This window comes from Rhodococcus quanlei, assembly GCF_055231015.1.
Genome location: NZ_JBUYWD010000005.1, coordinates 109,436 through 164,710, shown reverse-complemented (window position 1 = coordinate 164,710; position 55,275 = coordinate 109,436). Strand labels below are relative to the sequence as shown.

Genomic DNA, 55,275 nt, shown 5'->3' with positions numbered 1-55,275 from the left:
GCGGCCGTGGCCCTTGCCGTGGCCGGTGAACGTGAAGGGCGTATCTGCGGCGACGACGGCCTCGACCCGTTCGTGCGATGACGATTTCGCCAGGTGGGCGCCACCGAGTGCGGCTCCGAGAGCCAATACCGGGGTAATGCCCAGTGCCACCGTGCGAAACGCGGTCGGGCGCCTACCTGCGCGGCGCGGACGACCTGCCATGTAGCGCTTCCCCAGCAAACTCATTCTCCGAACTCCCTCGTCGCCGATCCGGCGACAGCCGGGTGAGCGTGAACAGAAGATTTCCGATAAAGTCTCAATCTAAGGTTGAGCCTTACATACTTGTGGGGCTAGTGTGACAAGAGTGATGAGAGTTGGCAATCACCGCCGACTGTCACAGCACGATCGCAAGTTGCAGACATACGCGTCCGATCCGCGGACATCGACCCTGGTCGAACGCTGGAACCTACAACTGAGGAGAACCCTTGCCGCACCGTCGACCCAAGCCCTCGCTCGTCATCGGGGCCGTAGCCGCACTGGCTGTCGCAAGTCCTCTCGCGGTCTTCGGCTTGACCAGCGCACCGTCCGGCTTCCAGTCCACCAACGAATCCTCGCCAACGGTCGTCGATACCGAGATCGCCCAGGTCGCCCTCGAGCAGGTCCCCGACATCGTCATTCCATTGAAGGAACTGACCGGACTGAACCTCCCCGACATCAACATCGGGCAACTCCGCAGCATCCCGATCCCCTCGAGCATCGAAATCCCCGAGGGCATCGAATTGCCCGGCGGATTGAAGCTCCCCAGCAACCTGCAGATCCCGCTCGAGTTGCCCGAACCGAGTGACGTCTCCGATCCCGCAGCGCCGGCCGAAGAGCAGGCTGGCGCTGTCGTCAAGGAGCTCACCCGCGACACCCCGTTCAGCATGGTCGCACTCACCTCGGACACGCTGGCCTCCGCCGAATCGAAGGTGCGCGCACTGCAGGAAGACGGCACCTGGGGCGAATGGTTCAGCCCCGACATGATCGACACCCGGGCCACCGATCAGGCCGAGTTCAACGGCACCATCGCCACCGAACCCATCTACGTCGGGGCCACCAAGGCGGTGCAGATCCTGACCCCCAAGAGCCTTCCCGAGCAGGAAGCACCCGCTCCGGCACCGGCCCCGGCCCCGGCTCCCGCACCGGCACCCGCGCCTGCTCCCGAGGCAGCACCGGCACCCGAAACGCTTGCACCTGTCCCTCCGGCTCCGGAGGAACCGCTCGGCTACACGCCTGCGTCGGTCGACAAGCCGCTCCACCAGCAGCCCGCGGCCCTCACGGGAGCCCAGGACGTGACAGCCGTTCTCATCGACCCGGGTTCGAGCCCTGCCGACGGCCACCTCACCGACATCGCGACCCCCGTGGCGGGCAATGGCCCCAAGGTCATCACCCGCGCACAGTGGGGTGCCGACGAGTCGATTCGCTGCCAGGAACCGACCTACGACGACTTCCTCGGCGGCGCCACCGTCCACCACACGGCCGGTAGCAACATCTACTCGCGAGCCGAATCCGCAAACATCGTCCGCGGCATCTACGCGTACCACGCACAAACGCTGGGCTGGTGCGACATCGGCTACAACGTCCTCGTCGACAAGTACGGCCAGATCTTCGAAGGACGCTTCGGCGGCCTCGACCGACCCGTGCAGGGTGCCCACGCCGGTGGCTTCAACGAGAACACCATGGGCATCGCCATGATGGGCGACTACTCGTTGATCCCACCCACTCAGGAGACCATCGACTCGGTCGGCAAGTTCCTCGGATGGCGTCTCGGCAAGGCCGGCCTCGATCCCAAGGGGCACACGACGATGTACTCCGAGGGCACCTCGTTCACCCCGTATGCACGGGGACAGGCCGTGGACCTGCCGATCATCTTCGCCCACCGCGACGTCGGCAATACCAGCTGCCCAGGTAACGCCGCCTACGCCCGCATGGACGAGATCCGCAACATCGCCGCCGCGAACGTCGGAACGAATCTCGGGGTCGAGGCAGCCGCGCCACCGGCGCCGCAGGCGTCGCCCAACACGTCACCGGGCAGCAACGCCAGCTCGCAAGTTGTCGAACAGATTCCGGCACTCGTCAGTGAACTCGCGCGCATGGCGGACGAGTCGCCCATCGTGCAGGAATGGCTGGCGCAGGGCGGCGAAGCCGGGCGTCTCGGCAAGTCGCTGACCGGACTGCTGAATGCCCACGGTGGCGCAATGGCCGCACAGTTCCTCAACGGCGCCCTCTACAAGTCGGTGAGCAGCGGCGAAGTGTTCACCGTCCTGGGCGAGATCTACAAAACGTACAAGAGCCTCGGACTCGACAGCAGCAAGCTCGGACTGCCCATCTCCGACGAATACGCTGTGCCGGGCGGTTTCCGCAGCGACTTCGAGCACGGGTCGCTGATCTTCAACGCGGCCAGCGGCGCCATGACGAAGATCATCGACACGGCGGGCCCGGCAGCCGCGCCTGCACCGGAACCCGCACCGGCTCCGGAGCCCGCACCGGCACCGCCGGCTCCTGTGAGCTGACGGTTCGTACGTACTCGAGCGCTGGTGGTCTCAGGACCACCAGCGCTCGAGTACTCTTGCCACCCCGTCATCCGCGTTGGTTGCGGTGACCTCGTCCGCCGCGGACTTCACGTCCGAATGCGCGTTCTCCATCGCGACACCGATACCGGAGAGCGACAGCATGGGGATGTCGTTGGGCATGTCACCGAATGCCACGGCCCGCGTCGGGTCCACCTGCAAGTGCTCCGCGATGTAGGCCAGACCCGATGCTTTCGTGATTCCCGACGCAGACAGTTCCACGAGACCGTTGTCGGTGGAATAAGTGAGATCGGCGCGGCCCACCACATGCGGCGCCAACGCCTCGGCCATCGACTGACTCGTCGCACCGGGCAGCCTGATGAGAAGTTTCACGGCAGGCGCAGCGAGCAATTCCTCACCGGACAGTTCCGTGTTGTCCGGGTTCAGCCACGCGTGCTCGTAACCGGGTTCACTGACGAACTGCGGCGTCGCGGCGTCGTGCGCACGCTCCCCGACCCGCTCGGCCGCCAAACCCGAACCCGGCAGCACCGTCGCCGCCAGATCGGCAAGCCAGCCGAGCAGGTCCACGCCGAGGGTTGCCGCGCTGAGCACCCGGTCCTGGGCGCTGTCGTAGATGACGGCGCCGTTCGCGCACACGGCGAGCGGCGCGTATCCGAGGCCGTCCACCACCGGTGGAATCCATCGCGGCGGCCGTCCCGTGGCCAGTACGAACGGGGTACCCGAACGAACGACTTCCTGCACTGCCCTGCGCGTCCGGGAGCTCACCCGTTCGTCGTGGCCGATCAGTGTGCCGTCGACGTCGGAGGCGACGATGCTGGGCAGGGTGGCTGTCTGGGGTTCGTACTCGCGCGGGTAGGAGCTCACTCGCTCATTGTGCACGCGCCTCGGCCTGCCCTCTCCCGCCCCGACGAATGTCACACCCGTTCGCGTGAGCTGAACGCGTGTGACATTCGTCGGCGCAGAGGGGGCACGTTCAGGGATTCTGCCGGCGGGCTTGGCGCGCGGCGGCCTTCGCTTCTGCGTCGGAGGCGTCCATACGGTCCGCTTCCTCCAAGGTTGGCGCAGACCCGCCGAGCCGGGCGGGCACCCAGTACTCGCCAGCCGGATGCTCGTAGTCTTTCTGCAGCTCGAGAAGCTGATCTTGCATTGTCGATCGCAGCTGTGCCGTCAGCTCCGATACCGGCTCGAACGGCGCAATCGGCTTGCCCACGCTGATCGAGAGGGGAGTGTTGGTACGGCCCAGCCGCTTCGGGAATCCCTTGGTCCATACGCGCTGTGCACCCCAGATGACGATCGGAACGATCGGTACCTCGGCCTCGATCGCCATTCGGGCGGCACCCGATTTGAAGTCCTTGATCTCGAAGCTGCGACTGATAGTCGCTTCCGGGTACACGCCCACGAGTTCGCCACGCTGCAGGTACTCGACGGCCGCCTTGTACGAGTCGGCGCCCGCGCCGCGGTCCACAGGGATGTGCTTCAACGACCGCATGATCGGGCCGGAAATCTTGTTGTCGAACACTTCCTTCTTCGCCATGAAACGGATGTACCGCTTCACGCTACGAACCGGCAGCCCGGCGTAGGTGAAGTCCATGTAACCGGTGTGGTTGACGGCAATGACCGCACCCCCCTTCGCGGGGACGTTCTCGGCACCATGGACGGTGAATTTCAGCCCCTGGGCCGCGAATACCGCGCGAGCCAGGCCGATGATGGTTCGGTAGACAGGTTCCACAGTCGATCAGCGTAGTCCGTCCCACGTGTTTCGGCGCACCGCGCAGCGCACCCGTCCGGCCGAGATGAGCCCTCTGGCTCGATTCGCATACCCTGGTGACGTCGCTCAGCACTTCAGGAGGCATACCAGTGCAGGTCACCAGTGTCGGACACGCCGGCTTCCACATTCAGACCGAGGCAGGCTCGATTCTGTGCGATCCGTGGGTCAACCCTGCCTACTTCGGATCGTGGTTCCCGTTCCCCGACAACACAGGCCTCGATTGGGATGCCCTGGGCAATTGCGACTACCTGTACGTGTCGCACCTGCACAAGGATCACTTCGATCCGCAGACGCTGACCAAGCACGTGAACAAGGACGCGACGGTCCTGCTGCCCGACTACCCGGTGCCGGATCTGCGCCGTGAGCTCGAGGCGCTCGGCTTCCACAAGTTCTTCGAGACCGAAGACTCCGTCAAACATCGAGTCCGGGGCGGCGAGATCGAAGTCGCTCCGCAGTCTCCGCTCCAGCCGGGTGATCTCGACATCATGATCATCGCCCTCCGCGCTCCCGCGGACGGACCGATCGGCGACTCGGGTCTCGTGGTCTCGGACGGCGAGAGCACCTGCTTCAACATGAACGATGCCCGCCCCGTCGACATGGACGTACTGCACGATCAGTTCGGCAAGGTCGACATTCACCTATTGCAGTATTCGGGCGCCATTTGGTATCCGATGGTCTACGACATCCCGAAGAAGACGAAGGCCAACTTCGGGAAGCAGAAACGTCAGCGCGGGATGGACCGCTGCCGCAGCTACATCGAACAGGTCGGCGCGACCTGGGTGGTGCCGTCGGCCGGACCGCCCGTCTTCCTCGACGACGAACTGCGCTACCTCAACGACGACCACGGCGACGAGGGCAATATCTTCCCCGATCAGATCGTGTTCCTCGAGCAGATGCGCATCCACGGGAACGGCGGCGGAATCCTCATGATCCCCGGGTCCACCGCCGACGTACACGGCAGCGAGCTGAACCTCACCCACCCGATCCCGGACGAAGACGTCGACAAGATCTTCACCGACAAGGCCGCGTACATCGAGGACATGGCGCAGCGCCTTGCCCCCGTTCTCGAGGCCGAGAAGGCCACTTGGGCCCCGGCCGAGGGCGAGCCGCTCCTCGAAGGCCTCAAGGCGAAGTTCGAGCCGATCATGGCCCAGTCGGACCTGATCTGCGACGGAATCGGCTACCCCGTCGGCCTCGTGATGGGTGACGAGACCGTGGTGCTGGACTTCCCGCAACGCATCGTCCGCGGGCCCGGCGAGAAGGACGGCAAGTACCGGTACGGATTCCGGATCGCACCCGAACTGGTCCGCACCGTCCTGCGCGACGACGAACCCGACTGGGTGAACAGCATCTTCCTGTCCACCCGGTTCGAGGCGTGGCGTGTCGGCGGCTACAACGAGTTCCTCTACACGTTCTTCAAGTGCCTCACGGACGAGCGCATCGCGTACGCGGACGGCTGGTTCGCCGAAGCCCACGACGACAATTCGTCCATCGAGTTGGGCGGTTACGAGATCCAACGCCGGTGCCCGCATCTGAAAGCAGACCTGACGAAATTCGGTGTCGTCGAGGGCACTAACCTCACCTGCAACCTGCACGGGTGGCAGTGGGATCTCGAGTCGGGACGGTGCAAGACGTCGAAGGGTCACGAGCTCCGGTCGAGGAAGCTGTAGTCCGTATCGACGAGCGGCCTCAGTCTTCGAAAACGTACCAGCAGATGCTGTTTCGGCGATTCTGGTCCTCGATCACCAGTGCCCGAAGGCGCTCCGGAAGCTGGACTCGTTGCCAGTCGCGTTCGGCTCGCCCGGCCTGGAGTTCATCGCCGGGCTCGGCAGCGCGGACTGCCTTGATGGCGTAGGCGGCGGCGCCCAGGTCGTGCTCGGGGACGTGGGCCACGCAGGCGGCCTGACCGGCGGAGTATGCGGCCAAACGGGACGCCCCTGCCAGTGGCCGGGCCGCGCCCATGGCATGACCGCCGAGGGCGCGGGTTTCCATCATCGCCGCCTCCCCTCGCACCCACGCTCGGGTAGCCTCGATCGCCTCCCGAGGCCGCGAATCGGTGGGCCGAACCGCCTCGAACAGCGGAAGAACATGTTCGGCGCAGGCGGCCGACCACTGCGCAAGCGCGCGATGATCGGTATCGGTGAGCAGGCCGCCGCGCCGGATGGTGACAAGGCGTGGGTCACGGTCTCGGGGAAGAATCACGCGTTCCCTCGCAGTGCCAGGTCGAGTTGGTGCACCAACTGGGAGACCCGGTTCGAACGACTCGAGATGGTGGTGACCGGATATCGGTCCAGGACGCAGATGAGCTCCGGCGTGGCCCGCCGCTTCGCTTCGTCGAGGGAACTTTCTGCGGCGTGTGGAAGGTCCGGATATGCCAGTTCGGCGGCCCGTGCGGCGTGAGCGGATGCGCGCAGAATGTGATGGACCTGTGCGGCGTCCGCGAGAGGGTGCAGATACGCGGATGCGGCAGCATCCCCGGCAGACATGGCGGCGTGACGCGCCGCTGCCGATGGGGCTTCCTTCGCGGCGCGGTGGGCGGCCGGTGCCGTGATGCGTTGCCGCTTCGTCCGCGGCGCACCCCCGGCGAACTCCCGAGCTGCGTCGATGGCCTGCCGGGGTCGTTCGTCGCCTGGGCAGACCTGCTCGTAGAGCGGAAGTACCTCGGCAGCGGAGGTCAGTGCGAATGCGGTCACTTCCCACAATTCGGATGCCGTCAACGAAAAGTCGTTCATGTGGTCTCATCGTAAACGTGAACTTTCGGTTGAAGGTTATGAAAGGTATCGGCTGGTGATCTGTCAGTGACCTTCCAAAGCCGCTTGCTCCGACCCGTGGATCTCGCCCGGGACGTGGGCCTCTCGCCTCAAGCGGTCCGCAACTACGAGGACGACGGCGTGCTTCCGCCGGCCCTGCGCGCCGAGAACGGGTACCGGCAATACACCGCTGTTCACCTCGCTGCTCTCCGAGCGTTCACAGCGCTGGTCCGGGCCGCAGGTCATGAGCGTGCTCGGGAGGTCCTGCTGGCCGTGAACGCCGACCGGATCGACCGAGCACTCGAAGCGTTGGACCGCGAACACGGTCAGCTTCTCGACGATCGCGAGACCCTGCGAACCGTCGGTGCCGCCTTGGCTACCCTCGATGCCCCGGTAAAGGCCGCCGGTCACACCGAATTGCCCTACACCATCGGTGAGCTCGCCCGCCGCATCGGCATCACTCCCACGGCCCTACGCAACTGGGAGCGTGCGGGGATCCTCAGCCCAAATCGACACCAAGACACCGGACACCGCATATACGGCGAGGAGGACCGGCGAGACGCAAACCTCGCCCACCTATTACGCCGGGGCGGGCACCCGATCGCGGACATTGCAACCTTCATCCACGAACTCAGATCCGCGGGCAGCACCGCAGCGCTCCGTGAAGCAGTGACGCTGTGGGAGTCGAACGTCGACCGCAGGGCGCGAAGTCTCTTGGACGCGGCCGCTGCGTTGTCGATTTACCTGACGACCATCGACGACCGGGACCACAGACCAGGGGAATGCAGCTAGCCCGCGGTTGGGGGCTGGTCGACAAGCTGCGCCATATAGAGCTGGTCGCCCATCTTGTCCATGAGTTCGATCTGGGTTTCGAGGTAGTCGACGTGATCTTCCTCCTCGCGGAGAATCTGCTCGAGCAGACCCGCCGACGTGGCATCACCCTTGGCTCGAACCATTTGCACGCCCGGACGTAGCCGCTCGACGACCTCCACCTCGATAGCGAGGTCGGAGTGGAATTGCTCGCGCAGATCCTGGCCGATGCGCAGCGGTAAGAGACGCTGGTAGTTCGGCAAACCTTCGAGAAGCAGAATCCGATCGGTGAGCTTCTCCGCGTGAACCATTTCCTCGATGGACTCTTCGCGGGTCTTCGCGGCCAGCTTGGTGAAGCCCCAGTTGGCCTGCATCTTCGAATGCAGGAAGTACTGGTTGATCGCGGTCAATTCACTGGTCAGTTGTTCGTTGAGAAGTGCAATTACTTCATCGTCGCCACGCATTACAACCTCCGGTCGCCGGATAAGGCGACCGTACCAAGAGCGATCCCGAACCGCAGGGGATCGAGAAACAGGTTGTCAGGCGGCGCTTCGGCCGCCAAGCGAACGAGTGCACAAGATCTCGTTCAAGCGTTCGACGCAGGTACCACATCCCAATCCGGCGCCGCACCGTTCGCCGATCGCATCTGCGTCATCGGCACCGTCGTCGAAGTGCTGGTGCACCTCTTCCTCGGTGACGGCCTTGCAGATGCAGACGAACACGTGGAGCTCCCTCACGAAACAATTGATTAGGTAAGGGTTACATCATTTCACCCGGTTTGCAAGGGTAGCCTGGCTAATCTGTTGACAGGTGACTAAATGGTCACATATCCTCTGGTTCGTGCAGGATGACGATCTCGTGTTCAAGGCATTGGCGGACCCGGTCCGGCGGCTGCTCCTGGACGCGTTGTTCGAGCGGGACGGCCGCTCACTCGGAGAGCTCGACAAGGTCGTGAACACCACCATCGAGATGACCCGATTCGGAGTCGCCAAGCATCTCAAGCTGCTCGAGGACGCCGGGCTGATCACCTCACACAAGCAGGGACGGGCCAAGCTGCACCACCTCAACCCAGTCCCGATCCAATCGATCCACGAACGGTGGATCGGCAAGTACACAGTGCACACCGAACACATCGCGACGTCCTTGCTGGACCTGAAACGCGGCCTGGAAAGCGACGCCGACAACCCCACGACACCGATCAACCCCGAGGAGTAGCGAGCCATGAGCAACAACCGCATTTACAGCATCTACATCGACGCCCCGGCCCAGAAGATCTGGGACGCGATCACCTCACCGGAATACACCTCGAAGTACGGGTACGCCGACCCCGTCGAGTTCGACCTGAGGCCCGGCGGTAAATACACCGCCTATGCCAGTGAGGAAATGAAGGCAATGAACATGCCCGACATTGTCGTCAATGGTGAGGTGATCGAGTCCGACCCACCGAAACGACTGGTCCAGACCTGGGACCCGGTATGGCTCGAAGAACCTGCCACCACCTTGACCTGGGAAATCGCCGAGTTCGAGAACGGGCCGAGCCGGCTCACCCTCACCCACGATGTGACCGATGCCCCCGAAACCGACCGTCAGACCGCCGGCGGCGGGGATGTGGGCAAGGGCGGCGGCGGATGGCCGTGGGTGCTCGGCAGCATGAAGACCCTGCTCGAAACCGGAAAGCCGATGACCGGAATTGTCTGAGGTGTGGGCACCCCGATCAAGATGGTCGGGGTGCCCACACCTCAGACCGTCCGACCTTTCAGGGCACTCAGTCCGGTCGATATGAATTCGGGGACCGACTCGCCTGCCTTGTCGAACCCGTCACCGACGGTGGCACCGGCCAGGTAGCGATGATGAATACCCTGCGCGATGACGGCGAGCTTGAAATTCGCGAGTGCCATGTAGAAATTCCAATGGACCAACTCTCGGCCCGATGCCACGGCGTAGCGTTGCGCGAGGTCGCCGGCAGGCGGCAGGCGTGAACTCGTCCAGGCAGCCGGTTCGCCGAGCACCAGGTCGAGTGCCGGGTGCCGGTACACGCACATGAGGGCGACGTCGGTGAGTGGGTCACCAAGGGTTGAGAGTTCCCAATCCACGACTGCCGCAACGGTGCTCACGTCGCCGGGCGCGAGGATGGTGTTGTCGATGCGGAAATCGCCGTGCACGATCGTCGACTCCGACTGCGCGGGGATCGACTCGACCAGGGCGACATGTAGGCGGTCGACATCCGCGGAGTCCTCCGTCTTCACCCGCTCCCACTGACCCGACCACAGCTTTACCTGTCTGGCCACATACCCGCTTGGGCGCCCGAACTCGCCGAGTCCGACGGCCGCATAGTCGACGTTGTGCAACGCCCCTAGCACCCGCACCAGTTCATCGGTGCAGGACTCGATGTCCTCGCCGGACAGCGCCGCGAGGTCCGACTTGGTGCGTACCACCTGGCCGGTCACATGCTCCACCACAGTGAAGGGCGCGCCCATCACGCTGTTGTCCTCACACAGCGCGACGGTGGCGGCCACCGGGACGTCTGCGCTCTGCAGCGCCGACGTGATCCGGAACTCACGCGCCACATCGTGCGCCGACGGGGTCAATCCCGTGGTAGGCGGCCGACGCAGCACCCACCGCGACGAATCATCGAATATCGAGTAGGTGAGGTTGGATTTGCCGCCCGAGATCAGTTCTGCCCCCAACTCCCCGTCGAGCCGGACCCCCGACTCGACCAGGAATTTCTGCAGAGCAACGAGATCGAGCCCCAGATGTCGAGTCATTTGCCCGCCTCCCGCGTCGCCTTCTTCGCAGCACCGACGACCCGCTTGGCGATCGCCCAGCGGTGCACCTCGGATGGTCCGTCGTAGACCCGGAACGGCCGTACCTCGCGGGAGAGGCGGGCGAGGGGAAGGTCGCCGGATACACCGAGACCGCCACACATCTGGATCGAACGATCGACAATGCGGAAGATCGCCTCGGACGCGTAGGTCTTCGCGATGGACGTGGAGTTGCTTGCGTGGCCGCCCTGGTCGAGTTCCCAGCAGGCCCGCGTCAATAATGCGCGGCTGGCGGCAATGTCGATCTCGTTGTCCGCAACCATCTTCTGGACCATGCCGAGATCCCCGAGCTTGCTCCCGAAGCCCTCACGCTGCGCGACCTGTGCCACGGCGACGTCGTGGCCGCGACGGGCCGCGCCGAGCCAGCGCATGACGTGCGTCATCCGGGCGGGCCCAAGCCGCACCTGGGCGTATGCGAATCCCTGGTCCACCTCACCGAGAACCCAGCGGTCCGGAACGAACAGGTCCTCGAGGAACACCTCGCAGTGCCCGCCGATCATCGCCCGGTCGAGAGTATCGATATGACGGCCAACCCTCAGTCCGTCGGAATCGGCCGGCGTGAGAAACATCGTGGCACCGCCACGGTCGCCGGGTGCGCCCGACGTGCGCGCGAAGATGATGAAGAACCCAGCACCATCAGCGCCGGTGATGAAGTGTTTGTGACCGTTGATTTGCCACCCGCCATCGACCTTCTGCGCCCGCGTGGTCAGCGCGGACGGGTCGGAACCCGCCCCGGGAGACGGTTCGGTCATGGCGAAGGCCGACCGTACGTCGCCGCGCGCCAACGGGGCGAGGAACTGTTCCTTCTGCTCAGGGTTGGCGATGTGCGCAAGCATGTGGACGTTACCTTCGTCCGGTGCCCCGATGTTGAGGGCCGCCGGGCCGAACAGCGAATAGCCTGCGGCCTCGAAGATCGGCGCGCGATCGGTCATGTTCAGGCCATGGCCGCCATACTCGACGGGTGCGTGGGGCGCGAAGATTCCGGCGTCCTTGGCATACTTCTGCAGCTCCACCCGCAGCACGTCACCGCCCGCCGCGGTGATGTCGCCACCGTGCTCGTCCTCGACGGGCAGCACGACATCACGTATGAACGCCTCGATGTTGTCGACAAGCGCGGTCACCTCGGGCCTGTAGGCCAGATCGATCGCCACATCAACCTCCACTCGATTCGGATGCCCGACTCCGAGAGAATCGACGCCAACCGACGGATCGCTCAGCCATTCCGGCGACGTCCGGAGACGACAGTCCCACAAACTGTTCGCAAAAAACAATCCCCGACGAATGGATTCTTCGGATCACGCAGTGCGGTGACGACGCCCGCGACAGCGACAGCCACTAGCGTCAGCGAAATACTTCCCGAGACGTTCTCACCACAGGCTCACAACCAGCGCATGAGCCGGCGGAGGTTTTCAACGTCTCCCAAGAGTTCACTCGGGACGCAGCACGTCCGTTCCCACGAACGGGACGAGAGCCTCGGGTACACGCACGGACCCGTCCGCCTGCTGGTGGTTTTCGAGGATCGCGACGAGCCAACGGGTGGTTGCGAGGGTTCCGTTGAGAGTGGCGGCGGTCTGCGGTTTGCCGTTCTCGTCCCGGTACCGCACTCCCAGACGACGCGCCTGGAACGTGGTGCAGTTCGACGTCGACGTGAGCTCCCGGTACGCCTGCTGGGTCGGCACCCAGGCCTCGCAGTCGAACTTGCGGGCCGCAGACGAACCCAGGTCGCCGCCGGCCACGTCGATGACGCGGTAGGGCACCTCGATGGCCGCAAGCATGTCCCGCTCCCAGCTCAACAGTCGCTGATGCTCGGCGTCCGCGTCCTCGGGCTTGCAGTAGGTGAACATCTCGACCTTGTCGAACTGGTGCACCCGGATGATTCCTCGGGTGTCCTTGCCGTAGCTGCCCGCCTCACGACGGAAGCACGACGACCACCCGGCGTACCGCTTGGGACCGGCGGACAGGTCCAGAATCTCGCCCGAGTGGTAGCCGGCGAGCGGAACCTCGGACGTCCCGACCAGGTACAGGTCGTCGTCTTCGAAGTGGTAGATCTCATCCGAGTGGGCGCCGAGGAAGCCGGTTCCGGCCATGATCTCCGGGCGCACGAGCACCGGCGGAATCATCATGGTGAACCCGTTGGCCATCGCCTTCTGCGCTGCCAGTTGCAGCATGCCGAGTTGGAGCATCGCCCCGAAGCCGGTGAGGAAGTAGAACCGCGAACCCGACACCTTGGCGCCACGTTCCATGTCGATCAGATTCAGCGATTCACCCAGCTCGAGATGGTCCTTCGGTTCGAAGTCGAACTCGGGCAGGTCACCGACCGTTTCGAGGGTGATGAAGTCGTCCTCTCCCCCGGCGGGAGCGCCCTCCTGGACGATGTTCGAGATCGCCCGGTGCGCGCTGTCCAGAGCAGCCTGAGCCTCGTTCTGCGCGGCCTCGGCTTCCTTCACCTTCGCCGCGAGTTCCTTCGACCCCTCGAGGAGCGCCGGACGTTCCTCCGGAGACGCCTGGCCGACCTTCTTACCGAAGGCCTTCTGCTCGGCGCGCAGGGTATCCCCGTTCAGCACCGCTGCACGGCGGGAGGCGTCCGCGTCGAGCAGGGAGTCGACGAGAGCCGGGTCCTCGCCTCGGGTGCGCTGCGACTGCCGAACGACGTCGGGGTTCTCACGGAGGAATTTCAGGTCAATCACGACTGTGAACCCTACCGGGCGCGTGAGCGGCGATTACTCCGGTTTCGGTTCGAGCAGCGCGAGCAGATCTTCGCGCCCGAACATTCGGGCCGCGTCCATCGGGGTGGGCTGACCGATCGTGGCGGAGGCGCCTGCCGCGACAAGCGCCCGCACCACCTCGTCCTCACCTTTGAAAAGTGCACCTGCCAGCGGCGACTGTCCCTTGTCGTTGAGCCGATCGACATCTGCCCCACGATCGATCAACACCTGCACGGCCTCCGGGTGGCCGTGATATGCGGCCAGCATCACCAGAGTGTCCCCATTCTCGTTGGTCAGATTGACGGGCACGCCTGCGTCGACATAGGTGGCCAGGGTGGCCGCGTCGCCGGATCGTGCGGCATCGAAGACCCGGCCGGCGAGTGCCTGCACCTCGGGATCGACGGGCACGTCGTTTCTGCTTGCACCTTCGCTCATGACGGACAAAGTACGCGCGCGGCACCAAGAGATGTACGCGGTTGGCACGGGGATTCGTGGGAGTTGTTCACCCGACCGTGGCGGGAGCAGGCATGATGGACGGCGATGTCCGAAGAGAAGACCCCCACGCAGCCGGAGCCGCGCAAACGGCGCAAGCAGAAACGGCGCCCGGTGCCGACACCAACGATGTCGGCGTCGAAGACGCGCCGAGCCCTCGCCGCAGTGGGCGTGGGCGCGGTCGTTGCCGCGATAGCGACGTTTGCGATCTCGGGTGGATTCAATCGCAGCGAGAATCTACCCACACACACCACCGCCCTGGGGCAATCGCACTCGGCCGATACCGGAGAGTTCGCTGCCACCTCCGCCGGCGACTGCCTGAACTGGACCCCGTCCACCGACCCGGAAGAAGACCGCCAGGACGTGGCGCGGGTCGACTGCGAGCAGGAGCACCGGTTCGAGGTTGCGGCACCACTCGACCTGAGCCTGTATCCGGGCGCGGAATTCGGTCCGGGCGCGCGGTACCCGGGCGCGCTGCGTTTCGCAGAACTTCGTGACGAGCACTGCATTTCGGCGGTCAATTCGTACTTGGGCGCGAAATTCGATCCGAAAGGTAGGTTCAGCGTCGGTCTGATGTTCCCCAGCGAGTCCGCCTGGCTCGACGGTGACCGCGGACTCCGGTGCGGCATCCAGCTGTCCAGCACCACAGGTGCGCTGCTCCCGTTCACGGGGCATGTCGCGGGGCAGGATCAGTCGAACGTGTGGGCCACGGGAACGTGCATCGGGATCAACGAGAACGTGCCATCCGATCCGGTCGACTGCGCACAGCCACACGCATTCGAAGTGATCGCCACAGTCGACTTGAGCGGCCAGTTCCCCGGCCCCTTGCCGTCGGTGGCAGATCAGGACGAATATCTCGAAGGCGTCTGCACTCAGTCGTCCAACGAATACCTGGGTTCGGCAGACGCGCTGCGCAACAAGACCCTGACCTTGTTCTGGGACAACATCGATCTCGCGAGCTGGCTGGCCGGAAGCCGCAAGATCAACTGCTCGGTGGGTAAGGAGGTCGACGGCGGCGGCTTCGCGGCGATCACCGGAACCGCCAAGGGCGACATCCTCATCAACGGTGTCCCACCCGACCCGCCACCGCCGGTACCCGAGGGTCGTTCGCTGCCGACGCCACTCCCGGGGGCCGCTCCTCCTGTTCTCGGGAACTGAAGTGCCGGTACAGATGCCGCCCGACCGATTCGACGAACTGGTCGCAGATGCGCTCGATCAGATTCCGCCGCAGCTCACGGCGGCTTTGGACAACGTGGTGATCCTCGTCGACGACCGAAACGACGAAGACCCGGACCTGCTGGGGCTCTACCACGGCATCGCTCTGACGGAGCGGGACAGTCATTACGGTGGATCGCTACCCGATACCATTACGGTGTACCGTGACGCCTTGCTCGATATGTGCAGTTCAGAAGGCGAAGTGGTGCACGAGGTGGCCGTGACTGTCATACACGAGGTTGCGCACTACTTCGGCATAGAAGAAGATCGACTGCACGAGCTCGGCTGGGGATGAACGAACGCTCGAAGATCATTCGAGCACGGGGGAACCAAAGAGCACGTCGCAGCGTCCAACAACCAGGACGTGTCGAAGACGGAAGTTTTTGTTCGGGGGGCCTGCCTTCATGACCGGGTGGCCTTCCATGACCAGGTAGAAGGAGTTCGACGCAGTGCCAGCCCTCAACGTCAATCCTGAAGCTCTCATTGCCGCGGCCACCGAGCTCGATCTGCTCGCCGGCCGTATGCAGGCCGCCGTCACGGCCAATTCGGCCGCAATTCAGGTGATCCCTTCCGGTACCGAAGAAGTGTCGCTGCTCGCTGCCCGTTACTTCAATACCGTCACCAATACCTTCACGCCCGCCATCGCCCAGGGGATCGCCGAGCTGCAGGCCACGGCTGCCACCCTGCGTCAGCAGGCCGCGAACTACGTCGCCCAGGATCTCGCCGGCGGCGCTGCGCTCGACGTGATCATGTAATTCGGCTGCACCAGGACCTTCCACACCAGGACCATCAGGGGAGACACGCAACATGACTTTGGGACTGACAGGCGTCATCTGGTTGCCGCGCGGCGCCACCGTGAACTCGACAACGCTCAATGCCGGCGCCGGACCGGTGCCGCTCAGCGTCGCCACCGGCGCCTGGACTGCAGTATCCGCAGCCTTCGTCGACATGGACGCGACACTCGTGCGTGTGATGGCGGAACTCGGCGCCGGTTGGCAGGGCGTGACCTCCGCCGCGGCGATCGCAAAGATCGCTCCGTTCGCACTGTGGGCGGCCGAGTGCACCGAACTCGCGGCCGACACCGCCCTGAAGGCGGGGGCCGAAGCCGGCGCGTACACCACGGCACGATTGGTCATGCCGAGCCTGCCCGAGATCGTGGCGGTCAAGACCGCCAAGGCGACCGCGTACAGCACCGGCGGCGCACTCAACGGCACCGCTGCCGCAGCCGAAGCCGCCGACCGCGCGATGGACATTCGGGCCGGATTGGTGATGGAAGGCTACGAGGCTGCCACCAACATCCTCGCCATCCAGCGCACCTTCCGTCAGCCCCCGCGCATCGTCACGACGCCCGACGGCAACTCGGCCGAAAGCTTCGACGAGGTCAGCGATTTCACCGACAACCCGGTCAAGGCGGTGACCGCCGCGGCCATGGCACTCGGACAGAACCCCGCCGTGACCACCGCAGCGTCTCAGGCCGGCAGCATCGCTACCACCACCGTCTCGACCGCGACCTCGGCCGCGAGCAACATCGGTAGCGCCGCGCTCAGCGCAACCACCAGCAGCGCGCCCACCTTCGGTCCTCCGGTGAGCGGAGCGCCGATCTTCAGCAGCGGCGCATCTGGCGGTGCCAACGCATCCACGTCTGCCGCGTCGGCACGTGTCCCGTCCGCCGGTGTCGGCGGAGTGATCGGCGCCGGTGGTGGCGCCGGCATGCCCGAGGGCTGGGGCAAAGCCGAAGGTGCTGGGCGTGCGGGTGGCGCTCCTGCGGGTACCGCCCCGGCAGCGGCCGGCGGCGCATCGGACGCCGCATCAGGTGCTCGCGGCTCGGCTGGGCACGCCCCCGTGATGGGTGGACGTGGAGCGGCTGCCGGCAACTCGAACGACGACGAGCACGACACCCCCGGGTACCTCAAGAACTTCGAGCACTTCTCGGACGGCCGCACCGTGATTCCGTCGGTCATCGGCGCAGACCCGCAGCAGGAGCAGCGTTGATCGACCTCGGCGCCACGCTCGGCACGAGCACCACCACCCTCGAACCCGTCACCCTGAGCGTCGACGAGATGGACTTTCTCGTCGACAAGCTCTCCCTCGACGTGCTCCCGGTGGTGCTCGATGCCAACCCCCGCCACGAAACGGCGGACGCCCGGGATGCAGCGTTTCGGGATGCCGCCGAGACGCTGACCGAGCGGGATCTGCTCCACCACGACACAGTCGATCAGAATCTGTCCGACTGGCTCCGGGTTGTTGCGCGTCCCACGTGGGAGATCGCGCTGCGTTGGCACGTGGCGGGAGACGTCTCCCGGATGTGCGTGTCCCACACCCGGGACCTCTCCGTATCGGTTATGCGCTCCGGTGAGACTTTCGTCGTACAGGATTGTGGGGCGGATTTGTTCGCCCCGCTCGTCCGCGCACTCGGCACGGCACAGGCCGCGAAGTTCCAGAACGTCAACGCCCCGACAGCGGACCTCAGCGCCGCTTTCGACGACGCCATCGACGGAGCCAACCTGGCAGAAAAACTGACGAGGCTGGGTGTGCCGACTGCTGATGCCGGCCCGCTCGGACGGGCCGTCCACGGATGTGACACCTTCGCGGAGATCGTCGGAATCGCCTACGGTGACGGCCAATACGATCCTGTGGGCGGACCCGTGACGGTGTTCGATACCGACCAAGGACGGATCGTCGGCACCTCGAGTGTGTCGGCGCACGGGGTGGCCTGGTCTTCCCTCAGCCCCGGATCGCCGCAGCGTCTGCGCCAGGCACTCGAGGCGCTCGCGGATCGCCTGGAGCAGTAAGCTCAGCCCATCGGGTCGTCGGGCCCCGGGATCACGGTGTGCTCGAAGGGCGGATCGACGGCGCCCCACCGCACGCATTCCCAGCCGTCCGGCGTCGGCACGAGTTCCACGGTCTGCGTGTTCGACAGGTGATTGTTGGCAGCGAACAGGCCTGAGATGCCGGCCAACTGCGCGCCGACGAGCCGAATCGCGGCGCCGTGGCTGACCACCACGACGTCGCCGGTCTGTGCCGGGTCTTCCAGGTACTCCTCGCGCAACGCGTTCACGACGGGAACGTAGCGATCGAGCACGTCGTATGCCGATTCCCCGCCGGGTACACGGGCGCCGAAATCACCTGTATGCCACTGGTGGAACGTCTTCATGAACAGCTCGTGTGATTCTCGGTCGCTACGGTCTTCGAGATCACCGGCCTGCACCTCGTGCAGGCCTGCCCGCACATCTGCCGTCATCCCCGACGCTGCCTCCACGAAGCTTGCAGTCTGCCTGGCACGCAATGCTTGCGACGACACCAGTGCGGCCGGCAGGCCTCGTGCGACGAGTCCCCGACCGAACGTCTGCGCCTGCGTCAAGCCTTCAGCTGTCAGTTTCGCCCCGGGCAATCTGGTATCCAACCGCTTCGCGACATTGGCCTCGGTCTGGCCGTGTCGGACCAGGATCAACCTGCCACTCACGATGCCCACTCTCCCCTGCGTATCCGCTCGATCCAGTCTGCCGCTTCGTCGTCGGACGGCGGAGGTGGACCACTCGGCTTGGCTGCGGGCCACGACCCGAGGAACAGCACATCGGAGGTGCGGTGCACGGCCCGGAATGCTTCGGCGACAAGGGAGTCGTCGATGTGTCCGATGCAGTCCACGAAGAATCGGTACGTGCCCATCTCGGTCCGCAGTGGCCGGGATTCGATGCGGGTCAGGTCGATTCCACGACTGGCGAACTCGGACAGCACGCGCACCAGCGAGCCCGGCGCGTTGTTCGGGAGCAGAATGGCGGCGGTGCGATCGTTCCCGGTGCGCGCAGGCGGCCCGGTAGGGCGAGTGACGAGCACGAATCGCGTGCGGGCGCTGTCGAAATCGGCAACCTGGGAGGCCAGTTCGTCGAGCCCGAGCCTCGTGCCGGCAAGAGCGGTGGACACGGCGGCGTCGGCGATACCGGCTGCGACGTCCTCCGCGGCACCTGCGTTGGACGATGCCGGTTGCACCTCGACATCGGGCAGATTGGCCGCCAACCATTCGCGCACCTGCCCCGAGGCGTGCGGATAGGCGCGGATGGTGCGCACGTCCGCGAGCGTGGTGCCGGGTCGGCCCAGGATCGAGAAGGCGATGTCGAGTTCCGTCTCGGCGACGATCTGCAGCCTCTCTCCGGCACCCAACGAATCGAGGGTCGGCGTCACTCCCCCTTCGACCGAACTCTCGATCGGAACGACGGCGCCGTCCACGGAACCGTCCCGAACCCTGGCGAGGGTGGCCGGTGGATTCGCGGCCGGAATTCGCTCGACCGGCCCGTCGAATGCGCCCTCCGATTCGAACTTGGCAAGGGCCATTTCGGTGAAGGTTCCAGAGGGTCCGAAGTACGCGATACGAGGCACGGTTACGAGGTTACGCATCGCCCGGGAAAGGTCCGGAAGATTGGGGGTGAAGTTTCAGGTTGTCTACCGCAGGCCCCATGCGGCGAGTGTTGCCGCGATACCGCCGAGATCCCGGACCTCGATGCCGAGCAGGACCTCACGCACGGCAGCGGCAGCTTCGGGAATCAATGTGGTCAGTGGGCCGGGATCGGGCTCTGCGAGCACGCGCCGGACGTCGTCGCCCCGTAGGGCGGCGACCGTGCCGGCCAGCAAGGCCAGGACCTCTTCCGCAGTGTCGGCCTGCGCGACGAAACCGACGTCGGCGTGGGCGAGTACAGCGAGAAAGTCGGCAACGGCGGCCTTCGGGTGACCGGCGCTCAAGCCGGGGATCTTCCCGGCCTCCGCGAGGGCACCGGCTGCGTCGGCGAGAGTCGGTTCGGCATCTTCGACCACCGGGCGGCCGATCTCGGGGTACACGGCAAGCGGCGACGGGAGCCGCAGGGCGATGGCTTCGTCGAGGTCGCTCACGGGGCATTCGAGTTGGTAACGGACCGCTTCGTACCCGATCCGAGAAGGGCGACGGAGCTGCGCCGGGTCCACGTCGAGGCGGACGACGATCCGGCCGAGGCCCGCACGCCCTTTGCCGAACCCCGAACCGGTGTCTGCGATCAGGTCCGACGCAGGAACGACCGGGGGGCCTGCCACCTCGGAACCCTGTGCCGAGGCCACCGCGTGCGCCTGCGTGAGCGCGGGGCTCAGAAGTCCGGACAGCAACGATTCCGGTCCACGTGGGCGCGGGATTCCGAGGGTGAGATCGATCGACACTCGTCCACCGTAGTTCGTCCGGGGGCTTGCGACGTCCGCCACACAGGATTAAGTTAGCCTTACCTCATCTTGAGGCTCCTTCATCGACGACACCCAGGAGGCACGATGGCCATCAGGACATGGGCCGCACCGTCCACCGCGGAGCGGGTTCGTAGCTCCTGCGCTCGCACACAAGAGTCCGTCCTCGCCATCGAGGGGAGCGAACCCACCGCCACGACGGTGCATCACCTCCTGGACGACGGCGACGTAGTCGTCGCCGTTCCCGCCGACTCGGCTGCGGCAACACTCGTCTGGCTCGCCGGCAGCGGCGGTCTTCCTGCCGTTCTGGAGCTGACAGACCAGTCGCCGCTGTCCCTACGCGAGCCGGTCCGTTCACTCGTGTGGCTACGCGGAACTCTGCACGGCCTGTGCGACGAACATTCCCGTCAGCTCGCCGACGAAGTGGCCGCGCAGTTTCCGCACCCGGAACTGCTCGACGTCGGCCACACCACGGTGCTGCTGCGGTTGCATCTCGCGTCCGCGGTGGTCGCCGATTCCAGTGGCGCCGAACCCGTCCGACTCGAGCAATTGAGAGCAGCAAGAGCCGACCCGTTCTGGGAGATGGAAGGCGCCTGGCTCCAGCACCTCGACGAGGATCATCGCGAGATCGTCGATCTACTCGCCCGGAAGCTGCCACCGCACATGCGAAGCGGCAGGGTCCGTCCACTGGCACTCGACCGCTACGGGCTGAACCTGCGCGCCGAAACGGCGGACGGTGACCGCGACATCCGGTTGTCGTTCGCCGAGCCGGTCGACGACGCCACCGCATTGAGCCGCGCCATCCGCCTCCTGGTCGGCTGCCCGTTCGTCAACGGACTGCACGCACGCGGCTGACGGGCCCGCACAGCCGCGGCAGCCGGGTCGAGCGGAGGCTACCGTCGCCCTGTGACCTTCCCGCGCCCTGCGAACTTCCGAGCAACACTCGAATCCTGGCTCCGACCGCCTCGACCGCAATCCGGGGAACCGGCCCTGAGCCCACACGAGCGTCGGGGCGTCTACCTCGAGATCACGATCGTGCTGCTGGTCACCTTCGGGCTCAGTGCGTTGTCCAGTGTGCTGTCGCTGGCAGAATCGTTGGCCACGCCCGGCTCTCTCGCAGATCAGGCCGTCGCGCTCAACACCTCGCGCGCGGAAAATCAGTTCATCGACGTCGCCCGCCAACTACTGGGCGTACTCCGGCTGGCGGCGTGGGGCGCGCTGGGGCTCTACCTGCTGTGGCGCAGCGGGGTGGGACCGAAGGCGATCGGGTTCGGTCGTCCGAACGGCCGCCCGGACACCACCCACGGCATCGGCCTCGCCGCACTCATCGGCATCCCGGGACTGGGCCTGTACCTGATCGCTCACGCCGTAGGCGCCAACCTCACGGTCGCACCGAGCACCATCGAAGAGCACTGGTGGCGCCTTCCCGTCCTGCTGCTGTGGGCGGCGGCGAACTCGGGTGCAGAGGAAATCCTCGTCGTCGCCTATCTGATCACCCGGCTGCGCAAGTTGGGGTGGGGCGAGAACTCGTCACTGCTGGCTTCGGCGCTCCTGCGCGGCAGCTACCACTTGTATCAAGGTTTCGGCGGCGGCATCGGCAACGTCGTGATGGGTCTCGTGTTCGGACGGTACTGGCAGAAGACCGGCCGATTGTGGCCGCTGGTGATCGCACACTGGCTCATCGATGCGGTCTCGTTCGTCGGGTACGCCTTGCTGAAGGGGCGTGTCGGCTGGATACCGTGACGAACACCGGCCAGTAAAGTCGTGGGGTGACCGGCAACCCTCCACCTCCGCGGCCACGGCGCCCGCAGGGCCAGCCACCTCGGCGACCTGCGCCCCCGCCGCAACGCCCCGTCCCGCCTCCCGAGGATCCGCAGGTCATTCGCAAGACCCCCCAGAACGCACCACCCCCGCCGAATCGGGCTTGGTCGCAGACACCCGGAAACCCTCCGCCGGCAGGCCCTCGCCGCCCGTACCCGGCGCCCGCACCCCGCAACCCCGCACCCGCAAACCCACCGCCTCGAAACCCTGCACCGCAGGGGCACGCTCCCACCCAGATCCCGCAGCCGTATCGCGAGGACCAGCCGTACCGGCAGGATCCGCGGCGCGGACGATCTGCTCCCCCACCAGCGCCTCCCCGGCACCCTCCGAAACGGGCCGCGGAACCGCCGCGGCCGCCCAAGACTCGGCGTCAGCGCCACTGGGGTCGACGCGTCGGCTTACTGCTTCTGGTGCTCGTGCTGGCCCTCGCAGGCGCAACGGTCTATCTGGACAGTTCGCTGCGTCGGATCGACGCTCTCGCCGACTACGAAGGACGCATCGGCGACACCCCCGGCACCAACTGGCTACTCGTGGGTTCGGACAGCCGCGCCGGATTGACGCCCGAGCAGGAGTCCGCGCTGGCCACCGGCGGCAACACCGGACCGGACCGGACGGACACGATCATCCTCGTCCACATCTCCGGCAGCGGGGAGCCGACGATGGTCAGCATTCCCCGTGACTCGTACGTCTCGATTCCCGGATACGGCAAGGACAAGATCAACGCCTCGTTCGCGTTCGGTGGGCCGCAACTGTTGACGCAAACCGTCGAGGTGGCCACCGGCCTGCACATCGACCACTATGCGGAGATCGGGTTCGGCGGATTCGCGGGCATCGTGGATTCCATCGGCGGTGTGGACGTGTGCCTCGAGCAGCCGATGGTCGACCCTCTCGCCGGCATCGATCTTCCGGCCGGCTGCCAGGAGCTCTCCGGCACCCAGGCACTCGGGTTCGTGCGCAGCCGCGCGACGGCGCTCGCCGACCTGGATCGCATGAACAACCAGCGCAAGTTCATGTCGGCGCTGCTGGCCAAAGCGACCAGCCCCACCACCTGGCTGAATCCGTTCCGGTTGTTTCCGCTGGCCTCCGATGCGGTCGACAGTCTCGCGGTCGACAGCGGTGACCACATCTGGCATCTCGGACGGCTGGCATGGGCGATGCGAGGCGGCATGACCACCACCTCGATACCGATCGGGGGCTTCGAAAACGTGTACGGCTCCGGGAACGTCCTCCTGTGGGATCACGATCGTGCGAGCGAGTTCTTCGAAGCGCTGGCGAACGACGAACCGATTCCACCGGAGCTCCTCACCACTCCTCCCTGATCCAGGGCCCCTGCCGGTAACCTCGAGAGCATGAACGGTGCAACGAACTCGAAATCCGCGAAGAACCCCAGCGAGTTCGATCGGCTGCTTCTCGACCAGATAAAGAACGAGTTCGCGGCGTCCCAGCAGTATGTGGCGGTGGCCGTCTTCTTCGACGCCAACGATCTGCCACGGCTGGCGGGGCGCTTCTACGAGCAGGCCACCGAGGAACGTCGCCACGCGATGATGATGGTGCGCTATCTGATCGACAACGATGTCGAGGTGAAGGTCCCCGGCATCGCGGACGTCGTCACCGAGTTCTCCTCGGTCCGTGAGCCGGTCGAGCTCGCCCTCCGCCAGGAGAAGGAGGTCACCGAGCAGATCACCCGCTTGGCGCACACCGCCCGCGATACCGGCGATTACCTGGGCGAGCAGTTCATCCAGTGGTTCCTCAAGGAGCAGGTCGAAGAGGTGTCGCAGATGAACACCCTGCTGACCATCGTCGACCGAGCCGGCGACAACCTGTTCAACGTCGAGGATTTCGTCGCCAGAGAATGGTCGGGCGCGCCCGGACCGGATGCCACGGAGCCTGCGGTGGCCGGCGAAGGCGGCTGACCGACCGACATGATGGGATTGGGCGAACTCGAAAGTGCGGTCATGGACGTGCTCTGGGACTCCACCGGAGAGTCACTACGGGTGCGTGACGTCATGGATCGCATGGGCTCCCAGCGTTCGTTGGCATATACGACGGTGATGACCGTCCTCGACAATCTCCACACCAAAGAAATGGTCGCGCGCGAACGCGCCGGACGGGCCTACGTGTATCACGCCACGCACACCCGTGAGGAGACCGCCGCCGAACTCGTGCGGGAAGTTCTCGAGTCCAGCGGCGCAGCCGAAGGCGCGATGCTGCACTTCGCCGGTTCTGCCACCGAGGACGAGTCGCGAATACTGCGCCGCGCGGCTCGGCGTACATTGGCGGGCCGGTCACGGCGCACCGGCCCGACCGCATGATTCTCGCTGCCGCTTTCCTGGCCGCAGCAATTCTGTTCGGTTGCGCCGCACCGCACTGGTTGCGCCCGCTGGCCGGGCCCGCGCACAGTCCGCGACTCGCGTTGTCTGCCTGGGTGCTCGCTCAGTTCCTCTTCGTGACGCTGCTCGTCGCCGCTCCGATCGCCTGGGTCGCACGGCCGGGGCTCTACCTGCAGTACCTGCCGAGCGTGGCGGTCACCTGCGCCCGGACGGTTCGCGAGGAGGGCATCATTCCTTGGTTCCCGTCGATCGAGATTCTGCTCTGGGTCGTCACCGCAGCGGTGCTCGGCCGCATGGCGGTGATGGTCGCCTCGCACTGTCGACAGCATCGACGGCTCTCCGTCGAGCATGTCGGACTCGTTCGAGCCCTCGGCCTTTCGAAGCACTCACCCACGACCGGCGAGACTGTGTGGCTTCCGAACGATGCACTGTTCGCGTACAGCGTCGGTGGCCGCGCAGGCGTCATCGTCGCTGGGGATGGGCTGGCGTCCTTGACCAGCGTCGAACGCGCGGCCGTCCTAGCGCACGAGAGGGCCCACCTCCTGGGCCGTCACCACCTGTTGGTCGCCGCCGCCCAGTCGCTGCGCACCGCGTTACCGTTCGTGCCACTCTGCCGAGACGGGGTGGGCTGGGTTCGCGTGCTCGTCGAACTGTCGGCGGACCACCACGCCGCCCAGACGTGCGGTCCGGAAGCTGTACGAGCCGCGTTGCTCGCATGCCACTCGTCCGCTGTCGGTGGAGGTGCCGGTAACCGTCCGGGCCAACTGTTGACGGATCGAGTTCATCGCTTGGGTGGCGTCCCGCAGCCGGCGCGGTGGATCCGTGACGGGTCGATCGCATTGGCGGTGTCGGTGTTGCCGGTGGCAGTGGCGGTCACATCGATCACGGCGGGGTGGACACTGTTCGGTCTGCTGTCGTCGCCGGTCGTGTGACGTCGCATGCGCAGGGGCGGCGCCGCCATCGGTAGATCACGGCCACGGTGAGCAGCCCCAACGACACGACCGCGAGGACGGGCTGAATCGGTGCCCAGAACCCGAGCGCCCCCGAAACACCCAGCGCCGCAACGACCAATTTGTTGCAGACCGGGCAGCCAACGGCAAAGACTGCCAGGAGCACGCCCGCAGCAGGACCTGACTGCCTGGTCATGGTGGCGCCCTGAATCCCGAACCAGCCGGCGGTGAGGGCCGCTGTCGCCACCAGCACCGGGTATTCCCACCATCGCACGGGTACTTCGCGCCCGAACCAGGGGTTGGCGATCACGTCCGTCGGGATGCCGACCACCAGCAGCGTTATCACCCCGGCAAGGGCGCCTCGCGACAACGCCTTCGGTCTGGACCACTCGGGGACACCGGCTTCCATCGCACCCATCCGCACTCGGCAACCTGAACTACTAAAAAGAATAGTAGTTAACTACTAAGCACAATAGTAGTTCCGTGTACCGTGGCCGACAGTAATCGGGACGCTGGCTCCTGCCCGACAGCTAGGCAACGGAGGTAATGGTGCGATCAGACAACGGCTCACGTGGCAGCCGCAGCGACGTATGGCTGATGGGGGCACTCGGACTGGTCATCGTGGTCTTGGCAGCCCTCCTCGTTCTCGACCGAACCGGCAACGACAGCACGACCGCAAACACGGAAATCGGCGATCGGATGGGGCCGGTCGGCGACATGTCCCGCCGCATCGACGGGGACCCGCTGGCCCTCGGCTCGATCAATGCCCCGGTCGTCCTGGTCGCATACTCCGATTACCGCTGCCCGTTCTGCGCAAAGTTCAGCAAGGACACCGAACCGGAGTTGGTCGAGCGATATGTCGAATCCGGTGACCTGCGGATCGAATGGCGCGATCTGCCGATCTTCGGCGAACAGTCGATGAATGCCGCACGCGCCGGACGTGCGGCGGCTGCGCAGGGCAAGTTCTGGGAGTTCAACAGAGCCCTCTACGCGGACGCGCCGAGTACCGGACATCCCGACCTGACCCCGGAGAAGCTCCGTGGATTCGCGGAAGCAGCTGGAGTTCCCGACCTCGACCGGTTCACCCGCGAGTCGAATGGCACCGCATTCGATCCGGCGATCACCGCAGATGTCCTGGAGGCACAGAGCATCGGCGTCAACAGCACACCCTCGTTCGTCGTCAACGGAAACCCGATCCTCGGTGCACAGCCGTTACCGGTCTTCACGCAGGTGATCGACGAAACACTCGAAGGTGTGGCGTGACCCAGATCGGCATCCTGGGAGCGCTGCTCGGCGGGGTCCTGTCATTGCTGAGTCCGTGTTCTGCGTTGCTTCTGCCGTCCTTCTTTGCGTACGCCTTCGACGGGGCCGGACGCCTTGCCGCACGTACCACCGTCTTCTACGTCGGACTTGTCACGGTGCTCGCCCCACTCGGCGCAGGCCTGGGTGCGATCGGCTCGCTCGTCACGCAGCATCGTGGCCTCGTCACGCTGATCAGCGCCACCGTACTTATCACACTCGGAGCAATGACGATCCTCGGGAAAGGTTTCGCGTTTGCTCCCGCCCAGCGGGCATCTGCTTCGTTGTCGCCCTCGGGTTGGCTGTCGGTCTTTACTCTGGGTGCAGTGTACGGATTGGCCGGATTCTGCTCCGGTCCGCTGCTCGGCAGCGTCCTGACGATTGCGGTGGCCGGTGGCGCAGCCGGATACGGTGCGCTGTTGATGGCCGCCTACGCATTGGGGATGGCTCTGCCACTCTTCGCCGTCGCACTCGCCTGGGACCGGTTCGATCTCGGCAAGCGCACCTGGCTACGCGGCAAACCCATACAGCTGGGGCCGCTGCACACCCACACCACCTCACTGATCTCCGGCCTCCTGTTCATCGCCATCGGCGTGCTGTTCCTCGTCACCGACGGCACCGCCAGCCTCGGCGGCGTGATGGGAGTCGACGAGCAGTTCTCACTTCAGGTGACGCTCGGACGCTGGGCAGACGCCGTCTCCGATATCGGACTACTGCTCGTCGTGGCCGTCGGACTTCTCGCCGCGCTGATCATCCGAAGGTACCGACGACAACCAACCGAAAATATCCGGAGTTGACGAATTGCACTTTTCCTCGAACGCATGAGCGTAGGCGAACTTTACTTTGGAAACGCTTACCACAATTAGGCAGAGCTTGGATGACATGCGCTCTGACCAGCACTATCTTGGTGCTATGACCACCGATAAGCACATCACCAAGTTTCACGCATTGCTGCACGACCAGATTCGCAACGAATTCAATGCGTCGCACCAGTACATTGCGACTGCGGTGTATTTCGACAATGCAGATCTCCCCCAATTGGCGAAGCATTTCTACAAGCAGTCGATCGAAGAGCGTAACCACGCGATGATGATCGTCCAATACTTCCTCGACCGTGACATGGAGGTCGAACTCAACGGAGTGGACAAGGCGAAGTCACATTTCGAGGGCCCCCGCGAGCCGATCGAGCTGGCACTGACCCAGGAGAAGACGGTCACCGAGCAGATCGTTCAACTCGCGAGCACCGCCCGCGAAGAGGGCGACTATCTCGGCGAGCAGTTCATGCAGTGGTTCCTCAAGGAACAGATCGAAGAGGTCTCCAGCATGAACACGCTGCTCAACATCGCCGACCGTGCGGGCAGCAACTTGTTCGATCTCGAAGAGTTCGTCGCCCGCGAGATGAGCACGGCGGGCGATGCCACCGGCGCGCCGAGCGCAGCCGGTGGCACCATCTGACGACCTACCTCAGCGTGATCTGACGCCCGCGCAGACCGTCGCGGGCGCGACGCTCCTCGGTGGTCAGAGGCGCGTCGACGGCAAGCGCCTCGGCCAACCGGTTACCCAGTTCCACGGTGGCCGGGGCCCACTCGTCGGCGTGCATCTCGGGATCGAGATCGAACACGGGCACGAGCAGTCCGTGCGTACGGAACGACCCCGCGAAGCGGGAGCTCTCACCCAGGTGCAGGTTGCCGGCAGCATGAACACGCGCCAACGCCAGCATCAGGTCGTCCTCGCTCTCCGGACGCACCCACCGGATGTGCGCCTTATCGCCGGCATCCACCCACCAGGCCGCGACGACGCCGTCGGCGTTCAGCCGCGCCGACGGCATGATGGCCGCGTTCGCCTGCTGCACGGTGGCGGCCACCTCGGGTGCCGGCTCCACACCTTCGGGGATCCACCAGTCGAAGTTCTGATGGACGGTGATGTCGAGTTGTGTGTCCGCGTCGATCACGCTCGTCACCGCCGGTGTGTCCGACGTCGGGCTCGCAGCGGGCAACGAATCACCGACGGCTGCGGACTTCACCCATTCCACGGATGCGGCCAGATCCGCTCCGAGGTCATCCGAGAACGCCTGGACCTGCATACCGACGAATGATTCGGTGGCGTCACCGTTCTCTCGGGACAGTGCCGCGACGGCACCCGGAAGCACGGTCGCCAGCGCGATGTCACGATCGGCGCCCGGCACCGGCAGGGGTGCGGTCGCGGACGGCACGAATTCGCGCAGGGCAACCAGATCGCATTCTGCGGCAAGCCCTGCGAACGGACGCGTCACGACCGCGTCGGCGCTCTCCCGTTCTGCTCGGCGCTGGGCCAGCTTCTCTGCGCGTGCGCCACCCGGCTTCGGACCACTGTTTCTCTTGCTCTTCTTACCCACGAAGCCAAAACCTACACGGCGAGCGGCGCCCGGTCAGATACCCAACCGATTCTTGGTGCGTCCGGGGTGGTTGGTGGCGACCCAGGCGACGCCCAGGCGGCGGCACAGATCGACGTCGGCGGGTTCGTCGACGGTCCAGCAGTAGGTTGCGCGTCCGGCAGCGGCAGCTCTGTCCGCAGTGTCGGGGTGTTCACGCAAAGTCTGTACCGACGGACCCACCGCCGTCGCCCCGACGGTGGTGGCGGCACTTCCGCCCAGATAGCGTGCCGATTCGCCCAGGAGCACGGTGGGCAACATCGGTGCCGCGCGACGGATCCGCCACACGGCAGCGGCGGAGAAGGACATCACCGCGGCTCGCGCATGGTCCGCGGACGGCGGCGACGCGATCTTGAATCGGTGCAGTTCGGCGAGCACTTTGCTTTCCACGAGACTGCCGAACCGCACTGGGTGCTTCGTTTCGACGAACAGTTTCACCGGTCTCGACTGCCAATCCAAGGCGAGGGTGATCAGCTCGCCGAGCGTGAGAATGCGCGCCGGAGATTCCACGGTCCCGAAGTCGAACTCGCGCAGTTCGGCGAGTGACATGTCGCTGACGATGCCAGTGCCGTTCGATGTTCGGTCGATGGTGCGGTCGTGCACGCAGACCAGGTGTCCGTCGCGGGTGAGCCGCACGTCGCATTCGAGTCCGTCTGCACCCTCTTGGAGGGCAAGTTCGTAGGCGGCGAGTGTGTGCTCCGGAAGGGCAGCGGACGCGCCCCGGTGCGCGACCACGAGCGGCGACCGCCGGAACTGCATCACGACGCCAGCACCCAGCGCGTCCGATCGCCTGCCCGCCCCGTCAGAGTTCGGTTTTCGAGGCGGCGGAGCACGATGAGGGTGAGGATGGCGGTTCCGGACGCAACGGCGGCCGTGAACGCGGAGAGAACAACGCCGTCGGCCATTGCCTGGAGGCCGGATCGTGTTCCCCACAACCAGTTGAGGCAGACGAGCACGGCACCGAAGACCCAGGTAACCCACCAGATGCGGATGAGCAGCACGGCCCGCGGGTCACGCCGGACCAGTTCGAGGAGGAAGATGCCCGGCATCACCAGGTTGAGGACGGGAACTGCGCAGCCGAGCGCGATGTCGACAGGCCTGCGAGGGTCGACTGTCCGGGATCGCTCGAAGGTGCGCCGACGTTGACGAAGCAACCAGAACACCGAACACACGGCGGCGAGCAGTGCCGTCAACATGCCTGCCGCCTGGAGGACGAACACGCTGGTGTCGGAAACGGCGAGCACGACCGGGTCGATCAGCCGCGACCGGTTGACGAGAAGGATCACATAGCGGCCGACCTCGGCCAGTGCTGCCGCTGCGTAGACGATCGCCGTGAGCACGAGCATGTAGCCGGCCAGATCGGCGAACTGATCGGACCGATCCGCATTCTTGGGCCGCTCCGGGGGCGGAGGGTCCTGTAAACCCCATCGCGGAACCTCGTTGTAGTGGGGCGTTTCGACGGGTGGCCTGCTGCCGCCGGCTCCCGTGAGCCCGACCCGCCGCAGCGGGTTGCGTGCGATCCACCGGAATCCGCGGCGTTCGGGTGGGAGGTGAACCCGTGTCTCGAGTGGCGCGAGGAGCACGCCCGCACACCGTGGACACCACTGGACCGGAGCCCCGACTACGGGCCACCGAGCAGCGCATCTGGCGCAGACCTGGACGACGCTCATCCCCGAACCCACTTCGCTCGATCGAAAATCCGAAGCCGATTGTGTCACGTCGCAGCCCTGGCGTGTCAGGGCGATGCACTGTTCTCCACCGGGAGACGGTGCGACACCTCTTACGTCACAGCTGATATCTGTTTGTGACTCACGCCACTGATTTATGCGAGTTATCCACAGTTTCCACAAGCTCATCCACAGTTATCGACAGACCAAGAGGTTTCTATTCACAGGTCAGGGGCTCACCCCGGGAGTGTTGTCGACAGAATGGGGACCGAACAGTCCACATCGTCCACAACTCCACAACCGGGTTCTTGGAGGATCGGACAGTGGCAGCGCAGTCGAACAGCGGCCCGGGCCGGAATTACCCCTCCAAAACTCCGGACCGGCCGCCGTCTACCCGCCCCCGGGCCGCCCCGAATCGGCCCGACACTTGATCAGACGCGGCGGCATACCGTTTGGTTCCCTTTTTTTGTCTGTAATCTGAGAAATCTATGTCGCGTGTCCTTCAGTCGGCGATCGCGCTCGTCGTCCTCCAACTCATAGTTCGGGGCGTTGTCGCAGCTCACAGCGATTTCTATTGGGACGACCTCATCCTGGCCAGCCGAGGTTCCGAACTACCGATCATTTCCACCGATCTGCTGCTCTACGACCACGACGGCCATTTCATGCCCGCGGCATTCGTCGTTGCCGGCATCGCGACGCGGATCGCCCCATACGAGTGGGCGCTGCCGATGATCATGTCGGTGGCGATGCAGGCACTGGCCTCGCTGGCGGTGCTGCGGCTTCTGCGCACGATTCTCGGGGACCGGCGGATACTGCTGATCCCACTGACGTTCTACCTGTTCACCCCGCTGACCGTGCCGGCCTTCACCTGGTGGTCGGCGAACCTCAACGCCCTCCCGATGCAGATCGCACTGGCCTGGGTGACTGCCGACGCGCTTGCCCTGCGCCGCACCGGCCGCACCCGGTACGCGGTGAGTGGCGCCGTCGTGTTCGCGGTGGCGCTGCTGTTCTCCGAGAAGTCCGTACTGGTCCCGTTCGTGGCCTTTGCGACGGTGTTCTTGCTCGGTCGCACAAGTGGCAATCGGACACCCCTGCGTTCGGCGTGGCGCCGCGGACGCCGATTGTGGACGGCGTCGATCGCGATCATCGCGGTCTGGGCACTCGCATACACGACGACGATCGACACCCAACTCGTATGGGCCGGTGCAGGGCGGGCGTGGGAGCTGCTGAGCCATTCGACGTCCCTCGGCTTGCTGCCGACCCTGCTCGGTGGACCGTGGGTGTGGGAGCGGTGGATTCCGAGCCCACCGTGGGCGTCGCCGCCGGTGATCCTCGTGGTGGCCGCCTGGGTGGCCGCAGTCGCGGTCGTTGCAGCCACGATGCGGTGGAAGCGCCGCGTCGGGTGGGTGTGGATCGCGGTGGGTGCATACTTCCTGGCTTCGGTGGCCGCGATGGTCGTGACGCGTTGGGGCGCGGACACCACGTACGAGTTGGCGCAGACTCTGCGCTATTTCACCGACACAGCGTCGATCATCACCATCGCCATCGCGCTGGTTCTGCGCGCGCCGAAACGAGCATCCGCACCGGCCCTCTCGTCGACGACCGCAAAGCGAACCAAGGTGATCGCAGGCGCGGTGACTGTCGCCTTCGTGGTCAGCAGCCTGTGGTCCACCTACACGTACACCCGCAGTTGGGAAGACAACCCCACCACCGCCTACCTGTCCACAGCGCGGGAATCGTTGGCGCAGCACGACGATGTTCCGCTGCTCGAACAACCCACGTCGATCTGGGTGCTCCTGCCGGTGGCATTCCCCAACAATCTGATCAGCCGGGTGCTCGCCCCGTTGGAGGATCGCCCCGACTTCTCGGACAGCACCCCCGAACTGCGGATGCTCGACGACTCGGGGAAGCTCGTCGACGCCGATGTGACGTGGGTGCGCAGCATTACGCAAGGCCCGGTCCCCGACTGCGGGCATCTGATAGAAGGCCAGGGTTTCACCGACATTCCACTGGACGGCCCACTCACCACGTGGGAATGGACGGTGCAGCTGAACTACCTCGCCTCAGCGGACGGCGAGATAGAGGTCGGACTCGAGACCGGTGCCACCGTGAAAGTTCCTGTCCAGGCGGGAGCCAACGAGGTGTACGTACGGATCACCGGTGGTGGCGAGCAGGTCCGCATCCGCCCGCTGACCCCTGGCCTGTCCGTGTGCGTCGGGATGGGCCCGGTGGGCGTGGTGGTTCCCGAGAGATAGCGCTTGCTAGATCCCGTACCTCGACCACGCTGCGCGGGAGTTGACGGCACCGATGACCGCAGCGGCGGCACCGTCCCAACTCGCTGCGGGCAGACCGAGTTTCGCGAACAACGTGCGGCGCGGGCCGGTCAGCTCGATCTCGGCGTCCGGGTACTTCTCCTCGATCACCTCGCGCAGGGTCCCGATGCCGTCGGCGATGCCCAACTCGACGGCCTTGCGCCCCAACCAGACGTCACCGTTGAACAGCTCTTCGTCGGAGCCTTGCAGTCGATCACCACGGCGGTGGCGCACCCAGGAGCCGAATTCGTCGTGGATGCCCTGCTGCAGTTCACGCAACCATTCGACATCCTCGGACTTCTCCGCGAAGAACGGGTCGAGGCGGGCCTTCGCTTCACCGGCAGAATGCAGACGGCGTTCGATTCCGAGGCGCTCGATCAGCTCGGAGAAGCCGAACCCCGAAGAGATGACCCCGATGGAGCCGACGACGGATGTGGACGTCGCATAGATTTCGTCGGCCGCGCACGCCAGCCAGTAACCGCCGGATGCTGCCACGTCCTCACAGAATGCGATCACCGGCAGTTCGTGCTTGTCCGCCAACTGCCTGATGCGCCTGCCGATGTACTCGCTCTGCGTGGGCGATCCGCCGGGGCTGTTGATCATGAGGGCCACGGCCTTCGCCCCGCCGGTGGTGAAGGCACGCTCGAGCGGTTCCTCCACCGATTCGACACTGATCGTCTGTCGACCGAATCCGGCGCCCCCGGACGCGATCATGCCTTCGAGTTTGACGACGGGCACCACACCGGAGTCCGACCCACCCATGGCCTCAGGAAGTCGATGTGCGAGCGGTTTCGGAAGAGTAAAGGGCATGTCTCCAGCGTACTGATGCGCTGTCAGGGCACAGGGGGAACACTGGTGTGCATGCAGCTACGAGTGTTCACAGAACCACAGCAAGGTGCCTCCTACGCGCAGCTTCTCGCCGTCGCTCAGGCCTCGGAGCGCCTGGGATTCGACGCCTTCTTCCGCTCGGATCACTACCTGGCGATGAACTCGGAAGGTCTGCCCGGACCGACCGACGCCTGGATCACCCTCGCCGGGCTCGCGCGGGAAACGTCGACGATCCGATTGGGCACGCTCGTCACGTCGGCGACCTTCCGTCACGCCGGCCCCCTGGCGATCTCCGTCGCGCAGGTGGACCAGATGAGCGGTGGGCGCGTCGACCTCGGGCTCGGCGCGGGCTGGTTCGAGGAGGAGCACGATGCGTACGGCATTCCGTTCCCGCCGTTGGGTGAGCGATTCGACCGGCTCGAGGAGACCCTCGACGTCGTCACCGGGCTGTGGCGGACCCCGGTCGGCGAGAAGTTCTCGTACGACGGCAAGCATCTGCACCTCACCGATTCACCGGCACTCCCCAAGGCACACACCCCGCACGGCCCACCGGTGCTGATCGGTGGGCTCGGCAAGAAGCGCACACCCGCGCTGGCCGCCCGGTTCGCCGACGAGTTCAACGTCCCCTTCGCCTCCATCGCGGACACGACGGCGATGTTCGAACGGGTACGGAAGGCATGCTCCGACATCCACCGCGACCCGGACGAACTCGTCTATTCGAACGCTCTCGTGCTGTGCTGCGGACGGACCGATGCCGAAGTCGCGAAACGTGCCGAGGCGATCGGCCGCGACGTGGACGAACTGCGCGAGAACGGTCTGGCGGGTTCCCCGGCGGAACTGGTCGACAAAATCGGCCGCTACGCCGAGACCGGGTCTACGCGCATCTATCTACAGACTCTGGACCTGCACGACCTCGACCACCTGGAACTGGTGGCCGGCGAGGTGATGCCGCAGCTGCCGTCCTGAGCGGTCCGCTCGGCGGGAATACCTGTCAGCTCGGCGGGAGTACTTGGGTCTGTGCCGGAACCTCGTCCTGCTTGAACACGCCGACCGGGCAACTGACTCCGGTGGCGTGGACCGGGCAGTAACCGTTTGGGTTCTTTGCGAGGTACTGCTGGTGGTAGTCCTCGGCGTAATAGAACTGTGTGAGAGGTGCGATCTCCGTGGTCACCTTGCCGTATCCGGCGGTGGTGAGCCGCTTCTCGAACAGCTCACCGGTGGCTTCGGCGATCTCCACCTGGTTCTCGTCGAAGGTGTAGATGGCAGAGCGGTACTGGGTGCCACGGTCGTTGCCCTGACGCATTCCCTGCGTCGGGTCGTGGTTCTCCCAGAAGTGCCCAAGGATCTGCTCGTAGGTGATCACGGCCGGGTCGAACACGATAAGAACGGATTCGGTGTGCCCGGTGCGCCCCGAGCAGACCTCTTCATACGTGGGATTGGGGGTGTAGCCGCCCGCATAACCAGCAGCGGTCGAGTACACACCCTCGAGTTGCCAGTATTCTTTTTCGGCGCCCCAGAAACACCCCATGGCGACGACAGCGGATTCGAGACCGTCTGGAAACGGCGGCGCTATCGGATGTCCGTTGACGTAGTGCGCTGCGGGAACCGGCATGGGGTTACTGCGGCCCGGCAGTGCTTGCTCAGCTGTGACCATCGGGGACTCACCCGATGCGCGACCCAGAAGTTCGTCGTACCAAGACATGACCCGATGCTACGCGCGGCTCACGGGTGATCGCCTCAGCCGAGGCGGTGACCTCGGACGCCGCGAGTGCGGCCGCTCGTTTCTCGGCGCGGGCCTTTTCGGTTCGGTCGGTCCAGGCCGCGATCGTGCGCGCGCCCGGCACCTCCACCCACCGGTAGAGAGCTTCCGCAACCAGAGCCATGACGACGATGAAGGCGATGACGGCGCCCGTCGCCCCCAACGGCCCCACCGCGTTCTCGTACACGCGATACAACACCAGCGTGTGCACCAGGTAGATGGTGTAGCTGCGCTGCGCGGTCCAGCGGACGACTGCCCAGTTGTTGATCTTTCCGTCGTACCGGGCGAACAACACGACACAGGCGGTGACGAACGCGATGGTCCACAGGTAGCGGTCGCCGGCCCAGTAGACGCGGTATTCGGTCGCGAAACGCACGACCTCCATCTGCGCGAAGGCTGCGATGACGATCCACCGCCAGTCGACCAGACGCGCCCACCCCAGGTAGATGATCTGACCGAGGAACACCGTCGGCATCGTCGCCGCGATCTTCGACAACATCGGCACCGCATAGGGCTGCGGAACATACAGGTTGTAGAGCAGCACCAGTACACAGATCGCCGCCCCGGCCAACGGCATGATGATGGGTTTCTCGCGCAGAATCGGCCGGGCGAACACGCACGCCACGTAGAACGTGACCTGCACCGCCAACGTCCAGGTGACACCGAGAACGGCAACTTCCGGTTTGAGGAAGAAGCCGCCGAGGAAGAAGCTGAGCACCGCCTCTACGTTGGATACACCGTCCTGCGGGCCGAACATGCCATTGATACCCAGCCGGACCAGGATGATCGCGGCGGCGATGGCGATCCAGAAGGCCGGCAGAAGTCGGCCGAGGCGGTTGAGCAGGAATTTGCGCGGACTGTGCCGGATCGCAGAACGGGTGATCAGTGCACCCGTGAGCGTCATGAAAACGGCCACACCGAGAAACGACAGGTGATTGTTCAGGCCGGCGCCGTCGATCAACACCCCGGTCACGACATCGATACCCCACCAACCGGTGCCCAGATCGTCGACCAGATAGAACGAGATGTGCGAATACAGCACCGTCAGCACGGCCAGGAATCGCAACAGATTGGCACCACCGAAATCGACGCGCGGCGCATGTTCACGCGTCGTCGATTTCGCTGGATCACGCGTCTTCGACGCGGGAAGCAGTGCTGACACTCGCGCCAGTTTAGATGGAGTTCACCCGCAAACCGAATTGAGCTGCGGGTTCGCCGGGAGGAATGACCTGACGAACCCCGGTGTTGCGATGGGTGTACCAATGAGATTGGGTATATATCGGATTGGGTAGTTACCCGAGAACGTTTCATCGATAAGACGTCTGGGCTCTGTGGCCCACGAAGAAGGGATGCTCGTGTCTGTTTACACGCTGCCGGATCTGCCCTACGACTATGCAGCTCTCGAGCCGCATATCTCGGCAAAGATCATGGAACTGCACCACGACAAGCACCACGCGGCCTACGTCGCCGGCGCGAACACCGCCCTCGAGAAGCTGGCCGAGCTTCGTGAGTCCGACGCCCTGGCGCCTGTGGTCAACCTGCACGAGAAGAACCTCGCCTTCCACCTCGGTGGTCACACCAACCACTCGGTGTTCTGGAACAACCTGAGCCCGGAGGGTGGCGACAAGCCCGAGGGTGAGCTCGCTGCTGCCATCGACGACCAGTTCGGCAGCTTCGACGCTTTCCGCAGCCACTTCTCGGCCAACGCCAACGCCATCCAGGGCTCGGGCTGGTCCATCCTGGCCTGGGACTCCATCGGCCAGCGCCTGATCATCGTCCAGCTGTACGACCAGCAGGGCAACATCTCGATCGGCCTGACCCCGCTGCTCATGCTGGACATGTGGGAGCACGCTTTCTACCTCGACTACCAGAACGTCAAGGGCGACTACGTCAAGGCTTTCTGGAACATCGTGAACTGGGCCGACGTCGCCGCTCGTTTCGAGAAGGCGCGCACCCAGACCGCCGGCCTGATCGTCTAGTCGATCTGCCTTCCCGGAGGGCGCGCAGCGGAACCTCAGCGGTTCTGCTGCGCGCCCTCTGCATGTGCGGGTGTTGTGGTGCGACGCGTCACCACAAGGAGGACGATGGCGAGCGCAGCCGTGGTGACACCGAATCCAGCTGCCAGGAGTTCTGGCGTGATCAGCGACTCGTCGGCTGGCGACGTGCTGACGGCCACCGGTGCTGCAAGCACGTCACCGAGTTGGTCCTGCTGCGCGGAATTCCGAGCTGGGATGGCGGCCGCACCGGAACCGAGATCCGTGGACAGCTGCGTCGACAGAGCCTCGAGTTTGGTGAACCCGTCGACGATCTGTGTCGTGGCCTGGTCCACCATCTCCGGCGCCTGATCTGCAATCGGCACGATGCCGTCGTTCAACTGCTGGGCACCGCGCGAGAGTTGATCGCTGGCAGCGGTCACTTGCGCCATCGCGGACCGGACCAGGTCGCCGAGGTTCGATTCCGGTCCGACGTCGCCGCCGAGCAGTTCGGGTACTGCCGTGAGGTTGCGGTGGAGCAGACCGAGATCGGTACTCACCTGTTCGAGGTCGCCGAGAACTTCCGGGGGCACCGGCGTATGACGCAACACGTTCAGAACCTCGTCCAGGGCCTCCTTGGTGCGCTGCGTGTTGCCGGTCGCGTCACCGAGCGTTGCCCCGACATCGGTGAGCCGATTCGCCACATCGTTTGCAGTATTGGACGTTTCGGCCACCACTCCCGCTACCGCGTCGGCCACCTCGAGCAGCTCGATCGAACCGGCTCGGGCGGTTTCGAGGTAGGGCAGCAACGCCTCGGCACCTTCGGCCAACTCCTTGGCCGCCGAGTCGGCAGCGCCCGTACCAGCGGCGAGAAACCCAGCGAGCATTCCGGTCTGCTGGAATGTGGTGCGGGTGGCGGCGATGTTTCCCAACAGGTCGGACATGCCTGCCGCACCGATCTGTTGCGTGACAGCAGCATTTACGGCGGCTGCCACCGCCGGGCCGTCTTCGATCATGTCGATGTCGACAGACGCCTGACGGGGCGTCGGCCCCCACACGGACGAGACTGCTTCGCTGAAGTCCTCCGGCACCGTCACGACAGCGAGGTAGTCGCCGGCTGCCGCTTCGTCCGCCGTGACAACCTGCCAATCGAGTGAGGACTGCTCGTCCAGCTTCTCGGCAATCCTGTCGCCTGCACGCACCTCCTCGCCGTCCACGATTGCACCGGCATCGGCATTGACGACCGCAACGGCACGGTCACCACCGCGAGCATGCGCAACAGCGGCAGCTCCTCCCCCGACCAGAACCAGCACCAACAACGTCGCCGCCGCAGCGCGCACAGATCTCATACGCCGAAACATAGGCCACGTTCACTGGGTGCATTCTGTGGAAACTCTGAGAGGCCTCTGAGGAAAGTTGGCACTCGGGTGACCTTGTGTGCCAGATGGGGCCGAGCGCATGCTGGAAGTACCGAGGAGGCGGACATGAGAGGAAGCAACGAGTACGTCGGCGTCTCGCCCTTTCAGGCTGCGGGGGTTCTGCGTGGGTTCGTGATCTCGGGCCGCTGGCCGGTCAGCACAAAAGAATGGGCCCAGCTGCTCACTCTCGCTGTCCGTGTCGCGACGCTTCCCGGCATCCTCCGCACCTCGACCGTGTTCGGCGTACGAGAAGAACTCCCCGACGACCCCGAGCCCGGCACCGTCGGACTCGTGATCGCAGAAGGTCCCGTTCTCGGAGATTCCGCGATCACCCCGGGCCGATTCGAAAGCCACCAGCCGCCGGCGATCCTCATGCTGCACCCGCCCTCCGAAACCGCCCCCAGCCTGCCCGAATGCGTCGGCGCCGCCTCCGGATGCGTCCTACTGCCCGGCCTGCCGGACCTGGGACTCGAACACCGCGCAGCCTGGGTCGAGGCCGAAGCCGACGGCACCGTGACCTCGATGGTGAGCCGCATCGGCATCGATCCGATCAGCGACCCCGACACCGCTGTTCTGGCGATGCTGCTCACGTCGTGAGAGGTTGACCGAGGATCGCTACACAGACGGTTCCGAACTCGTCTTCCGGGAAGCTACGCCCGCGCACCGTGTCGGCCTGGCGCTCGTCCCGGAACTCGACCCGGCACGCAAGATCGGGATATGTGTGATCGCCCGTTGTCGTGCCGAGGAACATGAACTCCGCATCCGGCGAGTCGCACGCCACGGGCTCGACCTGCGACGGTATCTCGCCGCTGCTCGACCACTTCCGGGCATAGCAACTCCCCGGCGGGCCATCGACCATCCGATGCGAATCACGAACGAACGCGGTCAGCAATAGCCCGACCACCAGAATCACAGTTCCCAGTTCGACCCGGCGACCGGGGTGTGCCAGATAGAAGTGCATCACCCTCCCTGACCGAGTTGCCACCCCGAACCAGCGACCGAATCGTCGTTGGGGTGAGTACGAGGGTGCGGCGACCGCAGCGGCTCGTCATAGGCCACCCGCCATGATCAACACGAAGGGCACGTACATATACATCGGAAAGTCCGGCTCATCGTGGGACTCGATACCCGACAACAGGACCGCTCCGGCGACCCTCACGCCGAGGGCCACTCGATCACGTCGTCGACGTTGTTGTCCGTCACGTCCCCCACCTGCTCCTTCATGATGATGGGAATCCTACGAGACCACTGTTCGCCGAGTCTCGATACGGCGTCAGGGTTCCCGAAGTTTCGCCCATAGGTTTCCCAAACTTATTGCCGCGTTTGGCTTTTCGGATTTCGTTGAGCTAGTGTGAGGGCATCGAAGGGGAGTAGCCCCCAATCGCCTGTGTCGACACACTGGTTCGTTCGAATCCCTGATTCACCCGAACCCGGCCTGGCGAACCGGCATCACGCCGGTGGGCGAGACCTTCGGCCAGGCCGGCGCACCTGCGCTGCCCGGGCCGGAGGCAACACCCCCATCCTCCGACCTACGACTTCGTCAGGAGGATGAACGTGCTCGCCGCACTATTGCTGAGCTTCGGCGTGATTTTCGTCGCCGAGCTCGGCGACAAATCCCAGCTGATGGCAATGACGTTCGCGTTGCGCTATCGCTGGTGGGTCGTCATCTCGGGTATCACCGTCGCGACCACGATCGTGCACCTCGCATCGGTGGCGATCGGCCACTCGCTGGGAGTGGCACTGCCCACCACCCTCATCGCCGTTGTCGGCGGGATCGCATTTCTGGGCTTCGGCGCATGGACGCTGCGCGGCGACAGCCTCAGCGAAGAGGAATCGAACAAGGCCGGGGGTGTTGCACGCTCGGCCCTACTGGCAGTCATCTCGGCATTCGTCCTCGCCGAACTGGGCGACAAGACGATGCTCGCGACCATCACACTGGCCACCGACCACGACACCATCGGCGTGTGGATCGGCTCGACACTGGGCATGGTGGCCGCAGACGCCCTGGCAATCGTCGTCGGCGCCGTACTCGGCAAGCACCTACCGGAGAACACGATTCGCATCGGTGCCGCGGTGCTGTTCTTCATCTTCGGCGCCTGGCTGTTGCTCGATGCAGTTTTCCCTGGTACAGCCGCCGGACTCATCGGCGCCGGCGCGGTCATCGCGTTGGCCGGGATTGTCGTCGCGGTGCGGAAATTCCGACGTGATCAAAGTGGCGAAAACCCGGTTTCTGTCGGACCTGCGAGGTAGGCTTTCGAACACAGGTTCGATTCGGGGATTGGGGGGTGGGTATGGGTATCGCGGTGAGTCTGGATGCTCTCGGCTGTGCGGCCGGGGATCTCCTCGACGGCGATCTCACGCCGCTGTCCGATGATGAGGTGGTCGAGACCATCCGCCGACTCGAGGAAACGGTTCGCCGGTTGGGTGCGGTGTCGGATCGGCTGGTCGTCGACACCGTCGAAAGGTCTGTTCCCGCGCGTCTGGGCTACAACAGCCCGAACAAACTGCTCGTGGACGTGATTCGGGTGTCGGCGTCGGAGGCGTCGGCACGAGTATCCCGCGCCCGTGATGCCGGGACCTGGCACACGGTGGGCGGCGAGGCGTGTGCTGCGGCTCTTCCGGAAACGGCGGCCGCCAGGGCCGACGGAGCGATCGGCAACGATCACGTGCGTGCCGTCAGCCGCACACTACGGAAGGTGCCCCGCAACATCTGCCGTTCCGAACTCGCGACGGCGGAGAAGATTCTGGCCGACTGCGCCCGCGGCGGCACCCCGGAAGATGTGGAACACGCCGGACACAGGTTGCTGGCCTATCTGAATCCGGACGGCAGCCTCACCGACGACCGCGATCGGGCGCGCCGACGCAGTCTGCACGTGTCCGCACAGGACTCGGAGTTGATGTCGAAGATCTCCGGTGAACTCGACCCGACCACCCGGGCCCTCCTGGACCCGGTGTTGGAGAAGTGGGCACGGCCCGGCATGAACAACCCCACCGACCCGCACTCCCCGACAGGGGACGCCGAACAGCCCGGTATCGACCGCCAACAGTTGGCGGCCGCCGCCGCCCGCGACACCCGCACCACCGGGCAACGCAACCACGACGCATTGGCGGCGATGCTGCGGACCGTGCTGTCCTCGGGGGTGCTCGGCGCCCACCGTGGGCTGCCGGCCACCACCATCATCACCATGACCCTCGACCAACTCGAAAAAGCTGCGGGCGGGGTGGCCACCACCGCCACCGGCGGGCTGCTGCCCATCGTCGACGCGTTGACGCTCGCCGAGCAGTCGCATCCGGTGCTGGCGGTGTTCGACCACCACGGTCGGCCGCTGCACCTGGGCCGCACCTCCCGTCTCGCGTCCGTCAACCAGCGGCTCGCGCTCATCGCCGCCGACGCCGGCTGCACCCGGCCCGGCTGCGCGGCCCCACCCACCCGGTGCGCGGTCCATCACGTCCGCGACTGGCGCCGCGGTGGTAGCACCGACATCGACAACCTCACCCTGGCCTGCGACGCCTGCCATGCCCTCGTCAACGACTCCGAGAACGGATGGGCCACCCACCCATCACGTCGACGAACCACCTGGACCCCGCCACGACACATCGACCCCGCCCGTCGGCCACGGATCAACCACCGCCACCACCCACACGAACTGCTCACCGAAACCTCCGACGACGGCGACATCCCCTAACTAACTCATACGATCCGAGTCTCCACCGCCGCGACCATTCCGACGGTCATGCTTTCTTGCTCGTCGTATGCAGCAAGAGCTTTCGCGAACTCGGCGCGCATATCGAGCGCGTGTGTGCGGTTGGCTTCGATGGTCGCGATGGCAGCAGTGGCGTTGGCACGAACCTTCTCGGTGAGTACCGCCGCGGACGGCAGATGCTCTTCACCGAAGCCCATGCTGTCCGGGGCGAGTTCGGTGCGGGCGCGCACGAGCAGGGCATCCATGTCATCAGCGAGTGTGTCGCAAGCATCGATGCACCGGGTCAGCGCTTCCCGGTCGAGTTCGAGCACACCGTCCCCACCGGTCATCGGACGCCCACACCGGCCTGGTTGATCGCTGACGTGTTCGCAGCTTCCTGGCCCTCGTAGCCGTTCGCGTTGGCGGTGAGCGTGTCCGAGAGCCGCGCGATGTCTGCCAGAAGTGCTGTGCGCCGGCCGTTCACGTACGTGTCGAATTGCGCGAATGCCGCCGAAGCAGTGCCCGTCCACGCGGTGGCCGAGTTCGTGATTTCTCTGTCGGTGTCGGTGAGCGCAGTGTTCGCGTCCGTGAACACGCAATCCATGCGGCTTGCGGCGGCACGCAGCTGCGCAGGGTCCACCTCGAGCACCCCACCAGGTCCGTTACTCACAGTTGCTGTCCTCCCCTTGGCAAGTACCAGTCAGGTTCGCTACCTTACGTGCACATCGAACCGTGGGGGGGATCGTGGACCTGAAGATGATTCGCGAGTGGGACGTCGTCGTACTCGAGCAGTTGGAAGAGTCGCTGTCCGCTCGGCTGACCACCGTCGCCGACGTTCAACAGCGCATCACCGACATCGGGCAGCTTCCGGCGTGGTCGGACACAGCAGCGGACGCTGCCCGGCAGTCTTTCCGGATCACTACCGACAGCCTCACCGACGAGGCCGCTGCGATCGGTGCAGTTCGTCAATGCGCGCAGGAGGCGGCGGTTGCGCTGCGGCATGTGAAGACGGAGCTGGACGAGCTGATCGAATTCGCCTCCGCCAACGGTTTCGTGATCGACGATTCGGGTCATGTGACCGATGCACCGAACCAGCCCGAGCGTTCCCCCGAAGACACTGCCCAACGGGAGACGGTCCGAGCAGACATCGAGGCGGGCGCTAAGGCGCTGATCCTGCAGGCGGAGGACATCGACGCCGACTCGGCATCGGTTCTGCGGCGGGCTGCGGCCGGCGACATCGAGGCCGACGGCGCTCACACCACCGAGGAGGCGAGCACCAACGGCGCCGAGCAGGGTGGCCTGACCGCACCGGCACCACCAAAAGACGCTTCGCCGACCCAGAATCGCGAGTATTGGGAAGCGCTTCCACCGGATCAGCGGGCCGAGGTACTCGACGAGCACCCCGAGTGGGTCGGGAACCGGGATGGCATTCCGGCCGATGTGCGTCACGAGGCGAACGTCAGTCGATTCGACGACGAACGCGAACGGTTGGAGGCGGAACGCGACCGCCTGCAGGCCGAGCTCGACGGCAACATGTTCGGTGGCACATTCAGCAACAAAGACGCCGAACTCTGGTACACCGAGCAGAAATTGAAGGATCTCGAGGAGCTCGAGCAGATCGTCGAGAAGAACCCGGACGGCAAGCTGATGCTTCTCGATCTGCAATCCGGGGAGCGCGGGATGGCGGCCTTCGCCGTCGGTGATCCGGATACGGCTGACCACGTTTCGGTCACGACACCCGGTTTGAACACGAACATCGACCAGTCGTTCGATGGCATGGTCGGCGAAGCCCGGTCATTGCGCGAAGAAGCGGGACGCCAGCTCGACGCGACAGAGGGCCGCGAAGACGAGACTGTGGCAACGATTGCGTGGTTGGGTTACGAACCCCCTCAAACGACCGGCCCCGGAAACTTCGACACGGCTCGCGGATACGCCGATGTTGCGCAAAGCGACCGGGCCACAGCCGGCGCCCCGAAACTCGCCAACTTCTACGAAGGTTTGGACGCGGCGTCCCAGAAGCCGGACCCGCACATCACGGCACTGGGGCATTCGTACGGTTCGTACACCCAAGGATTGGCGCTGCAGGACCCTGCACCTGGCCAGCCGGTCGACGATGCGGTGTTCTACGGGTCGCCCGGTGTCAATGCCGGCGACGAATCCGGCTTGGGTCTGCAGGAGGGGCACGGCTACGTGATGGAAGCGGACGGCGATCGGTTCGTCGCGGAAGTCGGAAAGACCCACAGGTTCGGACCGGACCCGAGTACCGCCGACTTCGAGCAGTTGTCCGTCGACGAAGGAACGAGCCCCGACGGGGTGCATCGAACGGGAGTCGATTCGCACAGCGGCTACCCCAAGAAGGGAACGATGTCGGAATACAACATGGCCGTCGTCCTGGCCGGATTGGACGGGGTGGTTCGGTGAAGCGTTGGAGATACGGAGCAGCCGTGGCCGTTGCTCTTATCGCGTTGACAGGATGTGGGAACGACATGACAGAGCACCCGTACAACTCCACCGACAGTGAAATCGCTGCTGCCGAGGCCGAAATGCGCCAGTGGCCGTCGCTCGCGGACACCGAACGCGACCTGACGAGCACCATCGACCGGATCGCCGACGCCGTCCATGCGGTTGTTCCGGCCCTGAACTTCGAGCCGCACCGGGAAAGGTCCGAGGGAACTTGCACTCCGCCGTACTCGGATACGGACGGTGTATCGGTGAGCACGCAACCACTGTTGGCGCGCAACGCCATTCCCGATGCCGACTGGCCGGCAGTCCTCGACACGGCACGAACTATCGCCGGCGAGGACGGGATCACGGAACTGTCCGTCCGCGCCGATCGACCTGGGCGGCACGACATCCGCCTGTTCGCCGACGACGGACGTGAAATCTTCCTCGTGGCCGGCGGGAACACCGTTCTCGACGGCAACACGGGATGCCGATACCGGTGAGAATTCAATGGTAGGTACTACTCGCTGGAATGCAGTGAGCAACAAGATGGGATGCGCGGTCGTTTCAATCCTCCCTCGGAATCGCTCTACCGCTCTGAAACCGAGCGAGCGCACGGCGTGGTTCACATCCGTGGTCACATGTGTAGTGACGGCAGGAGTCGCCTTCGGTACGTGGGCGAGGCTGACTCGGCATGGCGACTACGACTTCCCGGATTCTCGAATACTCTTCGTCGTGGTGACGCTTGTATATCTGTCACTGCTGTTCCTCGCAGCACGCAAGACGTTCACGATGTAGATCGCGATTCCGTATGGCATCGTGTTCGGCCTTCTCTGCGTTGTCGCGATTCCCGCAGCGTTGACGCTGATCGGATGGCAATGACCTCATTCGGAAAATGGACCCAGCCAGGAATCCTCCTGGGTCTGGCGTGCGCCTTCACCGGCTTCTACGTGGCGCCCGCAATCTGGTTGGTCTTCGCCCTGGCGCTCGGCGGTTTGTTGGTGCAGAACGAGACCATCAGGCAGGTGAGTTGCGGTGTGATGCTCTCGCTCGTGGTTCTGCTCATCGCGGCGGCCGTGTACGCGGCGATGGGTTGACGCTACGCGGTCTTGACGTCCGCGGCGTCGTTGATGGTCCGGATCACTTCGACAAGCCGGATCGTCTGACCGGGCTCGAAGACCTGATCGGGGCCTCGTCGGTGAACGGCGCCTCGTAGTGCAGTCCGGGGTCCATATACGACGACTCCGACAAAACTCCGCGACCACCGCCAAGCTACGGCGCTATGAACCCACCGACGCCGGGCACGGTGGGCTGGCCCTTGTTCGTTGCAAGATTGGCGCTCGTCAGTGCCACGGAGAACACGACCGGTCCCGAACCGGTGCGCACGGTGGCATGGGTGCGAGCTGGGTCCGGGAAGTAGTCGCAGGCCTTGAGGAGGGTGCTGCCGTGATCGCCGGTGCCGAGGTTCTGGTAATTGATCTGCAGCATCGCGCCGCCGGCCGTGGTGCCGCACACCTGAGGGCTGAAGTGGGTCGAGAAGGTGGTCTCACCGGGCACTGCGGACGCCTGGGCCAGCACCGAACCCGAATACGCTCCCGGCACCGGCAGTCCGCTGACCCAGAGTCCCGAAGCCGGGATCTGATAGACGGGGATCGGAGCAGGCCCGACCACCGGCCCGAACGGCTCGGCGGTGGCCGGCGTCGCAAATGCAACGGCCGCACCGAAAGCGGACAGAGCTCCCAGTGCGGCCACGCGCAGTCGTTTCAGGGCAGGCATGCCCCGATTCAACATCATTCGTGAGGTCGGGGTGCGACGAATCCGCCAACACAGACCGGGGAAGCAACTATCCTTCGAGTTCGGACGGTTTCACACCGACACGAGAGTTGGGTGCATCATGCGCCGAGTACTCCGCGCGCTGGCAGTCTCGCTTCTGTTCGTGGCCTCGGTGGCGGGCGCTGCACCGCTCTCGACCGCCCAGTCACCCGGATACGCCCAGCCACCCGGATACGCACAGCCACCCGGATATTCGGCGCAACTCCTGCACTTCTCGGTCCGTGTCGGACCGGACAAGTCCCAGCACTGCACCATCGTCGGGAAGCTCTTCCTTCCCGATGCCGCCTCCCCGACGGACCGGGTCCCGGCAATCCTGACCACCAACGGTTTCGGCGGCTCGTACCACGACCAAGTGCCCCTCGCCCGCACCGCAGCCATGAACAGTTATGCGGTGCTGACGTATTCCGGACTCGGATTCGGGGGATCGTCGTGCAAGGTTTCCCTCGACAGCCCCGACTACGACGGCCGCGCTGCGGCGCAGTTGGTCAGCTTTCTCGGCGGTGCCCACGGAATCGGGTTCTCCGACGCCGCACTCACGCAACCATTCTCGTTACCGGACGTGATCGTGCGCGATACGACGGACCATCACGGCAACGGCTCCAAGCACGACCCCCGAGTCGGGATGATCGGCACGTCCTACGGCGGCCAGGTTCAATTCGCCGCTGCCGCCACCGATCCCCGTATCGACACGATCGTCCCGATGAACACCTGGAACGACCTGTCGTATTCGCTCACTCCCAACGGCACATCGGTGACGTCGGGGGTGTCCACGGCGGTGCCGGGAGCGGCGAAGGTGCTGTATTCGTCCCTCTTCTTCGCGAGCGGTGTCATCAACCCACGGGCCGCCGGTTACCTGGCGGACCCCGCGCGCACCGCAGGCTGCCCCAACTATCTACCCTTCGTCTGCGCGGCATTCGCGCAGGCGGCCGTGTCGGGCACGGTGGACCCGCAGGTCACCGAGACGTTCCGCGCACATTCCGTGGTCAGCTACGTCGACCGAATCAATGTTCCGGTTCTGCTCGCCCAGGGGCAACAGGACACGTTGTTCGACCTGAACGAGGCGGTCGCAACCTACGAAGCACTGCAGGCCAGGGGCGTCGAAACCAAGATGATCTGGCATTCGTGGGGGCACAGCCACAGCACCCCTGCGCCCGGCGAGTTCAGCCACACGGCACCCGATCCGGACACCCAGTACGAAACCGGGCGCATCTTCGATTGGTTCGACCACTATCTGAAGGACACCGGAGTCGACACCGGGCCGCAGTTCGCCTACTTTCGGAACTGGGTGCAGTACACCGGCAATGCCGGACCCGCATACGCCTCGAGCGAGACGTATCCGGTCGGGACCGACCGCGCAATCCACCTCCCCGGCGACACCGCGCAAACCATCACAACAGGGATCGCAGGGCTACCGACCGGACTCGAAGCCCCCAACGTCGACCCGTCCGTGCCCGTGCCGACGGTGGCGCTGCCCGGAACGCACACCGTGTGGACGACACCGCCGCTGCCGGAGCCACTCGATGTCGTCGGAGCCCCCGGAATTACGCTGCGCGTGCAGTCGCCAGGCCAACCCGTGGTGTTCGTGAAGCTCTACGACGTGGCACCCGACGGCACCGCCACCCTGATCAACGGTCTGACCATGCCGGTGCGCATCACCGACCAGACCGCACCGGTCCCGATCACGTTGCCTGCCATCGTGCACCGGTTCGACACCGGACACTCGATCCGCCTGGAAGTAGCCGGCGGCGACGTCAGTTTTCGCGGTGGTCTCGAATCCACCACGGTGACGTTGTTGCGCGAGGGCTCCGGACCGCTCGTTCTTCCCGCGACCGGGTGAGCAGTCACTTTTCGTGCGGGTTATGGTGCAGGTCACCGTCATGAATTACGAGGAGTGAACGTGGAAATTCAGGGAACCGCCGCACTGGTCACTGGAGGCGCTTCGGGCCTCGGAGCCGCCACCGCCAAGCGTCTTGCCGACGCAGGAGCCACCGTTTTCGGACTGGACCTGGCGCAGTCCATCGAGAGGGCCGGTGACAACATCCCCGCAGGCGTCACTCTCATCCCCGGCGACGTCACCAACGAAGAGGACGTCAAGACCGCCCTCGAGAAGGTCGCCGAGGCGGACGTGCCGCTGCGCATCGTCGTCAACTGCGCAGGTGTCGGTTGGGCCGGCCGCATCCTGTCGAAGAAGGGTCCGCACGACCTGGAACTCTTCCGCACCGTGATCACCGTCAACCTGCTCGGCACGTTCAACGTCATGCGGCTGGCTGCCGAAGTCATCTCCAAGACCGAGACCGTCGACGACTCGGGGCAGCGCGGCGTCGTCGTCAACACCGCGTCCGTGGCCGCGTTCGAGGGCCAGATCGGGCAGATCGCATATTCCGCGTCGAAGGGTGGCGTGCACGGCATGACCGTCCCCGCAGCTCGCGACTTGGCGCAGTTCGGAATCCGCGTCAACACGATCGCCCCCGGCACCATCGACACCCCGATGCTCGCTGGCGTCACCGACGAATACCGCAAGGGACTCGAGGCCGGCATCCCGTTCCCGTCGCGCCTGGGCCAGCCGTCCGAGTACGCGCAGCTCGTTCAGATGATCACCGAGCACGACTACCTCAACGGTGAGACCATTCGTATGGATGGTGCGCTCCGCATGGCGCCGCGCTGACCAAGCACTCCACGCAGGGAGGTATTCCCACCGCGCATCACATGCGGTGGGAATACCTCCCTTCTGTGGTCACGGACGGGTTGTGCAGATCGATGCCACACTGTTTGCGTTGTGGGTAACATTGCACAATTGCGCACCCTGTTCACGTCGACGCTGCCGCCTACGGCAATACGGGATCGGGCTCCTCGAAGCTCGCCCGCGTACCCGTGCCGGCGTGAACCACCGCACACCACGACCACCTCAGGAATCGATTCATGACTCACTCCGCCGTGACGTCCCCATCGGAACCGTCCGGATCCGGTACGGATCCGACGAAGATCGACAAGAGGCTCCTCGAGGTAGCCGGTGTGGTCGTGCTCGGCGCGATCATGGCCACCCTCGACATGACCATCGTCAACGTCGCCATCCCGACCTTCCAGGCCGAGTTCCACGCCAGCTACGCCGACGTCGCCTGGGCTGTCACGGCCTACACGTTGTCGCTCGCAACCGTGATCCCGCTCACCGGTTGGGCAGCGGACCGTTTCGGCACGAAGCGCCTCTATCTGACGGCGCTTTTGCTGTTCGTCCTGGGTTCGGTGGCGTGCAGCACCGCATGGTCGCTCGAGGCGCTGATCGGCTTCCGGGTTCTGCAAGGACTGGGCGGTGGCATGTTGATGCCGTTGTCGATGATGATCCTCACCCGGGCAGCAGGCCCTGCACGGATCGGTCGGATGATGGCAATACTCGGTGTGCCGATGCTGCTGGGACCCATTTGCGGACCGATCTTGGGCGGCTGGCTGATCGACTCGGCCTCCTGGCACTGGATCTTCCTGGTCAACGTGCCCGTGGGGGCGGTGGCCATGCTCACGGCAGCATTCGTGCTGGCCAAGGACGAGGGGCGGCCGAGCGAGAAGTTCGACTTCCTGGGCATGCTGTTGCTTTCGCCGGGATTGGCCCTGTTCCTGTACGGCGTCTCATCCGTCCCGGGCGAGGGGACCATCGCGGCGGCCAAGGTCCTCGTGCCGTCGATCGTGGGCCTCGTGCTGATGGTGCTGTTCGTGCTACATGCGCTACGCACACCCAACGCGCTGATCGACCTGTCACTCTTCAAGGACAAGAACCTCACCGTGTCGGTGGTTACGCTGATCATCTTCGTGATCGCCTTCATGGGCACCATGATGTTGCTACCCAGCTACTTCATGCAGGTGCGCGGCGAGTCGACACTCATGGCCGGGCTACTGGTGGCCCCGCAGGGTCTCGGGGCGATGCTCTCGATGCCGATCGGCGGCAAGTTGATCGACAGAATCGGACCCAAGTTCGTCGTGCTGCCCGGCCTCACGCTCATCATCGTCGGACTGGGACTGTTCACCCTGGTCGGGACGGACACGTCGTTCTGGTACACCAGCGGATCGCTGTTCGTCATGGGATTGGGCATGGGCTGGACCATGATGCCGCTGATGACCTCGGCACTCGCGACGCTCACCGAGCGCAAGGTGGCGCGCGGCTCGACACTGATGAACATCATCCAACAGACCGGTGCATCGATCGGCGCCGCACTGATGTCGGTGGTGCTCACCAGCCAGATGACCAGCCACGGCGTCGATGCGGCCGCCATGGAAGGCACACGGGCGCCCGACGGACCGATGACACCGGACATCGCCGCCAAGATTCACCAGATGCTGCTGGGGGCCGCCGACGCATTCGGCAATACCTTCACTGTCGCTGTGATCATCGTGGCATGCACCCTGGTGCCCGCGTTCTTCCTGCCGCGCACAAAGGTGGTACCGAAGACAACTGTCAGCGCGCATTAGGAGGATCGCATGGGTTTGTACGGTGACCAGATCGTTCCGCGGCTCGTCAACATCAGCTGTGGGATCAAGGTCACGGGGCCGAACCGGCAGCGCGCCTGCGCCGGACTGCACGGTCAGGTGATGGAGATCGGTTTCGGGTCCGGCCTGAACGTGCCGTTCTATCCGTCCGCTGTGACGTCGGTGAGCGCCGTCGAACCGTCGGATGTCGGGTGGAAGCTGGCGGGTGACCGACTGGCACAATCACCCATCACCGTCGAGCGGTCCGGATTGGACGGGCAATCCCTCCCCTTCCCGGACGACACCTTCGATACCGCACTGTCCACCTGGACGATGTGCACCATCCCCGATCTCGGCGCCGCACTCGCCGAGGTGCGGCGCGTTCTCAAACCCGGTGGCACGTTGCATTTCGCGGAACACGGACTCGCCCCCGACACCAGTGTTCAGCGCTGGCAACGGCGACTCGAGCCGATCCAGAAGGCTGTCGCCGGTGGTTGCCACCTCACCCGCGACATCCCCACCCTGCTGACCGGCGTGGGCTTCGACATCCAGGAACTCGACACCTTCTACGAAGAGTCCGTGCCCAAGCCTCTCGGTGCCATGTCCATCGGCCACGCCACTCCCCCCGTGCGTGAGTAACGAGTCCAGAGACTCGTCAACCACTCACAGGTCGTCGGCCGTCGGGATCTCGTCCTCCGCCCGGTCGCTCATCCACTCACGCAGAACCTTGGTGGCGACGACGTCGTCCTCGTTGTATTCGAGGATGCGTTGCCGCTGGCTGACGTCCACCTCTCCGTCGTAGCCGACCGCCTCGCGGTACCAGCCCATCGAGGCTTCACCGCTCGCCTCGTCGTCGCGCCATTCGAACCCGGCCACGGGTGCAATCTTCTTGAGGCCCTTGCCGCCTGGGCAGACGAACTGATCGCTCACCGCCTGGTAGATGTCCACCCATTGCGGGCTGTCGATGAACTCACGGATCTCAGCCTTGGTGGGGATGCCCGGCATGCCGGCGAAACGTTTCGCCGAATGGAGGAGCCATTTGTCTTCTGCAGCACGCGAATAGCAGTAGGCGGCGAAGGTCTTTCCGGCCGCCGCGGCGGCGGCACGCTCGGCCATCAGCCAGGTCCAGAATTCCGCGAAGGATCTTCCCTTGTCCGCGGTCGGTAGCGGCTCCCAGGTGGCGAACGGCCGGTACACGGACACGTCCCCCGTGTTGAGCAGCGTTCCCCACAGGTACGCGCCGTGCTCCTGGTAGCTCTCCATGTCGACGTCCACTTCGACGTCGGCCCGCACCACCTGAACCTTTTCGACGCGGCGCACGAGCGGGGCGCCTGCCAACCACGCCTTGGCGGTGATCACGGCATCGGCGAAATGGCCGTGCGGCCAGTCCTCGATGGGTTCGTCGTCCCAGGCGGCCAAGTCGTCGATGGTGTAGCAGCCGTGCTCGCGCAACAGGCTCGCCCGTGACCCGGTCGCAACAAGGCTGACGTCACGCGATTCGGCCAGCTGCGCCTTGCATCCCGGCCACCACGGGCACGACCGGCATTCCCCGATCTGTGACGGCTGTGTATCCAGTTCTCCGCGGGCGACGGCGATGCGATCGTCGAACCGCTCGTCGTAGTCGTCGAGAATCCCGTTGAGATCGTGCACGTAGATGCAGTCTCCGCCGTACCCGATTGCGCCACCGACGACAGCAGGTGTGGCAAGCGAGTGTCTCCCGAGCATTCGGTAGACCTGTGCGACCCGCATCTGATCGCGAATCTGACTGCGCGGCTTCCGTGTCTCGTCGACGACCGGTTCCCACTCGAACATGCTCGACGTGACCGCGCCACGCCCGGGATCGGTGACTTTGTGGTTGACCACGATCACGGGGATGTAGCCGCCCCGTTCGGTATCGCGGATCAGGATTTCGCAGTGGCCTTTGCGGCCGGTGTCGCGTTCGGACGGCAGCACGGCACCCCAGATTCGGTCGATGCCGGCGGCGCACGCCTCCAGGGTTGCTGCTGCACGTTCGCGCCGAGGCCGCTCGGCGTCGATCACAACCCACCGGTCCGGATCGGCCGCGACAAGCTGTTCGCGCACGTCGACGCGTTTGGCTGCCGCCGACTCCTGGCGTTGCCGCACACCGGGATCCTCCGGTCCGTCGAACACCTGATGCGGGTGGGCAGCATCGAGATGGACGCGGTGGCGGCAACGGGTCAGTGCCCCCGAATCGATCAGCACGGCAGACGAGATCGCCGCCTGTTCGGGAGCGTTCTCGGGTTCTGATTGCCTACGGTTTTGGGAACACACGATGACGAAGATTATGTGCTCCCCTAGGCTGATCCCGAACCACCGGATGCAGTTGGTAGCGTGGACTGCGCTGAAACACCAGGAAAAGGGGTCTTTTCGATGGCGTTGTTCAAGAAACGTTCGTCCCGAGCTACCCGCAAGGCGGAAGCGAAGGCACTCAAGCACAAGGCTGAAGTGGAAGCCAAGCTGAGCGCGAAAAACGAACGCAAACGCGACAAAGCCGCGGTCAAGTCGCAGAATAAGGCCGAGAAGGCCGAAAAAGAGACACAGAGGAAGCTCGAAAAGGCAGAGATCGCGAACCTGAAGGCGCAGGAGAAGGCGGCTGCGAAACAGGGTCTCAGCGTCGCCAACGTCAAAAGGTATCTCGGCGTGGCACGGCTGCTGACCCCGGTGCTTTTGCCCATCGCCTATCGCGCCGCCACCGCAGTGCGCGGACAGATCGACACACAGCGCGCCCACCGGTTGGGTGTGAGCGTCGACGAGCTCGGTGAGTTCACCGGGCACGGCGGCAGGCTGAGCGCCCGCATCGTCGGCGCCGAGAAGTCGGTGAAGGACATCCTCGGCCAGAAGCCGGACGACGCAGAGACGCAGGCCTTCGCCTCGGCCACACGCAAGAGGCTCAGCGACCTGAACACCGCGGTCCGCACAGCGGAGAAGATGCCGCCGGCCCGGCGCAAGTCTGCACACGCTGCCATCTCCAGCGAGCTCGACGGGGTCGAAGCCGACCTCCTTGCGCGCCTCGGCGTGCGCTGATGCACTACCGATAGTCGCAAACATGTCCACCGCCCGTCCCGAACCGACCGCGCTCCTGCGAGGAGCCGCCGTCGGCGCACTGTCCGCAGGCCTGGCGTTTGCGGCACACGGGATGGGCGGTGGTCATGCGCCTGCTCCCGCAGCGCTCGTGCTGCTGATCGCCGTGTGCGCCGGTCTCGGCGCCGTCACCGCGACGTTGCCGCGCCACCGGAACACACGCCTGTCCTTGGTCGCGACACTCGGTGCCGGTCAGCTCCTGGGGCACCTTGCGCTCAGCGCGACCGCGCACACCCATTCCGCCATTCCCCCGGTGGCGATGCTCGGTGCACACGCGGTGGCCACCGTGGTGTGTGCCGCACTCGTGGCGGGTGCGGAGTCGCTGTACGGACCCATCGTTCGGGTACTGCGGGTCGTCCTACGTCCGCCTGCTCCGCTCGTCCCCACCACACCGTCGCTGATCGTCGCCCGGCGTCCGGCAGACCCGGTGGGGGCCCTGTTGCGCGCCAGTATTTCGCGGCGTGGTCCTCCCATACCGGTCTGACACCACTCTCATTCCAGTACGAACCTCCAAAGGACCACATTTCATGAACTCCCTCGTTTCCCGTGCTCTCTTCACGGCCGGAGCGGCGGGCAGCGCCATGCTGCTCACCGCCGGCGTTGCCGCGGCACACGTCACCGTCTCCGCCCCGGGCGCGCAGCAGGGCGGATACTCCGTCCTGACGTTCAGCGTTCCCACCGAATCCGAC

63 protein-coding genes (2 of these 63 only partly in view) are annotated in these 55,275 nt (G+C 65.1%); 36 read left to right on the top strand and 27 right to left on the bottom strand.

All coding sequences use genetic code 11. The annotated features are described in order from the left end of the window. Positions 1–225: the 5' portion of a SpoIID/LytB domain-containing protein gene (locus ACZI8Q_RS03925; protein ID WP_463372185.1), read on the bottom strand. The gene continues 1,311 nt to the left of window position 1, outside the view; the window shows 225 of its 1,536 coding nt (coding positions 1–225); the start codon lies at positions 223–225; the stop codon falls past the left edge of the window. Between the two features lie 239 nt (positions 226–464). Between ACZI8Q_RS03925 and ACZI8Q_RS03920 the strand changes: the two genes are divergently transcribed. Beyond that, positions 465–2,531: an N-acetylmuramoyl-L-alanine amidase gene (locus tag ACZI8Q_RS03920; RefSeq protein WP_463372184.1), complete on the top strand. Its 2,067-nt coding sequence runs from the start codon at positions 465–467 to the stop codon at positions 2,529–2,531. A 30-nt stretch (positions 2,532–2,561) separates the two neighbouring features. Here the strand turns inward: ACZI8Q_RS03920 and ACZI8Q_RS03915 are convergent, their stop codons facing one another. Further along, the gene (locus tag ACZI8Q_RS03915; protein WP_463372183.1) at positions 2,562–3,413 is read right to left on the bottom strand and encodes an HAD family hydrolase; all 852 of its coding nucleotides are present in this window, start codon (positions 3,411–3,413) and stop codon (positions 2,562–2,564) included. 109 nt (positions 3,414–3,522) lie between these two features. Then, the gene (locus tag ACZI8Q_RS03910; protein WP_463372182.1) at positions 3,523–4,278 is read right to left on the bottom strand and encodes a lysophospholipid acyltransferase family protein; all 756 of its coding nucleotides are present in this window, start codon (positions 4,276–4,278) and stop codon (positions 3,523–3,525) included. Positions 4,279–4,406: 128 nt separating this feature from the next. Here ACZI8Q_RS03910 and ACZI8Q_RS03905 point away from each other — a divergent pair, with 128 nt between their 5' ends. Continuing rightward, positions 4,407–5,987 (top strand): Rieske 2Fe-2S domain-containing protein, encoded by a 1,581-nt coding sequence (locus tag ACZI8Q_RS03905; protein ID WP_463372181.1) that lies wholly within the window; start codon positions 4,407–4,409, stop codon positions 5,985–5,987. Between the two features lie 19 nt (positions 5,988–6,006). Here ACZI8Q_RS03905 and ACZI8Q_RS03900 read toward each other — a convergent pair whose 3' ends face one another. Beyond that, entirely contained in the window at positions 6,007–6,519 is a 513-nt protein-coding gene (locus tag ACZI8Q_RS03900) for a putative immunity protein (RefSeq protein WP_463372180.1), read from the bottom strand. Further along, positions 6,516–7,049 (bottom strand): putative immunity protein, encoded by a 534-nt coding sequence (locus ACZI8Q_RS03895; protein ID WP_463372179.1) that lies wholly within the window; start codon positions 7,047–7,049, stop codon positions 6,516–6,518. Before ACZI8Q_RS03895 ends, ACZI8Q_RS03900 begins: the two co-directional genes overlap by 4 nt. A gap of 96 nt (positions 7,050–7,145) precedes the next feature. Here ACZI8Q_RS03895 and ACZI8Q_RS03890 point away from each other — a divergent pair, with 96 nt between their 5' ends. Further along, the gene (locus ACZI8Q_RS03890) at positions 7,146–7,859 is read left to right on the top strand and encodes a MerR family transcriptional regulator (protein WP_463372178.1); all 714 of its coding nucleotides are present in this window, start codon (positions 7,146–7,148) and stop codon (positions 7,857–7,859) included. Here the strand turns inward: ACZI8Q_RS03890 and bfr are convergent. Together bfr and ACZI8Q_RS03880 are read right to left on the bottom strand one after the other, a co-directional pair. Continuing rightward, positions 7,856–8,341, bottom strand: coding sequence for a bacterioferritin (gene bfr, locus ACZI8Q_RS03885; RefSeq protein ID WP_463372177.1), 486 nt, complete (start codon positions 8,339–8,341; stop codon positions 7,856–7,858). The two genes, ACZI8Q_RS03890 and bfr, sit on opposite strands and share 4 nt — an antisense overlap. A 75-nt stretch (positions 8,342–8,416) precedes the next feature. Beyond that, entirely contained in the window at positions 8,417–8,599 is a 183-nt protein-coding gene (locus ACZI8Q_RS03880; RefSeq protein WP_463372239.1) for a (2Fe-2S)-binding protein, read from the bottom strand. Between the two features lie 118 nt (positions 8,600–8,717). Here ACZI8Q_RS03880 and ACZI8Q_RS03875 point away from each other — a divergent pair, with 118 nt between their 5' ends. Together ACZI8Q_RS03875 and ACZI8Q_RS03870 are read left to right on the top strand one after the other, a co-directional pair. Next, entirely contained in the window at positions 8,718–9,092 is a 375-nt protein-coding gene (locus tag ACZI8Q_RS03875) for an ArsR/SmtB family transcription factor (protein ID WP_463372176.1), read from the top strand. 6 nt (positions 9,093–9,098) lie between these two features. After that, positions 9,099–9,575 carry an SRPBCC domain-containing protein gene (locus ACZI8Q_RS03870; RefSeq protein WP_463372175.1) on the top strand — a complete coding sequence of 159 codons (477 nt, stop codon included), beginning with the start codon at positions 9,099–9,101 and terminating at the stop codon, positions 9,573–9,575. Between the two features lie 41 nt (positions 9,576–9,616). Here ACZI8Q_RS03870 and ACZI8Q_RS03865 read toward each other — a convergent pair whose 3' ends face one another. From ACZI8Q_RS03865 to ACZI8Q_RS03850, 4 genes are all read right to left on the bottom strand, one after another. After that, the gene (locus ACZI8Q_RS03865; protein ID WP_463372174.1) at positions 9,617–10,642 is read right to left on the bottom strand and encodes a phosphotransferase family protein; all 1,026 of its coding nucleotides are present in this window, start codon (positions 10,640–10,642) and stop codon (positions 9,617–9,619) included. Next, a complete protein-coding gene (locus tag ACZI8Q_RS03860) occupies positions 10,639–11,850 on the bottom strand; it encodes an acyl-CoA dehydrogenase family protein (protein ID WP_463372173.1) in 1,212 nt (403 codons plus the stop codon). Before ACZI8Q_RS03860 ends, ACZI8Q_RS03865 begins: the two co-directional genes overlap by 4 nt. 276 nt (positions 11,851–12,126) lie before the next feature. After that, positions 12,127–13,386 carry a serine--tRNA ligase gene (serS, locus tag ACZI8Q_RS03855; RefSeq protein ID WP_463372172.1) on the bottom strand — a complete coding sequence of 420 codons (1,260 nt, stop codon included), beginning with the start codon at positions 13,384–13,386 and terminating at the stop codon, positions 12,127–12,129. Positions 13,387–13,419: 33 nt separating this feature from the next. Continuing rightward, positions 13,420–13,839 carry an ankyrin repeat domain-containing protein gene (locus tag ACZI8Q_RS03850; RefSeq protein WP_463372171.1) on the bottom strand — a complete coding sequence of 140 codons (420 nt, stop codon included), beginning with the start codon at positions 13,837–13,839 and terminating at the stop codon, positions 13,420–13,422. A gap of 105 nt (positions 13,840–13,944) precedes the next feature. Between ACZI8Q_RS03850 and ACZI8Q_RS03845 the strand changes: the two genes are divergently transcribed. From ACZI8Q_RS03845 to ACZI8Q_RS03825, 5 genes are all read left to right on the top strand, one after another. Beyond that, positions 13,945–15,054, top strand: coding sequence for a septum formation family protein (locus ACZI8Q_RS03845; protein ID WP_463372170.1), 1,110 nt, complete (start codon positions 13,945–13,947; stop codon positions 15,052–15,054). 1 nt (position 15,055) lies between these two features. Next, positions 15,056–15,406, top strand: a complete 351-nt coding sequence (locus ACZI8Q_RS03840) for a metallopeptidase family protein (protein WP_463372169.1) — start codon at positions 15,056–15,058, stop codon at positions 15,404–15,406. A gap of 154 nt (positions 15,407–15,560) precedes the next feature. Continuing rightward, positions 15,561–15,866, top strand: coding sequence for a PE family protein (locus tag ACZI8Q_RS03835; protein ID WP_463372168.1), 306 nt, complete (start codon positions 15,561–15,563; stop codon positions 15,864–15,866). 52 nt (positions 15,867–15,918) lie between these two features. Continuing rightward, a complete protein-coding gene (locus tag ACZI8Q_RS03830; RefSeq protein WP_463372167.1) occupies positions 15,919–17,103 on the top strand; it encodes a PPE domain-containing protein in 1,185 nt (394 codons plus the stop codon). Next, the gene (locus ACZI8Q_RS03825) at positions 17,100–17,903 is read left to right on the top strand and encodes an ESX secretion-associated protein EspG (protein ID WP_463372166.1); all 804 of its coding nucleotides are present in this window, start codon (positions 17,100–17,102) and stop codon (positions 17,901–17,903) included. Before ACZI8Q_RS03830 ends, ACZI8Q_RS03825 begins: the two co-directional genes overlap by 4 nt. Before the next feature lie 2 nt (positions 17,904–17,905). Here the strand turns inward: ACZI8Q_RS03825 and ACZI8Q_RS03820 are convergent, their stop codons facing one another. From ACZI8Q_RS03820 to ACZI8Q_RS03810, 3 genes are read right to left on the bottom strand one after another with little or no spacing between them, the layout of a single operon-like run. Beyond that, positions 17,906–18,574, bottom strand: coding sequence for a histidine phosphatase family protein (locus ACZI8Q_RS03820; RefSeq protein ID WP_463372165.1), 669 nt, complete (start codon positions 18,572–18,574; stop codon positions 17,906–17,908). Next, positions 18,571–19,503: a prephenate dehydratase gene (pheA, locus tag ACZI8Q_RS03815; RefSeq protein WP_463372164.1), complete on the bottom strand. Its 933-nt coding sequence runs from the start codon at positions 19,501–19,503 to the stop codon at positions 18,571–18,573. The genes ACZI8Q_RS03820 and pheA overlap by 4 nt, the downstream gene beginning before the upstream one ends. A 45-nt stretch (positions 19,504–19,548) precedes the next feature. Continuing rightward, positions 19,549–20,289 (bottom strand): hypothetical protein, encoded by a 741-nt coding sequence (locus tag ACZI8Q_RS03810; RefSeq protein ID WP_463372163.1) that lies wholly within the window; start codon positions 20,287–20,289, stop codon positions 19,549–19,551. Between the two features lie 105 nt (positions 20,290–20,394). On the opposite strand from ACZI8Q_RS03810, the gene ACZI8Q_RS03805 reads away from it, so the two are divergent. From ACZI8Q_RS03805 to ACZI8Q_RS03780, 6 genes are all read left to right on the top strand, one after another. Further along, a complete protein-coding gene (locus ACZI8Q_RS03805; RefSeq protein ID WP_463372162.1) occupies positions 20,395–21,162 on the top strand; it encodes a DUF2470 domain-containing protein in 768 nt (255 codons plus the stop codon). 51 nt (positions 21,163–21,213) lie between these two features. Further along, positions 21,214–22,050, top strand: coding sequence for a CPBP family intramembrane glutamic endopeptidase (locus tag ACZI8Q_RS03800; RefSeq protein ID WP_463372161.1), 837 nt, complete (start codon positions 21,214–21,216; stop codon positions 22,048–22,050). Between the two features lie 137 nt (positions 22,051–22,187). Then, entirely contained in the window at positions 22,188–23,447 is a 1,260-nt protein-coding gene (locus tag ACZI8Q_RS03795; RefSeq protein ID WP_463372238.1) for an LCP family protein, read from the top strand. Positions 23,448–23,477: 30 nt separating this feature from the next. Next, positions 23,478–24,041 carry a ferritin gene (locus ACZI8Q_RS03790; protein WP_463372160.1) on the top strand — a complete coding sequence of 188 codons (564 nt, stop codon included), beginning with the start codon at positions 23,478–23,480 and terminating at the stop codon, positions 24,039–24,041. 12 nt (positions 24,042–24,053) lie between these two features. After that, the gene (locus ACZI8Q_RS03785) at positions 24,054–24,440 is read left to right on the top strand and encodes a BlaI/MecI/CopY family transcriptional regulator (RefSeq protein ID WP_463372237.1); all 387 of its coding nucleotides are present in this window, start codon (positions 24,054–24,056) and stop codon (positions 24,438–24,440) included. Beyond that, positions 24,437–25,390: a M56 family metallopeptidase gene (locus tag ACZI8Q_RS03780; protein ID WP_463372159.1), complete on the top strand. Its 954-nt coding sequence runs from the start codon at positions 24,437–24,439 to the stop codon at positions 25,388–25,390. The genes ACZI8Q_RS03785 and ACZI8Q_RS03780 overlap by 4 nt, the downstream gene beginning before the upstream one ends. Here ACZI8Q_RS03780 and ACZI8Q_RS03775 read toward each other — a convergent pair. After that, positions 25,341–25,826: a hypothetical protein gene (locus ACZI8Q_RS03775; RefSeq protein WP_463372158.1), complete on the bottom strand. Its 486-nt coding sequence runs from the start codon at positions 25,824–25,826 to the stop codon at positions 25,341–25,343. The two genes, ACZI8Q_RS03780 and ACZI8Q_RS03775, sit on opposite strands and share 50 nt — an antisense overlap. A gap of 128 nt (positions 25,827–25,954) precedes the next feature. On the opposite strand from ACZI8Q_RS03775, the gene ACZI8Q_RS03770 reads away from it, so the two are divergent. The 3 genes from ACZI8Q_RS03770 (at position 25,955) to ACZI8Q_RS03760 (ending at position 28,162) form a co-directional block, all read left to right on the top strand. Continuing rightward, a complete protein-coding gene (locus tag ACZI8Q_RS03770) occupies positions 25,955–26,671 on the top strand; it encodes a DsbA family protein (protein ID WP_463372157.1) in 717 nt (238 codons plus the stop codon). After that, positions 26,668–27,504: a cytochrome c biogenesis CcdA family protein gene (locus tag ACZI8Q_RS03765; protein WP_463372156.1), complete on the top strand. Its 837-nt coding sequence runs from the start codon at positions 26,668–26,670 to the stop codon at positions 27,502–27,504. The genes ACZI8Q_RS03770 and ACZI8Q_RS03765 overlap by 4 nt, the downstream gene beginning before the upstream one ends. A 115-nt stretch (positions 27,505–27,619) precedes the next feature. Further along, positions 27,620–28,162 carry a ferritin gene (locus ACZI8Q_RS03760; RefSeq protein ID WP_463372155.1) on the top strand — a complete coding sequence of 181 codons (543 nt, stop codon included), beginning with the start codon at positions 27,620–27,622 and terminating at the stop codon, positions 28,160–28,162. 4 nt (positions 28,163–28,166) lie between these two features. Here the strand turns inward: ACZI8Q_RS03760 and ACZI8Q_RS03755 are convergent, their stop codons facing one another. Genes ACZI8Q_RS03755 through ACZI8Q_RS03745 form a run of 3 tightly spaced genes read right to left on the bottom strand, consistent with a single transcriptional unit; the run spans position 28,167 to position 30,799 of the window. Then, a complete protein-coding gene (locus ACZI8Q_RS03755; protein ID WP_463372154.1) occupies positions 28,167–29,081 on the bottom strand; it encodes a DUF5926 family protein in 915 nt (304 codons plus the stop codon). Positions 29,082–29,114: 33 nt separating this feature from the next. Further along, a complete protein-coding gene (locus tag ACZI8Q_RS03750) occupies positions 29,115–29,876 on the bottom strand; it encodes a glycerophosphodiester phosphodiesterase (RefSeq protein ID WP_463372236.1) in 762 nt (253 codons plus the stop codon). Continuing rightward, positions 29,876–30,799 (bottom strand): DUF4328 domain-containing protein, encoded by a 924-nt coding sequence (locus ACZI8Q_RS03745; protein WP_463372235.1) that lies wholly within the window; start codon positions 30,797–30,799, stop codon positions 29,876–29,878. The genes ACZI8Q_RS03750 and ACZI8Q_RS03745 overlap by 1 nt, the downstream gene beginning before the upstream one ends. Positions 30,800–31,272: 473 nt before the next feature. Here ACZI8Q_RS03745 and ACZI8Q_RS03740 point away from each other — a divergent pair, with 473 nt between their 5' ends. Further along, entirely contained in the window at positions 31,273–33,039 is a 1,767-nt protein-coding gene (locus ACZI8Q_RS03740; RefSeq protein WP_463372153.1) for a hypothetical protein, read from the top strand. A gap of 6 nt (positions 33,040–33,045) precedes the next feature. Here the strand turns inward: ACZI8Q_RS03740 and ACZI8Q_RS03735 are convergent, their stop codons facing one another. Beyond that, complete coding sequence (locus ACZI8Q_RS03735; protein ID WP_463372152.1) at positions 33,046–33,906, bottom strand: S49 family peptidase; 861 nt, start codon at positions 33,904–33,906, stop codon at positions 33,046–33,048. Positions 33,907–33,957: 51 nt separating this feature from the next. Between ACZI8Q_RS03735 and ACZI8Q_RS03730 the strand changes: the two genes are divergently transcribed. Next, positions 33,958–34,890, top strand: coding sequence for an LLM class F420-dependent oxidoreductase (locus tag ACZI8Q_RS03730; RefSeq protein ID WP_463372151.1), 933 nt, complete (start codon positions 33,958–33,960; stop codon positions 34,888–34,890). A gap of 25 nt (positions 34,891–34,915) precedes the next feature. On the opposite strand, the gene msrA is transcribed toward ACZI8Q_RS03730, so the two are convergent. Together msrA and ACZI8Q_RS03720 are read right to left on the bottom strand one after the other, a co-directional pair. Continuing rightward, the gene (msrA, locus tag ACZI8Q_RS03725) at positions 34,916–35,626 is read right to left on the bottom strand and encodes a peptide-methionine (S)-S-oxide reductase MsrA (protein ID WP_463372150.1); all 711 of its coding nucleotides are present in this window, start codon (positions 35,624–35,626) and stop codon (positions 34,916–34,918) included. Beyond that, on the bottom strand, positions 35,586–36,752 hold the full coding sequence (locus ACZI8Q_RS03720; RefSeq protein WP_463372234.1) for an acyltransferase family protein: 1,167 nt from the start codon (positions 36,750–36,752) through the stop codon (positions 35,586–35,588). Before ACZI8Q_RS03720 ends, msrA begins: the two co-directional genes overlap by 41 nt. Before the next feature lie 286 nt (positions 36,753–37,038). On the opposite strand from ACZI8Q_RS03720, the gene ACZI8Q_RS03715 reads away from it, so the two are divergent. Then, positions 37,039–37,662 (top strand): superoxide dismutase, encoded by a 624-nt coding sequence (locus ACZI8Q_RS03715; RefSeq protein ID WP_463372149.1) that lies wholly within the window; start codon positions 37,039–37,041, stop codon positions 37,660–37,662. 35 nt (positions 37,663–37,697) lie between these two features. Here ACZI8Q_RS03715 and ACZI8Q_RS03710 read toward each other — a convergent pair whose 3' ends face one another. Next, positions 37,698–39,005 (bottom strand): YhgE/Pip domain-containing protein, encoded by a 1,308-nt coding sequence (locus ACZI8Q_RS03710; protein ID WP_463372148.1) that lies wholly within the window; start codon positions 39,003–39,005, stop codon positions 37,698–37,700. Positions 39,006–39,140: 135 nt separating this feature from the next. On the opposite strand from ACZI8Q_RS03710, the gene ACZI8Q_RS03705 reads away from it, so the two are divergent. Then, the gene (locus ACZI8Q_RS03705; RefSeq protein ID WP_463372147.1) at positions 39,141–39,671 is read left to right on the top strand and encodes a peptidase; all 531 of its coding nucleotides are present in this window, start codon (positions 39,141–39,143) and stop codon (positions 39,669–39,671) included. On the opposite strand, the gene ACZI8Q_RS03700 is transcribed toward ACZI8Q_RS03705, so the two are convergent. Then, entirely contained in the window at positions 39,661–40,035 is a 375-nt protein-coding gene (locus tag ACZI8Q_RS03700; RefSeq protein ID WP_463372146.1) for a hypothetical protein, read from the bottom strand. The genes ACZI8Q_RS03705 and ACZI8Q_RS03700 overlap by 11 nt on opposite strands. A gap of 587 nt (positions 40,036–40,622) precedes the next feature. Here ACZI8Q_RS03700 and ACZI8Q_RS03695 point away from each other — a divergent pair. Together ACZI8Q_RS03695 and ACZI8Q_RS03690 are read left to right on the top strand one after the other, a co-directional pair. Next, positions 40,623–41,324, top strand: coding sequence for a TMEM165/GDT1 family protein (locus tag ACZI8Q_RS03695; RefSeq protein ID WP_463372145.1), 702 nt, complete (start codon positions 40,623–40,625; stop codon positions 41,322–41,324). Positions 41,325–41,365: 41 nt separating this feature from the next. Next, positions 41,366–42,760: an HNH endonuclease signature motif containing protein gene (locus ACZI8Q_RS03690; protein ID WP_463372233.1), complete on the top strand. Its 1,395-nt coding sequence runs from the start codon at positions 41,366–41,368 to the stop codon at positions 42,758–42,760. A gap of 5 nt (positions 42,761–42,765) precedes the next feature. On the opposite strand, the gene ACZI8Q_RS03685 is transcribed toward ACZI8Q_RS03690, so the two are convergent. Together ACZI8Q_RS03685 and ACZI8Q_RS03680 are read right to left on the bottom strand one after the other, a co-directional pair. After that, positions 42,766–43,107, bottom strand: a complete 342-nt coding sequence (locus ACZI8Q_RS03685; protein WP_463372144.1) for a hypothetical protein — start codon at positions 43,105–43,107, stop codon at positions 42,766–42,768. Then, the gene (locus ACZI8Q_RS03680) at positions 43,104–43,427 is read right to left on the bottom strand and encodes a WXG100 family type VII secretion target (RefSeq protein ID WP_463372143.1); all 324 of its coding nucleotides are present in this window, start codon (positions 43,425–43,427) and stop codon (positions 43,104–43,106) included. The genes ACZI8Q_RS03685 and ACZI8Q_RS03680 overlap by 4 nt, the downstream gene beginning before the upstream one ends. Before the next feature lie 74 nt (positions 43,428–43,501). On the opposite strand from ACZI8Q_RS03680, the gene ACZI8Q_RS03675 reads away from it, so the two are divergent. The 4 genes from ACZI8Q_RS03675 to ACZI8Q_RS03660 all read left to right on the top strand — a co-directional run bounded on the left by ACZI8Q_RS03675 (position 43,502) and on the right by ACZI8Q_RS03660 (position 46,296). Then, a complete protein-coding gene (locus tag ACZI8Q_RS03675; RefSeq protein WP_463372142.1) occupies positions 43,502–45,178 on the top strand; it encodes an alpha/beta hydrolase in 1,677 nt (558 codons plus the stop codon). Positions 45,179–45,243: 65 nt separating this feature from the next. Then, positions 45,244–45,702: an LppA family lipoprotein gene (locus ACZI8Q_RS03670; protein ID WP_463372141.1), complete on the top strand. Its 459-nt coding sequence runs from the start codon at positions 45,244–45,246 to the stop codon at positions 45,700–45,702. A 145-nt stretch (positions 45,703–45,847) separates the two neighbouring features. Next, positions 45,848–45,997 carry a hypothetical protein gene (locus tag ACZI8Q_RS03665; RefSeq protein WP_463372140.1) on the top strand — a complete coding sequence of 50 codons (150 nt, stop codon included), beginning with the start codon at positions 45,848–45,850 and terminating at the stop codon, positions 45,995–45,997. A gap of 74 nt (positions 45,998–46,071) precedes the next feature. Beyond that, positions 46,072–46,296 (top strand): hypothetical protein, encoded by a 225-nt coding sequence (locus ACZI8Q_RS03660; RefSeq protein ID WP_463372139.1) that lies wholly within the window; start codon positions 46,072–46,074, stop codon positions 46,294–46,296. Between the two features lie 175 nt (positions 46,297–46,471). On the opposite strand, the gene ACZI8Q_RS03655 is transcribed toward ACZI8Q_RS03660, so the two are convergent. After that, positions 46,472–46,975: a hypothetical protein gene (locus tag ACZI8Q_RS03655; protein ID WP_463372138.1), complete on the bottom strand. Its 504-nt coding sequence runs from the start codon at positions 46,973–46,975 to the stop codon at positions 46,472–46,474. A 118-nt stretch (positions 46,976–47,093) separates the two neighbouring features. Between ACZI8Q_RS03655 and ACZI8Q_RS03650 the strand changes: the two genes are divergently transcribed. From ACZI8Q_RS03650 to ACZI8Q_RS03635, 4 genes are all read left to right on the top strand, one after another. Next, on the top strand, positions 47,094–48,869 hold the full coding sequence (locus ACZI8Q_RS03650; protein WP_463372137.1) for a CocE/NonD family hydrolase: 1,776 nt from the start codon (positions 47,094–47,096) through the stop codon (positions 48,867–48,869). A gap of 60 nt (positions 48,870–48,929) precedes the next feature. Continuing rightward, entirely contained in the window at positions 48,930–49,697 is a 768-nt protein-coding gene (locus tag ACZI8Q_RS03645; protein ID WP_463372136.1) for an SDR family NAD(P)-dependent oxidoreductase, read from the top strand. Between the two features lie 254 nt (positions 49,698–49,951). Then, a complete protein-coding gene (locus tag ACZI8Q_RS03640; RefSeq protein WP_463372135.1) occupies positions 49,952–51,487 on the top strand; it encodes a DHA2 family efflux MFS transporter permease subunit in 1,536 nt (511 codons plus the stop codon). Positions 51,488–51,496: 9 nt separating this feature from the next. Continuing rightward, positions 51,497–52,123, top strand: a complete 627-nt coding sequence (locus ACZI8Q_RS03635; protein WP_463372134.1) for a class I SAM-dependent methyltransferase — start codon at positions 51,497–51,499, stop codon at positions 52,121–52,123. Between the two features lie 24 nt (positions 52,124–52,147). Here ACZI8Q_RS03635 and ACZI8Q_RS03630 read toward each other — a convergent pair whose 3' ends face one another. After that, on the bottom strand, positions 52,148–53,704 hold the full coding sequence (locus ACZI8Q_RS03630; protein WP_463372232.1) for a TM0106 family RecB-like putative nuclease: 1,557 nt from the start codon (positions 53,702–53,704) through the stop codon (positions 52,148–52,150). Positions 53,705–53,875: 171 nt separating this feature from the next. On the opposite strand from ACZI8Q_RS03630, the gene ACZI8Q_RS03625 reads away from it, so the two are divergent. The 3 genes in view from ACZI8Q_RS03625 to ACZI8Q_RS03615 are tightly spaced (at most 43 nt apart) and all read left to right on the top strand, a layout consistent with a single transcriptional unit that may run on beyond the window. Then, positions 53,876–54,529, top strand: a complete 654-nt coding sequence (locus ACZI8Q_RS03625) for a DUF6474 family protein (RefSeq protein ID WP_463372133.1) — start codon at positions 53,876–53,878, stop codon at positions 54,527–54,529. Positions 54,530–54,551: 22 nt separating this feature from the next. Continuing rightward, the gene (locus ACZI8Q_RS03620; protein ID WP_463372132.1) at positions 54,552–55,070 is read left to right on the top strand and encodes a hypothetical protein; all 519 of its coding nucleotides are present in this window, start codon (positions 54,552–54,554) and stop codon (positions 55,068–55,070) included. Between the two features lie 43 nt (positions 55,071–55,113). Beyond that, a protein-coding gene (locus tag ACZI8Q_RS03615) for a YcnI family copper-binding membrane protein (protein ID WP_463372131.1) crosses the window boundary here: on the top strand, positions 55,114–55,275 show its beginning. The gene runs 516 nt beyond the window's last position; 162 of the gene's 678 nt are visible here — the first part of the coding sequence; the start codon lies at positions 55,114–55,116; its stop codon lies beyond the right edge, outside the window.

Bases quoted from the DNA above. Each gene is read 5' to 3' on its own strand.
- ACZI8Q_RS03895 (WP_463372179.1), bottom strand. From the start codon at position 7,049: ATGAACGACTTTTCGTTGACGGCATCCGAATTGTGGGAAGTGACCGCA.
- bfr (WP_463372177.1), bottom strand. From the start codon at position 8,341: ATGCGTGGCGACGATGAAGTAATTGCACTTCTCAACGAACAACTGACC.
- ACZI8Q_RS03870 (WP_463372175.1), top strand. From the start codon at position 9,099: ATGAGCAACAACCGCATTTACAGCATCTACATCGACGCCCCGGCCCAG.
- ACZI8Q_RS03865 (WP_463372174.1), bottom strand. From the start codon at position 10,642: ATGACTCGACATCTGGGGCTCGATCTCGTTGCTCTGCAGAAATTCCTG.
- ACZI8Q_RS03850 (WP_463372171.1), bottom strand. From the start codon at position 13,839: ATGAGCGAAGGTGCAAGCAGAAACGACGTGCCCGTCGATCCCGAGGTG.
- ACZI8Q_RS03845 (WP_463372170.1), top strand. From the start codon at position 13,945: ATGTCCGAAGAGAAGACCCCCACGCAGCCGGAGCCGCGCAAACGGCGC.
- ACZI8Q_RS03830 (WP_463372167.1), top strand. From the start codon at position 15,919: ATGACTTTGGGACTGACAGGCGTCATCTGGTTGCCGCGCGGCGCCACC.
- pheA (WP_463372164.1), bottom strand. From the start codon at position 19,503: ATGCGTAACCTCGTAACCGTGCCTCGTATCGCGTACTTCGGACCCTCT.
- ACZI8Q_RS03805 (WP_463372162.1), top strand. From the start codon at position 20,395: ATGGCCATCAGGACATGGGCCGCACCGTCCACCGCGGAGCGGGTTCGT.
- ACZI8Q_RS03790 (WP_463372160.1), top strand. From the start codon at position 23,478: ATGAACGGTGCAACGAACTCGAAATCCGCGAAGAACCCCAGCGAGTTC.
- ACZI8Q_RS03785 (WP_463372237.1), top strand. From the start codon at position 24,054: ATGGGATTGGGCGAACTCGAAAGTGCGGTCATGGACGTGCTCTGGGAC.
- ACZI8Q_RS03780 (WP_463372159.1), top strand. From the start codon at position 24,437: ATGATTCTCGCTGCCGCTTTCCTGGCCGCAGCAATTCTGTTCGGTTGC.
- ACZI8Q_RS03775 (WP_463372158.1), bottom strand. From the start codon at position 25,826: ATGGGTGCGATGGAAGCCGGTGTCCCCGAGTGGTCCAGACCGAAGGCG.
- ACZI8Q_RS03770 (WP_463372157.1), top strand. From the start codon at position 25,955: ATGGTGCGATCAGACAACGGCTCACGTGGCAGCCGCAGCGACGTATGG.
- ACZI8Q_RS03760 (WP_463372155.1), top strand. From the start codon at position 27,620: ATGACCACCGATAAGCACATCACCAAGTTTCACGCATTGCTGCACGAC.
- ACZI8Q_RS03750 (WP_463372236.1), bottom strand. From the start codon at position 29,876: ATGCAGTTCCGGCGGTCGCCGCTCGTGGTCGCGCACCGGGGCGCGTCC.
- ACZI8Q_RS03740 (WP_463372153.1), top strand. From the start codon at position 31,273: ATGTCGCGTGTCCTTCAGTCGGCGATCGCGCTCGTCGTCCTCCAACTC.
- ACZI8Q_RS03735 (WP_463372152.1), bottom strand. From the start codon at position 33,906: ATGCCCTTTACTCTTCCGAAACCGCTCGCACATCGACTTCCTGAGGCC.
- ACZI8Q_RS03730 (WP_463372151.1), top strand. From the start codon at position 33,958: ATGCAGCTACGAGTGTTCACAGAACCACAGCAAGGTGCCTCCTACGCG.
- msrA (WP_463372150.1), bottom strand. From the start codon at position 35,626: ATGTCTTGGTACGACGAACTTCTGGGTCGCGCATCGGGTGAGTCCCCG.
- ACZI8Q_RS03710 (WP_463372148.1), bottom strand. From the start codon at position 39,005: ATGAGATCTGTGCGCGCTGCGGCGGCGACGTTGTTGGTGCTGGTTCTG.
- ACZI8Q_RS03705 (WP_463372147.1), top strand. From the start codon at position 39,141: ATGAGAGGAAGCAACGAGTACGTCGGCGTCTCGCCCTTTCAGGCTGCG.
- ACZI8Q_RS03700 (WP_463372146.1), bottom strand. From the start codon at position 40,035: ATGCACTTCTATCTGGCACACCCCGGTCGCCGGGTCGAACTGGGAACT.
- ACZI8Q_RS03695 (WP_463372145.1), top strand. From the start codon at position 40,623: ATGAACGTGCTCGCCGCACTATTGCTGAGCTTCGGCGTGATTTTCGTC.
- ACZI8Q_RS03690 (WP_463372233.1), top strand. From the start codon at position 41,366: ATGGGTATCGCGGTGAGTCTGGATGCTCTCGGCTGTGCGGCCGGGGAT.
- ACZI8Q_RS03685 (WP_463372144.1), bottom strand. From the start codon at position 43,107: ATGACCGGTGGGGACGGTGTGCTCGAACTCGACCGGGAAGCGCTGACC.
- ACZI8Q_RS03670 (WP_463372141.1), top strand. From the start codon at position 45,244: ATGACAGAGCACCCGTACAACTCCACCGACAGTGAAATCGCTGCTGCC.
- ACZI8Q_RS03660 (WP_463372139.1), top strand. From the start codon at position 46,072: ATGGCAATGACCTCATTCGGAAAATGGACCCAGCCAGGAATCCTCCTG.
- ACZI8Q_RS03655 (WP_463372138.1), bottom strand. From the start codon at position 46,975: ATGCCTGCCCTGAAACGACTGCGCGTGGCCGCACTGGGAGCTCTGTCC.
- ACZI8Q_RS03650 (WP_463372137.1), top strand. From the start codon at position 47,094: ATGCGCCGAGTACTCCGCGCGCTGGCAGTCTCGCTTCTGTTCGTGGCC.
- ACZI8Q_RS03640 (WP_463372135.1), top strand. From the start codon at position 49,952: ATGACTCACTCCGCCGTGACGTCCCCATCGGAACCGTCCGGATCCGGT.
- ACZI8Q_RS03635 (WP_463372134.1), top strand. From the start codon at position 51,497: ATGGGTTTGTACGGTGACCAGATCGTTCCGCGGCTCGTCAACATCAGC.
- ACZI8Q_RS03625 (WP_463372133.1), top strand. From the start codon at position 53,876: ATGGCGTTGTTCAAGAAACGTTCGTCCCGAGCTACCCGCAAGGCGGAA.
- ACZI8Q_RS03620 (WP_463372132.1), top strand. From the start codon at position 54,552: ATGTCCACCGCCCGTCCCGAACCGACCGCGCTCCTGCGAGGAGCCGCC.